This is a genomic window from Streptomyces sp. SID5643 (genome assembly GCF_009872555.1).
Lineage (GTDB): Bacteria > Actinomycetota > Actinomycetes > Streptomycetales > Streptomycetaceae > Streptomyces > Streptomyces iakyrus.
This window is the reverse complement of sequence record NZ_WWIC01000255.1, coordinates 1-54999: the sequence shown is the minus strand read 5'-3', so window position 1 is coordinate 54999 and position 54999 is coordinate 1. Positions and strand designations below refer to the sequence as shown.

Genomic DNA, 54999 nt, shown 5'->3' with positions numbered 1-54999 from the left:
GCCGTCGGGCGACCCGCACGCGGCGAGCGTGCCGGCCATGCCGAGCCCGACGGCCGCCGCCGTCAGCCGCTTGATGTTGTTGCCCACTGGATTCCTCCTGGAGTGACCAGGAGAAGACGCGGCCCTGCCCGGGACTTCCGGGGTCCCGGGCAGGGCGCAACAGCTCGAGTGATGACCGATCTCCCTACCCAGAATGACCTGGGCCAGGTTCGGAGGGTCTGCGGCCGTGTGCCGCACTCTCAGCGCTGTGGCGCTCCCCTGTCGGAATATGCAGATGTTCCTACGGCGGTCAGACTACCGTTCGGTGGCAGCGAGCTGACCACACGCCCCGTCGATCTCCTGACCACGGGTGTCCCGGATCGTCACCGGCACACCATGGGCGGCGATGGCCTCCACGAAGGCCTTCTCGTCCTCGGGCCGCGAGGCCGTCCACTTCGACCCGGGCGTCGGGTTCAGCGGAATCAGGTTCACGTGCACGGGCTTGCCCTTGAGCAGCCGCCCGAGCCGGTCACCCCGCCAGGCCTGGTCGTTGATGTCCCGGATCAGGGCATACTCGATGGACAGTCGGCGCCCGGACTTGGCGCTGTACTCGAAGCCGGCGTCCAGCACCTCGCGCACCTTCCACCGCGTGTTCACGGGCACGAGGGTGTCGCGCAGCTCGTCGTCGGGTGCGTGCAGCGAGATCGCCAGACGGCACTTGAAGCCCTCGTCGGCGAACCGGTGGATGGCCGGGACGAGACCGACGGTGGAGACGGTGATGCCGCGCTGGGACAGGCCGAGACCATCGGGCTCGGGGTCGGTGAGCCGCCGGATGGATCCGATGACCCGGTTGTAGTTGGCGAGCGGCTCGCCCATCCCCATGAAGACGATGTTGCTGAGCCGCGCGGGACCGCCGGGGACCTCCCCGTCGCGCAGGGCCCGCATCCCGTCCACGATCTGATGGACGATCTCGGCGGTGGACAGATTCCGGTCGAGCCCCGCCTGACCGGTCGCGCAGAACGGACAGTTCATGCCGCACCCGGCCTGGGAGCTGATGCACATGGTCACCCGGTCCGGGTAGCGCATCAGCACGGACTCGACGAGCGTTCCGTCGAACAGCCGCCACAGCGTCTTGCGGGTGGTGCCCTGGTCGGTGGACAGATGCCGCACGACGGTCATCAGCTCGGGCAGCAGCGCCTCCTGCAGCCGCCCCCGGGCACCGGCCGGAATGTCGGTCCACTGCTCCGGATCATGCGCGTACCGCGCGAAGTAGTGCTGCGAGAGCTGCTTGGCACGAAACGGCTTCTCCCCGACAGCGGCCACGGCCTCCTTGCGCTCGGCAGGAGTGAGATCGGCAAGATGCCGCGGCGGCTTCTTGGCTCCGCGGGGGGCGACGAAAGTGAGTTCTCCGGGTGCAGGCATAACCCTTCCAGTGTGGCAGATCATCGCCAGGAGCCCAGGCCGGAGCGGGGTGGGGGTGGTCACCTCTGGGTGCCGTCTGTCAGCGTTGGCCGGCCTCGGACGGCCCAGGGACGGCCCAGGATCCCTGAGCGGTCACGATCAGCCCAATCATGCGAGGCCGGGCGTCATCCCCCGATGGCGCTCGCGGCCTGTTCCCCCAGTGCCAAGACCATGCCTCCCAGCGCAGAACCTGCAGCTGGTGCAATAGCTTCCATAAGTCGATCCGTCAGCCGACGAAGGCGTCCGCGATCGGGGGCCTCACCGCCGGCTTCCGCCTCAAGCTCTTGGGCGATCTGCTCGACCTCAATCTGCTGATCTTCTTCTAGGCCGTAAGAAGAGATTCCTTGGCGAGCGACCGCAGCGAAGTGCGCGACCCTGGCCAACACCTCGGGATCAATTCCCGAGGTATTATTCTGAGTAAAGTCGGACTGAGTTCCAACTACTACATTCTGCGAACCGTCGATCCTGACATTGAACGTCGGCCCACCACCAGGGGCTGGATTCAAAAATTCTGACACTGGCTTCCCGCTTTCTGCGCAATCCACACCCTTAGGCGTGAGAGACGGTCGAAAGATGTGATCCGATTGATCAACCTGTCCGCCTTGAATAAGCCCGGCCGTCGTCAGATAGGAAACCGCACGCAAAATTTCCTGACCACCGAACGATCGCCCCATATACAGAGCCCGCCCCGAGGATGCAAAGTCCTCTGTACTTTCAGGCCCGTCATCTTCAAGGTAGTAGTCGTACAACCAGCGAATTAGCTCAAGGCGTAGAGAAGCCATCCTGGCAGGGCCATTACTCCTCTTAGCGCGCAACTCGCTGACAAAACTGAGCCCATGTGCAGTGATTTTATAATCGTCGGCCACCGAAGCAAGTTCAATCAAGCCTGCTTGTTGGAGTCGACGTGCAGCAGCACCCCATTGACTGCGCTCGAAATCGGACCAAACGTCTACGGCCCTATCGAGATCGCGATCCGCTCTATCGTGCACGTACTCCAAGATTACGAGATCTTCATTCGCAAGGGACACGAACCGACTGTACCGCTCCTCCGCGTTCCGTGTGGACCCTGGGCGAAAGATCACCGCCATGAGACGCTTTGGCCAAAGCTTGACTCTGCATCAGCGCGTGTGCTTATGAGTATGGCTTACCACCCCACACAGGAGAGGGCATGCCCAACCACATCGGCAAGGCAAGCGTTCGTGAATATCTCTATGTCGACACTCCTCGAGTTCGGACACTTCTCGCTCAACTATCCTTTGGTCTGCCAGAAGAGAGAAAATCAGAGCGAACTCGGCAGTGGACTGCTTCGCTGACCGGCCTCGACGGCCCTCAGCACGACGAGGGCTCACGCGAGCAGGAGGTGCGATCCCTTGCCGATCTTCACGTCGCTATGCTTGAGGATGCGGCCGAATATGCCAAAATGCTATTGGACGTGAGTGATTTCTCCAAAAAACCGAAAAACTGGAATCGAGGACGCATTCATAAGGCGCTCAACCCTGGTTCGTTGATTAGAATCACCGCCCCGACATCCATCATCTATCCAGCCTCATTTGCGGCGTCAGCAACAGCCCTCGACTCCTTGAGCGATGATGACACCTTCTCCCAAGATGTAGGTAAGATCGTCAGAGCCATGTACGGTGAACATCTGACGCTCCGTATTTATCCCTGCGGTGAAGATGATTGGGAATACCAGTACTCAGGTGTGGTATCTGACCCTGGAGGGTACCTCTCCGGAGAAAAGTCGGTTCTATTCTCGCGGCTAGGGGCGGACCCCCAGATGTGGACGACCGTTGCGACAGTCAGCAGGATTCCGGATCGAGATCACACCCCGCCCACCGTTCGTCTCGAACAGGTAATGACGACGCTGCAGCAGGCGCTTGAGAATGAAGAAATGAGCCGCCGAGTCCTGGAAAAAATGATTCAGGAGTCGAGTCGAGCCATGGAGGGGATGGGGCTAAGCGAGGCCCCCACCTGGCCAGCAGTCTCTGTTATCCCCATTGCTGTCTATCGAGAAGTTTCACCCTCAGCTCTCCCTCCTGACTTGGACTCGGATGACTGACCAGGCAGGTTCCGCGCAAGGTCGGCGGAGCGGCTTTGGGCGGGAGCTGCTTTGGGGCGAGTGATCATGGCCCCGTAAGCTTCCGGCGAGTCGGGCAGTCTGTGGACCTGCCCGCTAAAGCACGACGTTGGGGCCATGATCTTAGAGGCTCGCCCCAAGGTGGCTGCCTAAAGCCGTGGAGCCGACCGCCCCAGCCACAGAGGGTGTCTCCCACCTCATGCCCGCAGCCGCCGAGCGCGCCGCCGGGCGCGGCTAGCCGGGGCGTAGACAGGAGGCAGGCCGCGCCGCAGAGGCGGCGCGCGCCCGCGCCGTGCGCGGGCACTTGATGAAGTAGGGAAAGTTGTACCGCACCCATGATCGCGTCGCTCGATCGTGGCCTGTCGGCTCACCGCTCGTCTCGGCTACCGTTCCTTGCATGCCTTCTGCACTGGACACGCCTCAGGGAGCGGCCGAACTCGCCGAGTCTCTGCTTCCCCAGCTCGGGAATCGCTGGCTGCACACTCAGGCTGTGGCCGCTCGGGCGCGTGAGGCTTCCGCGGCTGTGTCCGAGGCTGACCGGGATCTCCTCGTCGCCGCAGCGTGGCTGCATGACATCGGTTACGCCCCCGAGCTTCGCGAGACCGGGTTCCATCCCCTCGACGGTGCCCGTCACCTGGAAGCACTGGGTGCGCCGGCGCGTCTGGTGCGGCTGGTCGCTCACCACTCCGGGGCCGTGTACGAAGCAGAGCAGCGCGGTCTGTCGGCAGAGCTGGCCGTCTACGAGCGGGAAGACTCCCCCGTCCTGGACGCGCTGATCTTCGCCGACATGACGACCGGCCCCGCCGGACAGTCCTTCCCCTTCGACACGCGCATCGACGAGATCCTCGTCCGCTACGAGCCGGGCAGCGAGGTGCACAACGCGATCAGCAAGGCGCGTCCATACCTCCAGGCCGCCGTCGAGCGAACCCTCGACCGAATGGCCGCTCAGCCGATGTAGGGCTCGGTCCGGTCGGCCAGGCCGTGATCGATCCGCATGCGCATCGACGGGTGGATGTTCAGCTCGTCCAGCCTGCCCGGATCGACGAACGCCACTTCCTTGCTCTCGCTGCTCGTCCGCAGCTGGCCGCCGACGATGCGGGCGTGGAAGCAGATCGAGAACTGCTGGCGGACCTCGCCGTCGTCGTACGCCATGACGTGCCCAGGGTTCGTGTAGATACCGACCAGGCCGGTCACCTCGACGTCGAAGCCGGTCTCTTCCCTGGTCTCGCGTACAGCCGCGTCGGGCGCTGACTCGCCCAGGTCGATGCCGCCTCCGGGCAGGGCCCACAGATCGTTGTCTGTCTTGTGGATCAGCAGGACCTCACCGGCCTCGTTGCGGGCCACGGCGGTCACGGAGGGGACGAGGCTGTTCGCCTTCGGGGCGTTCGGATCGTTGAAGTAGTCGACGCGTGCCATGCGTTCAGCGTCGCACGTCGGGAGCCGGTTATGCCTTCCGGCCCTGGTCCCATGCGTAGTCGAAGCTGCGCATGTAGTGCCGGAACGTCCGTGCTCCCGGCAGGTACTTGAAGTGCATCACGGGGTTCTGTCCGGCGGGAGCTCCGAGCACGTGGGGGTTCACCAGCACGTCGTCGTCGAACCGGTAGATCGAGTTGTAGAGGATCGTGTCGTGCAGCCGGATCTCTACGCCGGGTGTCGACATGGCGGGCTGCAGGTACCGACGAGTTATCCGCGCTCGGGCCGCCAGGTCGTCGCCGATGCCCTCCTCCTCGCCACGCTGGCGCACGGCCTCGGAATCCGGGTCGCCCAGCAGGATGCGGACCTGGGCGCCGGCCTTCGCCTTCTCGGCCAACTGGTCCGGCAGGTCCGGGTGACTGTCGAAGAGGAACAGTCCCGCGTACACCAGGATGTCGACCTGGTCCGTCGCCTTCTCGATCAGGGAGGACCACAGCGGGGCAGGGACGGCACCGCGGTGCGGATAGTACGTGATCAGCTCCGACGCGCTCGCCTTCTCGGCCTGCTTCTCGACTGACGGCCACACGTAGACCTCGTCGACCCCCAGGAAGCTCGCGGCCTTCCAGCGGTGCCCCCGGTGCGGAGTCCGGTTGGTGGTGATCCAGCGCTCGACGCTCTTGGGATCGACTCCGACGTGCTCGGCGACGGACTGGATCGTCTCGCCCTTCGCCGAAATCGCAGCCCTCAGACGCTCGTTCGCCATGGTGTTCCCTCCTAGGGACCCGCAGGGACGTTTTGACGGTAACTCAGACGTCCCTAAACGTCCATACGGGCCGTGATGCGTCCACCCCCTGTCGCGGTCTCCTGATCTCACCGACGGGACGTCGGCCAAGAACTCACCGCAGCAGGAGACAAGACGATGCGTCAGATTCCCGTGGACACCTCCGCCGCGACCGTGATGGTCGCCAAGACCCCGCAGCCCAAGGTCAAGGACCGCCGTACCGGTGAGATCGCCATGGACGTCGAGTCCGGCGCGAAGCTGATGACGGTCGACGTGATGTTCGCCGCCAACGACGAGGTGGAGATCCTCTCCATCACCGTCCCCGAACCGGGCATCTCCGGTGAGCTGACCATGGGCACGCCGGTCGCGCTCACGGGCCTGATCGCACGGCCGTGGGAGAACGACTTCAACGGTCAGAAGCGGCACGGCATCGCCTTCCGCGCGGTCGCCGTCACCTCGCTGGCCGCCGCTGCCTCGAACTCGAAGGCGGCCTGACGATGACCGCCTTCACGGTCGCTCTGGTGCTGGTCGTCGCCGCTGCGGGTCTCCTGCGGTGGCGGCGCCCCGCCTGGTACTGGATGACCTTCGGCGTCACCCTCGCCTCGCTGCGGGTCCTGGTCCGCTATGCCTCCGTCATGGACGCCTGTGGCCTGACGGTCCCGCCCCCGCGCTGGCGCCTGGCTCTGGCCCGGATCGCCAACCGGCCCGTGCCGGACACCCGCCCGCCGCGCATCCTGCGCTTCCGGCCGACCCGTACCGGCCTGGTCCTGCGTCTGGGACTGCGCCCCGGTCAGGACGCCTTCGACGTCGCCGCCGCCTCGGACCGGCTGCGCCACTCCTTCTCCATGTACGGGGTCACCTCGCGTGAGGTGCGCTCGGGTGTCGTGGAAGTGCGGATGACCGGCTACGACGTCCTCAAGCGGGTGCAGATGCCCTCCAAAGTCGACACCCGCCCCATGCGGGTTCCCGTAGCCCTGCGCGAGGACGGCTCTGTGCACTACCGCGACTACCGTGCCGTTCCGCACGCCCTCACCCTCGGCGCCACCGAGTCGGGCAAGTCCGTCTACCAACGCAACCTGGTCGCCGGGCTCGCCCCGATGGACGTCGCCCTGGTCGGCATCGACTGCAAACAGGGGGTGGAGCTGTTCCCGCTGGCCCGCCGGTTCTCCGCCCTCGCCGACAACCCCGACACCGCCGCCGACCTCCTCGACGCGCTCGTGTCCCGCATGGAAGGCGTCTATCAACTCATCCGGGCTGAGCAGCGCATCACCTCCGGCGTGCCCGACGCCGAGATAGCCGCCGACGTCTGGGACCTGCCCGACGACATCCGCCCCGTCCCGGTCGTGGTCCTGGTCGACGAGGTCGCCGAACTCGCCCTGTTCGCCAGCAAGGAGGAGGAGAAGCGCCGCGACCGCATCATCACCGCACTGGTCCGCCTCGCCCAGCTCGGCCGTGCGGCCGGCATCTACCTGGAGATCTGCGGACAGCGCTTCGGCTCCGAACTCGGCAAGGGCATCACGATGCTCCGCGCCCAGCTCACCGGCCGCACCGCCCACCGCGTCAACGACGAAACAAGCGCCAACATGGCCTTCGGCGACATCTCCCCGGACGCCGTCCTAGCCGCCGTCCAGATCCCCGCCGAGACACGCGGGCTGGCCATCGCCGGGGACTCCACCGGAGGCTGGCACCGCATCCGCGCCCCGCACACATCGCTCCGCCAGGCCGTGAACACCTGCAACCGGTACGCCGACCGCACCCCGGCCCTGCCCGAACTGGCCCCCTTCCGGCCCGAGCTGGTCAGTTCCTCCGAGGTCCCGGCGCCGCTGTCCAAGACGGCTGCCGTCACGGCCTGAGTTCCCCCCGCCCAACGGTCGGTGCGACCGCCTTTCGCGCCAGGTCCCTACCCCTGCCATGTCTGATGAAGGGAGAACCCCCGCCATGTGCCCCGACTGCGAGGACTTCGCCCGCACGGTCCTGCTCCTGGGCCAGCTCGCCCTCTACGCCGACACGACCGGCGCTGACCTCGAATTCGTGGACGCCGTCAGCCCTTCCCTGGCCGCCTCACTCCCCGAACCGCCGACCGGGGAGGAGTCCTGATGGCCGCCCGTCACAGCCTGCGCGTCGACGCCGTCCTGGTCCAGGCCGTCATCGCCGGAGCCCTGTCCTTCGCCCACCTGCACGACCTGGCCGCCGCTGCCGGACAGGACGGCTGGAAGGCCTGGGCCTACCCGGTCAGCGTCGACCTGCTCCTGGTCGCCGCCTGGCGACGACTCCGCAGTGAGGGCCCGTCCCGGCTGGCCTGGTGCTGGTTCCTCATCGCCCTGTTCGCCTCGCTCGGCGCCAACGTCGCCACCGCCGGATTCCTCGACCTGGCCGACCCACCCGCGCTGCTCCGCCTCGGCATCGCCGGATGGCCCGCTCTCGCCTTCCTCGGCGGAACCCTCCTCGCACACTCCGGCGACCACCGGATCCCGGATGCCTCGGCACTCGCCGCGGCCCCGGAACCCGATCTCGCCGACGACCGCGAACCGGCCCCCGAAGCCGCTCCGGACCCGGAGCCCGCCCCGGCCCCGGTGGAGGAGCCGCCGGCACTTCTGCCCGCCGACCCGGCGCCCGCGATCCCCGCCGTCCTCATCGACCACGCCCGCAAGGTCGCCGCCGACTACCGCGACCGCACCGGCGCCCCGATCGACACCGAGACCCTGCGCGCCCGACTCGGCGTCCCGCCCCACCTCGCCGACGCCATCGCCGCCCAGCTCGCCTGACCCGGAAGGAGAACCATCCGCCATGCCCGCCCGCGACCACTTCCACTCCGTGATGCGGATCGGCCCCGTGCAGATCGGCACCCACCGTGACCGCCACGGCCAGACCAAGTACGCCGCCGTCTGCACCGCTGACCGCTGCGGCTGGTCCGCCGACTACTCCAGCCAGAGTGCCGCCCAGCTCGCCGCCCGCACCCATCGCTGCCGCGTCCGCTAGGAGACACCGCCGTGCAGGTCCCCCTCTGGTTCGCCCTCGCCGTCGTCGGCTACCTCGGCGTCAAGTTCCTCCGCCCGCCCTGGTGGCTCGTCGCCGTCCTCCTCCTCGGCGGATACCTCCTCGCCGACAGCGTCCTGGCCCCCGCCATCGACACCGCCCTCAGCAAGTAGTCCCGAAGGGAGAACCGCCATGCTCCGCCCGAAGATCCCCACCATGCCCAGCCCGACCGGACTCATCACCCCGCCCACCGTCGTCGAGCCGACCACCGTGGTCCAGCACCACCCGACGCCCGCTCCTGCGCCGACCGCGTCGACCCGCCCGACGATCCAGCTCACCCCCGGTACAGCCCTCGCCCTGGTGGGTGCTGGTACGGCCGTGGTCCTGGTCGTCGGCGCCGTCCTGGTCTCGATGCTCCTGGCCGTCGCCGTCACCGGCGCGTCCGTCGCCGTCTGCGCCGTGGTGATTCGTTCGCTCATCTCCTCGCAGCACCGTCGCTGAACGGTCCCAGGGGCGACGCACAAGCCGCCAAGCACGCCGCCGCTCCTGGGACCGGGTTCCGTCAGCCAACCGCCATCGCCAAGGAGCAACGCCATGGACTTGCACATAGCCGCGAGCATCGTGCCGTTACTGGGCTGGGCCGTGCACGGCGGCATCCTCACCCGTCGTCTCGCCTGCGCCCGCCGCGACCCGCTCACCGGCCTGCACACCCGCGCCGGATGGACCGCCCGCGCCGAACACCTCATCCGCCGGCACCCGAACGCGGCCGTGCTCCTGGTCGACCTCGACCACTTCAAGACCCTCAACGACACCCACGGCCACGCCGCCGGGGACGCCGCCCTCGTCGCCACCGCCGACCGGCTGCGCACCTGGTGCGGACACAACGGCACCGCTGGCCGCCTGGGCGGGGACGAATTCGTCGCCGTGATCCGGGACCTGGCCGCCGCCGACCTCGACGCGCTCACGACAGCGCTGCACCGGCCGCTGCCCTATGACGGGACGTCTCTCCCGCTGGCCGCCTCAGTCGGCCTCTGCCCTGTGGCGGAGCTGCCGGTGCCCCTCCTGACGGACGCCCTCGCCGCTGCCGACGCCGCCATGTACGCGGCCAAGGGCCGCACCCGCCGGGGCTTCCACACCACTCGCTGAGAGGCCGCCGGGTGGCGCACAAGCCGCCAAGCACGCCGCCACCCGGGGCCGTTCCTTCCAACCGCAATCGAAAGGAACCACCATCATGGCCCACCACAGCTCGCCCCCGTCGAGGATCTGCCCGGCCTGCGACGGCTTCGCCTCCGCCGCCGTCACCCTCGGCGGCCGCGACCACCGTGGCCACCTGCGCACCATCACCGCCCACTGCCCGGCCTGCAACGGCCTCGGCGTCACCCGCACCCGCCTTGACCGGGAGGGTGCCCGTGCCTGAGCAGCTGCTCGACCGTGCCACCCTCGGCGACCTGCTGAGGGTGGCTTCGGCCTCTGACTACCACCGCTGGCACGAGCAGATCCGCCGCACCGGCGGCTGTGCCGACCCCATCCACCTGACCGGCTGGGTCCTGCACAAGGACAAGACGACCGGCGAAACACTGCACCACTACTCCACCGAGGAGGAACCGGGCGGACGACTCCGCCTCGCCTGCGGCAACCGCCGGGCTTCCCGCTGCCCGTCCTGCGCTTGGACGTACGCGGGTGACACCTACCACCTCATACGCGCCGGGCTCGCCGGGGACGACCGCCGCGACATCCCTGCCACCGTCCGCGACCATCCCCGCGTCTTCGCCACCCTCACCCCACCCTCCTTCGGCCGCGTGCACAACCGCCCGGACCGAGGCGTCTGCCGATGCGGCACCCGCCACGCCCCCGAAGATCCCGCCCTCGGTACGGCCCTCGACCCGGAGACGTACGACTACGCGGGCACGGTGCTGTTCAACAACCACGCCGGACAGCTCTGGCAACGCTTCACGAATCGGCTCCGCCGGGAAGTCGCCGCCCGCGCCGGCCTCTCTCAGCGCGAGTTGAAGGCATCGGCCCGGCTGTCGTACGGCAAGGTCGCGGAGTTCCAGAAGCGGGGTGCGCTGCACTTCCACGCCGTGATCCGCCTCGACGGACCGGACGGCCCTGGCTCCCCGCCGCCGACCTGGGCCACGGTCGATCTCCTCTCCGACGCGATCCGGGCCGCTGCCGCGCACTCCTACACTTCGGTCTCCGTCCCGGCAGTCGCCGACCAACCGGCCCGGACCTTCCGCTGGGGCCGACAGCTCGACGTCCGGCCGATCAGGGCCTTCGGGGACGGCTCCGACATCACGGAACAGGCCGTCGCCTCCTACGTCGCCAAGTACGCCACCAAGGCCGCCGAGAACACGGGCACCCTCGACCGCCGCATCGGTGAACTGTCCGAACTCGACCGCCACGGCGTCCCGGACCACACCCGACGCCTCATCGAGGCGTGCAAGCTACTCGACCCGCTGTACCCGGACCGGCGCCTGTGGGCCTGGGCTCACATGCTCGGCTTCCGCGGCCACTTCTCCTCGAAGTCCCGCCGCTACTCGACCACCCTCGGCGCCCTCCGCCAGGCCCGCGCCGACTACCGCGCCGCACAGGAGCGCGCCGCTCTCGGCCTCGACGACCAGGAGCCGGACACCATCCTGGTCCTCGCCGACTGGCAGTACGCGGGCCATGGCCACACCCCGGGCGAATCCGTCCTGGCCGCCACCATCGCCCGCGGTCTCCAACTCAACCGCCAAACCGCCCGCGAAGCCCTGCAAGACCTGCCCCTGGAAGGAGTCGCCGCATGACCGTCCGCACCCTTCCTGAGCGGTACCTGACCCCGGCCGACGTCGCCGAGCTGCTCGGAGTGCCGGTCGAGACGCTGTATCAGTGGCGGCGGAAGCGCACAGGTCCTCCCGCCTTCCGCGTCGGCCGGCACCTGCGCTACGACCCCGCGCGGCTTCGCCAGTGGGTCGACGGTCTGACCGAGGTGGCCGCCTGATGCCCGGCCACGTGCAGGATCGCTGGTACAAGACCGAGACGGGGCCGGACGGCAAGCCGGTGAAGGTGAAGACCGACCGCTACGGCAGCGGCCTCCGCTACCGGGCGCGGTACGTCGGGCCGGACGGCACAGAGAAGAGCCGGTCCTTCCCCGACCGTCAGAAGCGCAAGGCGGAGGAGTGGCTGGCCGAGACGGCGGCCGACATGTCACGTGGTCAGTACGTCGACCCCAAGGCCGCCCGGATGACCTTCCAGCAGTACGCGGAACGTTGGATCACCGGGCAGACGACCGATCTGAACACGCGCATCGGAGTGGAGACCCGGCTTCGGCGGCACGCCTTCCCCCGCATCGGGGCGCGTCCGCTCGGATCCTTCCGGCCGGTCCACATCCGCGAGTTCGTGCGTGATCTGGAGATCGACTCGACGATAGGTGGTAGTTACGCCCGCAACATCTACGCCAACGTCCGCGCGGTCCTGTCGGCCGCCGTGGATGACGGCCACCTCGCCCGGAATCCGTGCTCGGCGGCATCGGTCCGCCCGCCGGCCGTCTCGGCCTCTCGGGTCATGCCCTGGCTCCCGTCCCAGGTGCGCGCGGTCCGCGACGCTCTGCCGGAGAGATACCGGGCCATGGTGTCAGTGGGCAGCGGCTGCGGTCTCCGCCAGGGCGAGATCATCGGCCTGTCCGAGGACTCCGTGCACCTCGACGGCGACACGCTGCGGGTCACCACTCAGGTCAAGCTGATCCGGGGTGTTGCGGTCTTCGCCCCTCCCAAGGGCAACAAGGAGCGGGACGTTCCCCTCCCGTCCTCGGTGGCCTCCGCCCTGCGCCGGCACATGGAGCGTCATCCGCCCGTGGGTATCAAGCTGCCGTGGGGCAGGCCGGACGGCCCGCTCACCGAGCGGCGCCTGATCTTCACGAACACGGTCGGCGGCATCGTCTGGCGAAGCAACTTCAACTTCCACGAGTGGAAGCGTGCTCTCGCCGCGGCCGGCCTCATCCCGACGCCGGAAGCCGGGAAGCCGTACGCCTCAGCCCGGCAGCACGGGATGCATGCCCTTCGCCACTTCTACGCCTCGGTCCTCCTGGACGCGGGCGAGAGCATCAAGGCCGTGAGCGAGTACCTCGGCCACGCCGATCCGGCGATGACCCTGCGGGTGTACGCCCACCTGATGCCCAGCAGCAGCGAGCGGGCCCGCCGCGCTCTGGACGACGTCTTCGGCACGGCCCAGGAGCCTTGACGGCCCCGAGACGGCCCACCGGCTACGAGACGGCCCCCTGCTGGCGACAAAACCGCTGGTAGGGGGCTTCTTCATGCCCGTAGGAGATCAGTTCTCCGGGCTTCGGCATAACCCTCCCAGTGTCGCAGATCAACTCGGGGGGCCCAGGCCGGAGGGGGGTGGGCGTGGTCACCTGTGGGTGCGACGAAGCGCTCGACCGGGACACCGGTCGAGCGCTTCTGTGTTGGTCTGAGGTGGGGGTATCACCAGCGCGTTGATCTTGTCGTTTCTCCAACGGGGAGACCCGACACCACGCCTGCGCTCTTCACCGGCCCGGCCCGACGCCCTACTCCCCCATCCCCTCCAGCCGGTCCTTGAGGAGCTGCTCGTTGCGTGGGAGTTCCTTGCGGACCTGGGGGCGTACGACGAGTGGGACCAGGACCTTTCCCATGCCGTGGCCCTCGAAGTCGACGTCGATCGTGACGTGGGAGCGCCGGCCCTCGTCGAACGGTTCGACCTCGCCGTGCACCTGCGCCCGGACGGGGCCGTCGACGCCGCGCATGCCCCAGCTGTGCGGCGGGTCGTACTCGGTGACCTCCATGGTCATCGGCATGACCCGACGGCCGATGTGCCGGGTCACCCGGACCTGGGTGCCGATGCCGACGGGCCCCTCGTCGAGGCGCTCCGCGGACACGGCGCTCAGCTGCCACTCCGGCATGCGCTGGGTGTCCATGACGTACTGGTAGACCTCCTCCGGACGGCGGTCGACGTCGATGCTCTCTCGGATGATGGCCATGATGGCCTCCTTGGAAGGCTTCGGGAGACTTTGGGAGGCTTTGGGAGGTACCTCTGAATCGTCCCACCTCGGGCCCGCGGGCGTCTTCCCAGGACGACAGCGAGCCCCTGCCCATCAGGGCAGGGGCTCACCGGCGGAGCTCGTTCCTCAGCCCGACCCGACGAACAGCACGAGCAGCAGCCACACCACCGGAGCCGTGGGCAGCAGCGAGTCGAGCCGGTCCATGATGCCGCCGTGGCCCGGCAGCAGCGTGCCCATGTCCTTGATGCCGAGGTCCCGCTTGATCATGGACTCGCCGAGGTCGCCGAGCGTGGCGGTGACCGCGACGGCGAGACCCAGCACCAGTCCCTGCCACCAGGCACCGTCGTCGATGAGGAACTGCATGCACAGCGCCCCCGCGACCATGGCGAAGGAGACCGCGCCGAGCAGGCCCTCACGGGTCTTGCCGGGGCTGATGCGCGGAGCGAGCTTGTGCCGGCCGAACCGCCAGCCGACGGCGTAGGCACCGGTGTCGCTGACGACCGTGAGCAGCAGGAAGGTGAGCACCCGCTGCGGCCCGTCGTCCGCGGTCAGCATCATCGCGACGAAGGTCGCGAGGAACGGCACGTAGAACGCCGCGAAGACGCCCGCGGTGACGTCCCGCAGATAGCCCTCGGGCGGTTCGGTCATGCGCCAGACCAGGACGGCCAGTGCCGTGAGCGCCATCGCCACCCACGCGCCCTCGGCGCCCCGGACGTACCCGGCGACGACCATCGCGGCGCCGCCGAGCGCGAGCGGCACGAGGGGCGCCCGGATGCCCTTGCGTTCCTCCAGCCGCTTGGTCAGCTCCCACAGGCCCACGACCACGGCCACCGCGACGACACCGACGAACAGGGCCTTGACGATGAACAGCGACGCGACGATCACGGCACCGAGCCCGACACCGACCCCTATCGCGGCACTCAGGTCGCGGCCCGCGCTCTTCTTCGGCGGCTTGGGCGCCGGCTGCGAGGCGTCGGGCATGGGCTCCGGATTCGTGTCGTTTCGGACCGGGGCGCCGCTCAGCCGAGCAGCCCCCCGGTCGTCATCCTGGTTTCCGCCGAAGTCGGTCACGTCGGGCACGATGGGCATGGGGCGAGTCTGAGGCGCTTCATACGCATCGTATGCGGGACCCGCCGGAGCGGCCCCTTGGACGTGCCCGTGGCCCGGACCCCGGACGTGCCCGTGACCATGCCCTTGGTCGGTGGGCCCCCGGTACCCGGCCTGTGGCGGCGCCCCCCAGGAAGAGTCGTTCATCAGACCTCGAGCAGCTCCGCTTCCTTGTGCTTCAGGAGCTCGTCCACCTGCGCGACGTACTTCGCGGTGGTGTCGTCGAGCTCCTTCTCCGCACGGCGGCCCTCGTCCTCGCCGACCTCGCCGTCCTTGATCAGCTTGTCGATGGCTTCCTTGGCCTTGCGGCGCACGGAGCGGATCGAGATCTTCGCGTCCTCGCCCTTGCCCTTGGCGACCTTGATGTACTCGCGGCGGCGCTCCTCGGTGAGCTCGGGGAACACCACCCGGATGATGTTGCCGTCGTTGCTCGGGTTGACGCCCAGGTCGGAGTCTCGGATCGCCTGCTCGATGTTGCGCAGCGCGCTCTTGTCGAACGGGGTCACCACGGCCATGCGCGGCTCCGGCACCGAGAACGAGGCCAGCTGGTTGATCGGGGTCGGCGCACCGTAGTAGTCGGCCACGATCTTGTTGAACATCGCCGGGTGCGCACGGCCGGTGCGGATCGCGGCGAAGTCCTCCTTGGCGACCACGACGGCCTTCTCCATCTTCTCCTCGGCCTCGAGGAGGGTCTCTTCGATCACCACTTGCTCCTGCGTGTCTTGAGTAGGCCCGGCTGCGGTTCCATGTGGGCGGCGGCCGGCTGCGTCGCGTCTTCTTCTGAACGGTTCCCGACCGGCGGGACATTGTCCATCCCCCGGCCCGGCTCCGTCCCGTCCGTCCCCCGGACGGGGTGGTTCTCGGGTCTCAGTCCCGGCTGCCGGGGTCCCCCACCAGCGTGCCGATCTTCTCACCCTTGACGGCGCGCGCGATGTTGCCCTCCGCCAGCAGCTCGAAGACCACGATCGGGAGCTTGTTGTCGCGGCAAAGCGTCACCGCCGTGGCGTCGGCGACCTTCAGGTCGCGCGTGATGACCTCGCCGTAGCCGAGGTGGTCGAACTTCACCGCGTCCGGGTTGGTCTTCGGGTCGGAGTCGTAGACCCCGTCCACGCCGTTCTTGCCCATGAGCAGCGCCTCGGCGTCGATCTCCAGGGCGCGCTGGGCGGCGGTGGTGTCGGTGGAGAAGTACGGCATGCCCATCCCGGCGCCGAAGATGACCACGCGGCCCTTCTCCAGGTGCCGTACGGCGCGCAGCGGGATGTACGGCTCGGCGACCTGCCCCATGGTGATCGCGGTCTGCACGCGGCAGTCCACGCCCACCTTCTCCAGGAAGTCCTGGAGGGCGAGGCAGTTCATGACGGTGCCGAGCATGCCCATGTAGTCGGAGCGGGCCCGGTCCATGCCGCGCTGCTGCAGTTCGGCGCCGCGGAAGAAGTTTCCGCCGCCGATGACGACCGCGATCTGCGCACCGTCGCGCACGACGGCCGCGATCTCGCGGGCGATCTTGTGCACCACGTCGGGGTCGACGCCCAGGCCGCCGCCACCGGAGAAGGCCTCTCCGGACAGCTTCAGCAGAAACCGGCCGCGCACTTTGCCGTCGTCGCTCTTCTGGGCCTTGGTGGTCATGGGGGATCCCGCCTCTTTCACGTGTTGCACATACCAAGAAGGCCATTGCCGGTGGGGCGTGTTTCGCATCCCATACGGCAATGGCCTCCTTGTCAGATCTGCTGTCGTCCGCCACTCATGTGACGGCGTACGCGGACGACTGCTGTCGACCCTATAGGGGTCGGGCGTCGAGCGCGGTACGGACTCAGATGCCGACCTTGATGCGCGTGAAGCGCTTCAGGGTGACACCGGCCTCGTCCAGGATCTTCTGGACGGACTTCTTGTTGTCGAGCGCGTACGGCTGGCCGAGCAGCGTGGCGTCCTTGAAGAAGCCGTTGAGGCGCCCCTCGACGATCTTCGGCAGGGCGGCCTCGGGCTTGCCCTCGGCGCGGGTGGTCTCCTCGGCGACACGGCGCTCGGACTCGACGACCTCGGCCGGCACGTCCTCCTTGGAGAGGTACTTCGGCGCGAAGGCGGCGATGTGCTGGGCGACACCCTTGGCGATCTCCGCGTTCGGCTTGTCCAGCTCCACGAGGACACCGATCTGCGGGGGCAGGTCGGGCATCGTGCGGTGCATGTACGCCGTCACGTAGCCGTCGGCGAACTGCGCGAAACGGTCCAGGACGATCTTCTCGCCCAGGTTGGCGTTGGCCTCGTCGACGAACGCCTGGACGGTCTTGCCGGCCTCGATCTCGGAGGCGAGCAGGGCCTCCAGGTCGGCCGGGGAGGTCTTGGCGACGTGCTCGGCGATGGTGTTGGCCACGGCCTGGAACTTCTCGCCCTTGGCGACGAAGTCCGTCTCGCACTTCAGCTCGACGATGACACCGGAGGAGTTGTCGTCGGCGATGATCGAGACGACGGCACCGTTCTCGGCGGAACGGCCCTCGCGCTTGGCGACGCCCTTCTGGCCCTTGATGCGGAGCGCCTCGACGGCCTTCTCGACGTTGCCCTCGGCCTCGTCCAGCGCCTTCTTGCAGTCCATCATGCCGGCGCCCGTGAGCTCACGGAGCTTCTTGACGTCGGCGGCGGTGTAGTTCGCCATGAGTCTGTGAATCTCTCTCGAAGTCTGGAAGATCGAAGATCTGCGGTGCGCTCCCCATGGAGCCGGGGAGTCCTGTCCTGCCGCTGACCTACGGGTGAACGGCGGGAGCGGACTTCACACCGCGCCGAAGGCGCTGGTGATGCAGTACCGCTCCCGCCGTCAACTCGGACTGACGGGTCAGGCCTGCTCGGCCTCGGCCGGCTTCTCGCCCTCGGCCGGCTTCTCGGCCTCGGCGGCGGGGGCCTCGGCCGGCTTCTCGGCCTCGGCGGCCGGAGCGGCCTCGGCGGCGGGGGCGGCCTCGTCGGCCTTCTTCTCGCCCTCGAGCAGGTCGCGCTCCCACTCGGCGAGCGGCTCGCCGGCGGCCTTCTCGCCCTTGCCCTCGGTGGCGACACCGCTGCGGGCGATGAGGCCCTCGGCGACGGCGTCGGCGATGACGCGGGTGAGCAGGGTGACGGAGCGGATCGCGTCGTCGTTGCCCGGGATCTTGTAGTCGACCTCGTCGGGGTCGCAGTTGGTGTCGAGGATCGCGACGACCGGGATGTTCAGCTTCCGGGCCTCACCAACGGCGATGTGCTCCTTCTTGGTGTCCACGATCCAGACGGCGCTGGGCACCTTCTGCATCTCGCGGATACCGCCGAGGGTCTTCTCCAGCTTGGCCTTCTCGCGCGAGAGCACGAGAAGCTCCTTCTTGGTCAGACCGGACGCGGCAACGTCCTCGAAGTCGATCTGCTCGAGCTCCTTGAGGCGCTGCAGACGCTTGTAGACGGTCGAGAAGTTGGTGAGCATGCCGCCCAGCCAGCGCTGGTTGACGTAAGGCATGCCGACGCGGGTGGCCTGCTCGGCGATGGCCTCCTGCGCCTGCTTCTTCGTGCCGACGAACATGACCGTGCCGCCGTGGGCGACGGTCTCCTTGACGAACTCGTAGGCGCGGTCGATGTACGACAGCGACTGGAGCAGGTCGATGATGTAGATGCCGTTGCGCTCCGTGAAGATGAAGCGCTTCATCTTCGGGTTCCAACGACGGGTCTGGTGACCGAAGTGGACGCCGCTCTCCAGCAGCTCCCGCATCGTGACGACGGCCATGGCCGTATCTCCTTGAATTTCTCGGTTGTGCCGCGGATGCCGGACGGCTTCCGCGCCTGACGCCCACTGCGCGCCGTTCCACGAGGGACCGAGGGGCGCTGATACGGGCCCGTTGCGGGGTTCGTATCGGGGCGTGCGAAGTCGACCCGATGGCTCGGGTCGCCACCAGAAGTGTACGGGACCCGCGGGGTGCCGGGTGACGCCGTTGTCCACAACCGCGCAGCCGCCCACAGCCGTGAGCGGCGGCACCCGCACTCCGGGACGCTTTCCGCATGCGAGCGAACCGATGTGTGCGCGTCTGCGCACGCCTGATCCTGCTGCTGATCGTCACGGCGACGGCCCTGCTGGCCCCACCCCCACCGCTGTTCGCGGCGGGCGCCCCTCCCGCGGAGGCCGACGTGCCGGCGACGGCCCGCACCTGGCCCGTCGGCCTGCGCCCCCGGGTCCTGCGGGGCTGGGAGCCCCCGGCGACGCCCTACGGGCCGGGCCACCGGGGCGTGGACCTGGCGGCGCACGCGGGCACACCGGTTCGAGCGGTGACCGCGGGCCGGGTCTCCTTCGCGGGCCGGGTGGCCGGCAAGCAAGTCGTCTCGGTGGACCTCACGGGAACGGGCGATCCGCCCTTGCGCACGACGTACGAACCGGTGACGGCGGCGGTCGAGAAGGGCGAGGAGGTGGAACCGGGTGAGGTGATCGGCACGGTGGACGCGAGCGGCTCGCACTGCTCGGCGGCCCCGTGCGTCCACTGGGGGCTGCGCCGCGGCGACGTGTACCTGAACCCGCTGTCACTGCTGCCGCCGTGGCTCCTGCACCGGGGGCCGTCACGGCTGCTTCCGGTGCCGGGCACCGCGCCGCCCCGCTGAGGGCACCCGCTCAGGTTTCGGCCCTGTAAGCCCCGAAACCCCGCCCGGCCCGGCCCCGTCAGCCCCGCACACCCCGCAGAGCCATGGAGACCGCCGCATCGACGATGGCGGCCGGCTCCTCCGCCGCGCCCAGCTCGATCCTGCGCACGGCCGCGTCCACGACCCCCTGCAACAGCATCGCCGCCAGCCGGGGCTGGGCGTGCCCCAGCTCGCCCAGAGCCTCGACGATCATCGCGACCAGCCCGCCGTGCGCCGCCCGGATCTTCTCCCGCGCCCCGGCGTCGAGCTCACTGGCGGAGATCGCCACCACGGCCCGGTGCCGCCGGTCCCCGACCAGCTCCAGCTGCCGGCGCACATACGCCTCGACCTTGGCCTCGGCCGTCTCCGCCCGCTCCATCGCCGCCGACACGTCCGCCGCCCAGACCGGGAAGTCGACCTCGCACAGCTCCTCGACCACGGCCGCCCGCGACCGGAAGTACTCATAGACGGACGACCGCGCGAGGCCCGTCCGCTCGGCGAGGGCCGGGAAGGTCAGTGCCTCCGTACCGCCCTCGGACAACAAGGAACGAGCCGCGTCCAGCAGGGCGGCTCGCTGCATCGACCGGTGCTCGGCCACGGAGGCCGCTCGAATCCTTGGCACGTCAACACTCTACGGACGCGCCCCGCCGTTCGGGAGTGGCTGACGCCGACCTGAGGGCATCCGGCCTGGTCAGCGGCCGAAGCTCGCCAGCTTCGCTCTCAGTTGCAGCACCGACTTGGTGTGGATCTGGCTGACCCGGCTCTCGGTCACACCCAGCACGTTCCCGATCTCGGCCAGGGTGAGTCCCTCGTAGTAGTACAGCGTGACCACGGTCTTCTCCCGGTCCTGCAGCGTGTTGATCGCCCTGGCCAGGAACCTCCTCAGCTCCCGGTCCTCGGCGACCTCGACGGGGTTGTCGGCGGCGGTGTCCTCCAGCGTGTCCATCACGCTGAGCCCGTCGCCGCCCTCACCGCTCCCGTGCAGCAGCTCCTCCAGGGCCACCACGTTGGCCAGCGACAACTGACTGAACACCGCGTGGAGTTCCTCGACGGCGATGCCCATCTCACAGGCCACCTCGCCCTCGCTCGGGGTCCGCCGCAGCCGCGCCTCCAGCGTGGCGTACGCCCGCTCCACGTTGCGCGCCTTCTGGCGCACCGAGCGGGGGATCCAGTCCAGTGCCCGGAGTTCGTCGATCATCGCGCCGCGGATCCGGGTGATCGCGTACGTCTCGAACTTGATCTCGCGGTCGATGTCGAACTTCTCGATCGCGTCGATCAGTCCGAACACCCCGGACGAGACGAAGTCCGCCTGCTCGACGTTGGACGGCAGGCCCACACTGACCCGTCCCGCGACGTACTTCACGAGGGGCGAGTAGTGCAGGATCAGCTGCTCCCGCAGCCGCTCGTCCCCCGTCGCCTTGTACGACCGCCACAGCTCGTCGAGCGTCGAGGGAGCGGGCGGCCGCACGCTGCCACCGTCACGGGCGGCTGGGGGGATGGCCGCCCGGTCGGACCCGGAGGTGTGCTGGGGCATTCGTCGCCTTGTGCCGTTCTGCTGCGGAGTGGTGCTGCTGAGGTGAGCTGTCTGTCTGATGTCGAGTTGCCTGTCCGTGTCGGGATCCTCGTGAGCGTAGCGTGACTGCGGCGTCGCGGTGCGCGAAGGAAGGAGGCCGAGACGGACGTGGAAACGTTCCCGAGGACGTCCCGCGAGGGCCTCGCGACGGCCCGGTGTGATCACCCGAAGGCCTCAACTGGGCGCATTTCCAAGGGGTGTAGGGGTTCCCCCGGACGGCCGAACAGCCACGGTCAACCCGGCCCGCGACCGCCGCGGACCGACATCACCGCCTGGCGTGTCAACTTCCAGCCGTCGCCGTGTCGTTCGACGTAACCGAGTGCTCGGAGTTCGTACAGTCTCGCGATCGCGTCGTCCTGGGCGGTCTGTGCGGAGCGGGCGATCTCCTCCGGCCGGGCCGCCCCGCGCCCGGGCAGTGCGGCGAGCACCTGCCGGGCGGCCGGTTCCAGCAGGTCCCGGGGCAGGACGGGGCCGCGCCGGTCGGGGGCCAGTTCTCCCATGTCACCGACCAGTTCGACGACGTCCGCGACGTCGGTGACCAGGACGGCCTCTCCGCGCAGCAGATCGTGCACTCCGGCGGAGAGCCCGCTGGTGGCGGGGCCCGGCACGCCCATCGTGTGCCGGCCGAGGCGCTGTGCCGCCCGCGCGGTGACCAGGGACCCGCTGCGGTGGGCGGCCTCGACGACGACCGTGCCGCGGGTGAGCGCGGCGATCACCCTGTTGCGCAGGATGAACCGGCTCGGTGTCGGATGATCGCCGGGCGGCAACTCGCCGATCACCAGTCCCTGTTCGGCGATCCTGCTGATCAGCCGGGTGTGGCCGCGCGGGTAGGGCCGGTCGACGCCGCAGGCGAGGACGGCGACGGTGGCGCCGCCGGCTCCGAGCGCTCCGCGGTGGGCGGCGCCGTCGACTCCGTAGGCGCCGCCGGACACCACGACCCAGCCCTGCTCGGCGAGGCCGGCGGCGAGGGTCGCGGCCATGTGGGCCCCGTACTCGGTGCAGGCCCGGGCGCCGACCACGGCGACCGATCTCAACGCCCACATCCGCAGACCGGGCCGCCCGCGCACCCACAGCCCCAGGGGCCGGGCATCCCCGAGATCGTCGAGCTGCCCCGGCCACTCCGCGTCCCCGGGCGACACGAACCGCACTCCGGCGTCCCGGGCGGCCTCCAGGTCCCGGCGCGGCCGGGCTGCCCGCGCCCTGGCCACCAGCCCGGCCCACCGCGTCCCGCTCGCACCCGGCAGAGGGGCCCCGCCCTGCCCGAGCCGCCGCACCACTTCCGCGACACCGAGCTCCCGCACCCACCGCCCGCCGGTCTCGTCGCCGGGCTCGATGACCCGGGTGAGCAGGACCCGGGCGAGCAGCTCGCCGCCGGGTTCGCCGTCGACGCTCATGTCAGCGCCCCGATGGCCATGGGGACGCCTCGCGGCACTCCGGTGCGCAGCTGGAGCGCGAGGGCGACGTCCGTGGCGTCGGGCCGGTCGTGGCCGACCAGGTCGGCGACGGTCCAGGCGACCCGCAGGACACGATCGAGACCGCGGGCGGTCAGGACGCCCCGCTCCAGGTTCCGCTCGGCCTCGTCCATCGCGCCGGGCACGGCGTACCAGCGGCTGCGCAGCTCACGGCCGGGCACCTCGCTGTTCGTGCACCAGGGGGTGCCGGCGAGGCGGTCCGAGGCCCGTTCGCGGGCCGCTCTCACCCGGTCGGCGACCGTCGCGGACGACTCACCCCTGGCGCCGGATGCGGTCAGCTGGGTTCGGGTGACGCGGTCCACCTCGACCCGCAGGTCGACCCGGTCCAGCAGCGGGCCTGAGAGCCTGGCCTGGTAGCGGCGGACGGCCGAGGGCGGGCACTCGCACAGGTCGTCGCGCTGCGAGAACCGGCCGCACGGGCAGGGGTTGGCCGCGAGCACCATGAGGAACTTCGCCGGGAAGCGCACGACTCCCGCACTGCGCGCGATCACGACATGCCCCGCCTCCAGGGGCTGCCGCAGCGCGTCCAGGGCCTGGCTGCTGAATTCCGGCGTCTCGTCCAGGAACAGCACCCCGCGATGGGACAGGGACACCGCGCCGGGCCGCGCGATGCCCGGTCCTCCGCCGACGAGTGCCTGCATGGTGGCCGAGTGGTGCGGGGCGCAGTAGGGCGCGACGTCGATCAGCGGCTTGCCCGGGGGCAACAGACCCGCCACCGAGTGGACCGCGGTGACCTCCAGCGACTCCTGCCGGCCGAGCCGGGGCAGGATGGCCGGCAGCCGCTCGGCGAGCATCGTCTTGCCGGCGCCTGGCGGTCCTTCGAGGAAGAGGTGGTGCCCGCCGGCCGCGGCCACCTCCACCGCCGTGCGCGCCGAGGTCTGTCCGACGACGTCCGCAAGGTCATGGCCGTGGTCGTGCTGGGCCGCGCCGACGCCGTGCATGCCCGTGGCCGCGCCGGTCCCCGGCATGCGCAGCCCGGCGAGCAGGGGGTCCGGGCGGCCCTGCTCGTCCGGTTCCTCCTCGGGCACCGGTTCGTCGGCCAGGACGGCGATCAGCTGCCGCAGGCTGCGGACGCCCAGCACCGACACGCCGGTCACGAGGGACGCCTCGGCGGCGGCGCACTCCGGCACCACCACCTGCTCGTACCCCGCACCGGCCGCGGCGAGGACCGCCGGCAGCACTCCCCGGACCGGCCGGACCCGGCCGTCCAGCCCGAGTTCGCCGATCATCACGATGTCGGCGAGGACTCGCGGGTCGATGCGCTCCGCCGCACCGAGGACCGCCGCCGCGACGGCCAGGTCGAAGCCGCTGCCGGACTTCGGCACCGAGGCCGGGCTCAGGCCGACGGTGAGCTTCTTCTGCGGCCACGCCGCGCCCGAGTTGACGACCGCGGCGCGCACTCGGTCCCGGCTCTCCGTGAGGCTCTTGTCGGGCAGTCCCACCAGCGTGAACGCCGCGACGCCGGGTTCCAGATCGGCCTGGACCTCGACGACCACGCCCTCGACGCCCACCAGCGCCACCGAACACGTACGGGCGAATGCCATTCAGGCCACCCCCCGCACATGCTCGACCAGGGCGGCGCCGCGGGCCGGCAGCAGGACCCCCACCACGTCGATGCGGACTCCCCCGGGCGGGGCGCCTCCATGTGTCTGGATCCACCGCTCGGCCAGATCCCGCAGCCGCCCCGCCTTCTGCGGCGTCACGGCCGCCATCGGATGCTCGAAGGGGCCCTCCCGGCGGGTCTTCACCTCGCAGACGACCAGGACGTCCCCGTCCCTGGCCACGATGTCGATCTCGCCGGTGCGGCCGGAGCGCCAGTTGCGCTCCAGAACCGTCAGACCGGCCTCGGTCAGCCGCCGCGCGGCCAGACCCTCCCCGTACTTGCCCATGGCGCTGCGTGCCAGATGTGCGGTCATGTCGGCACCACCTCCGGTGCCAACGATCACGCAGCCACGACCAAGGAGTTGATCTTGGTGGGTTACTCAGCGGTTGTGGACAACCCCGTCACCCGCTCGGCATCTCCAGGTCGCTCTTGTTCAGCTCCTCGATGTTCACGTCCTTGAACGTGAGGACCCGGACCTGCTTCACGAAGCGGGCCGGCCGATACATGTCCCAGACCCAGGCATCCGCCATGGACACCTCGAAGAACACCTCACCCTGGACCGAGTGCACCTGCATCTCGTAATCATTGGTCAGGTAGAAGCGCCGCTCGGTCTCGATCACGTATTTGAACAGACCGACGACATCGCGGTACTCCCGGTAGAGCTTCAGCTCCATCTCGGTCTCGTACTTCTCGAGGTCCTCGGCGCTCATGGCATGTTCCCCTTCAGCCGTGCGATCCCCCCATTGTGCGCCAGACCCGTGAGCCCCTAGACGATTTCCGGGTCAAGGATCACAGGCCTGGCCGGGGGACCTTCGTCGAGCAGCGTGCGCAGCAGCCCGGCGAGTCTGGTCGGATACACCGTCTCATGTGCCCGGCTCAGTTCCGGACACGTCCACCAGCGCGCTCCGGCGACACTGCGCCGTTCCAGCTCGGTCAGTCCGGTGGCGGCCACCGTCGTACGGTCCGTGCGGGCCAGGAAGTACCACTCGTCCTGGTCCCAGCGGCGTCCGGCGAACGGAAAGGAGCACCTCCGCCGCCACAGCACCGGCCCGAGCTCGACCTCGGTGATGCCCGTCTCCTCGGCGAGTTCCCGCAGGGCGGCCTGTTCACGGGTCTCGTCGCCCTCCACCCCGCCGCCGGGGGTGAACCACCAGTCGTCGGCCGGATCGTCCGGCTCATGGCCGTGCAGCAGCAGGATGCGGTCCCGGGGGTCGAGCAGCACGACCCGGGCGACCTTGCGCAACCCGCCCTCGTAGGTGTCCCGGCCCGTCCCCACGGCCTCAGCGGGCACCTGCGGGCTCCGCTTCCCCCCGGCGGGCCCGGGCGGTCCCGGCGCGCTTGGCGATGTGCCCGTAGGCGCCGCCGCCCAGGACGAGCACGGCGCCGGCGATCACGAGGAGCGTGATCGTCCGCAGCGGACCGGGCGAGGAGAGCGCGCCGAGCGGCTCGAAGCCGGCGGGGCGCTCCAGCATGCCCTTCATCGGCCACACGACGGAGTCGACACGGGCGTCCACGGCAGAGCGCGCCACCGTGCCGCTGGCGGCGTCGGTCAGGTGGGCCGTGGAGTCCACGGAATTGCCGCGCTCGTCGCCGAGCAGGAAGAGCCGGCCCTTGGGGACGGTCACGGTCGGGAAGTTGCTCATCTCGGCCGGAGTGCCCTGGGGCAGGTACGTTTCGTCGATCTCCTTGCCGTTGACCTTCAGCCTGCCGTCCTGGCAGCAGGAGACCGTGTCGCCGCCGACGGCGACCACGCGCTTGACCATGGGCGCGTTGGCCCAGGTCGCGTCCTTGAAGACCACGACGTCACCGCGGCGCACCTCGCCGCCGTCGACGCGCTGCGCCAGGATCCGGTCGCCCGCGTCGATCGTCGGTGTCATCGAACTGGTGGGGACGGTGTACGGCCGGTAGACCACCGCGCCCCAGGCGAACCCGCCCAGGAACAGCACGAGGCCCAGTGCGACGGCCAGCCCGGACAGTCGCTGTCCGGTCCGGCTGCCCACCGGGCCCGTCCCTGAGCCGCCGCTGCGCGGGGCCGTGTGCGTCGTGCTCTCGCCACCCATGGGTCCGCACCCTACCCGGGGGTACCGGCCGCGGTCAGCCCATGGTCGGGATCACTGCTTCCGGCGACGCCAGAGCACCACCGGCACCACGCCGAGGAGCGCGATCCCCTGCGGTGCGACCGGCAGGCCCGCCGCGTTCGGCTGGGCGCTGAGGCCGGACTGGTCGAAGGTGTCCGGCACCGGCAGGGTGTCCCAGCGGTTGATCGGCCAGGCGACGACGACGGCGCGTCCGACGACCTCCTTCACCGGGACCATGCCGTGGTGCTTGTCGGCCTGCTGGTAGCGGGAGTCCCGCGAGTTCTGCCGGTGGTCGCCCATGACCCAGATGAAGCCCTTGGGGACCTTCACCTTGAACTGGCCGCCCTGGTCGTCGACGCTGCACGGCGTGTTGCCCGCGTAGACGTACGACCGCTCGTCCAGCGCCTTGCCGTTGACCGTGAGCGGGCCGGTGCCCTTGCACTCGACGGTGTCGCCGCCGACGCCGATGACGCGCTTGATGAGGTCCTTCTCCTCCGAGGACGGCATGAGGCCGATCCAGCTGAGGAAGGTCTGCAGGGCGTTCGGGTCCGTGGTCGGCTCGCCCGCCAGCCACTTGTCCGGGTCGTGGAAGACGACGACCTCGCCGCGCTCGGGCTCGGAGCCGAACCAGGGGGTGAGTTTGTCGACCAGGACGCGGTCGCCCTGCTGGAGGGTGTTCTGCATCGAGTCGGAGGGGATGGAGAACGCCTGCACCAGGAAGGTCTTGATCAGCAGCGCCAGTACCAGCGCGATACCGATCAGGATGGGCAGCTCCTTCCAGAAGGAGCGCGGCTTCTTCGGTGTCCGGGCCGGTCCGCCCGGCCCCTGGTCCTCGGCTGTCGTGTGTTCGCCCGTCACCCTGCCGTCCTCGGCTGCCCCGGAGTCACTCCCGGAGGTCACGGCGCTGTCCGCGGCCGGAACGGCGGATTCCGCGGGGCGTCCGCGGTGCTCCTCGCCGTCGTGTCCGGACCGTGCGCCAACCGCCACATCCCCCACGCCAACTCCTCACTGTGTGCCGCCGCCTGCCCCATACGCGGCGCAGGCCCACCACTCCCATAACGAGCGGGAGTTCCGCAGGGGTCGGGAGCTGGATCGTTCCGTTCGAATCGTAGGAGGCAACCCTATGCGACAGTTCGGGAGCAGCGGTCGACCCGGTGGCCGAGTCGGACACGGAGGCATACGTGTTCGGTTCCTCCAGCATGTTCCAGTGCCCGAAAGGCCAGGCGATGACCATGGCGCGGCCCACCACCTCGTCCTCGGAGACGGTGCCCCCGTAGTCGGTGTCCTGGTGGGCGCGGGAGTCCGCGGAGTTGTTGCGGTGGTCGCCCATCACCCACAGCCGCCCCTGGGGGACGGTGATGTCGAACGGCGTGTCGGACGGCGCGATGCCGGGATACAGGTAGTCCTCGATCAGCGGGACGCCGTTCACGGTCACGCGCCCCTGCGTGTCGCAGCATCTGACGCGGTCACCGCCGACGCCGACGACCCGTTTGATGAGGTCCTTCTCGTTCTCGGACGGCAGCAGGCCGATGAAGGTGAGCCCTTCCTTGACCTGTTTGATGACGACGGGGTCCGACTTCTGTGTGGTGGGCTGCTCGTCCTGGAGCCAGCCTCCGGGGTCCTTGAAGACGACGACGTCCCCGCGCTGCGGCTTCGAGCCGAACCACGGGGTGAGCTTGTCGACCAGGACGCGGTCGCCGATCTGGATCGTCTGTTCCATGGAGCCGGACGGGATGACGAACGCCTGTACGAGGAACGTCTTCAGTACGAGCGCTATCAGGACGGCGACGCCCACGAGGAGCGGTATCTCCTTCACGGCACCGCGCCTGCGGCGCCGTTTCACCTTGCGCTGGAGCTTGCGCCGCTCGGCGCGCGTCCGGCCACTGGAGGCGCCGGCGGCGCGCCGGGCGCCGGTGGGAAGCAGGTTCTCCGCGGGGCTGGCGGGGACGCCGCGCGGTTTGCCGCGGTTACCCATGGGCGCCCGCCCTTCCGGCGGCGGGCACGCGCGCGTAGGCGTCGGGGCGGTGCAGCCGGGTGGCGTGGCGGAAGGGCCAGACGATCCAGTCGGCGCGTCCGACGACGTCGCCGACGGGGATCATGCCGCCGCCGGGCGAGCCGAGGTGGTCGCGGGAGTCGCTGGAGTCGCTGCGGTGGTCGCCGAGGACGAAGAGGGTGCCGCCGGGCACGACGACGTCGAAGGGCACCGTGGACGGGCTGTCGCCGGGATACAGGAAGCCCGACTCGTCGACCGGCCGGCCGTTCACCTGGATCCTCCCCTCCCTGTCGCAGCAGACCACGCGGTCTCCCCCGACACCGACAACGCGCTTGATGTAGTCCGCTTGCCCGAAGTACCCGGTCCCGTCGAACACGACGATGTCTCCCCGCTGCGGCACAGCATCGAAACGGTACGCCAACTTATTTACGAGAACCCGGTCCCCGATCCTCAATCCCTGCTCCATGGATCCGCTGGGGATCTGGAACGGGCGCAGCACGAAGGTACTGAGCAGCAGCAGGAACAGCAGGCAGACGAGCAGGGTGAGGGTGATCCGGCCGCCCGGGACCCAGGAGCCGATACCCGACACCAACGCGAAACGCGACCGGTCCTCCGACCCTGCGGCCTCCGAGGTCGTTTCCTCGGATGCGGAAGGGCGGGAGGAGCGGTCGCGCTCCGTCGGCTGTGCTTCGGTGTCCATCGGAGCCAGATGCTATCCGGCCCCGGTGTGAACCCCGGAGAGCGCTCAGCTCTCGCGCTTCTCCTTGATCTTCGCGGCCTTGCCGCGCAGCTCGCGCAGGTAGTACAGCTTGGCGCGACGGACGTCACCCTTGGTGACGAGCTCGATCTTCTCCACGATCGGGGTGTGCACCGGGAAGGTGCGCTCGACGCCGACGGAGAAGGAGACCTTGCGGACCGTGAAGGTCTCGCGCACGCCGGAGCCCTGGCGGCGGATCACAACGCCCTTGAACTGCTGCACACGGGAGCGGTTGCCCTCGATGACGCGGACGTGGACGTTGACGGTGTCGCCCGGGCGGAAGGCGGGGACGTCGCTGCGCAGCGACGCGGAGTCGACGGTGTCGAGCAGGTGAGACATGAGTCTGCTTTCCTCGCTGATGCCACAGGTCATCAACGGAAACTAGGTGTTTCGGATCAGGGGTGTGCGGGTCGGGGCGGACGTCGTCTCCCCCTGTGGCAGGGGCGCACGCCGGACGGACGCACAACAGCTGGCTATTCTTCCACGCCGTCGGTCCTGCGCCAAAATCGGCCGTACGGCTCCCCCGCCGGATCCGGCTCCCAGCCGAGGATGGAGAGCATCTCGCGGTCCTTCTTGTCGAAGGCCTTGGGGTCGCACCGCTCGATGAGGTCGGGCCGGTGGGCGGTCGTGCGCTTCAGGGCCTCGTCGCGGCGCCAGCGGGCGATCTTGCCGTGGTGGCCGCTGAGCAGCACGTCGGGGATGTCCCGGCCGCGCCACTCGGGGGGCTTGGTGTAGACGGGCCCCTCCAGCAGGCTCGCCATCGCGCCGGGCGCGAAGGAGTCGTCCCGGTGGGACTCGGCGTTGCCCAGGACCCCGGGCAGCAGCCGAGCCACGGCCTCCGTGACGACGAGGACGGCCGCCTCGCCGCCGGCCAGGACGTAGTCGCCGATGGACACCTCGTAGACCGGCATCCGTGTCGCGTACTCGTCGACGACACGGCGGTCGATGCCCTCGTAGCGGGCCGGGGTGAAGATCAGCCAGGGGCGCTCGGAGAGCTGGACGGCCAGTTCCTGGGTGAAGGGGCGGCCGCTGGGCGTGGGCACGATGAGGGCGGGCGCCCGGGAGCCGGTCTCGTAGCCGTCGGCCAGCACGGAGTCCAGCGCGTCCCCCCACGGCCCGGTCTTCATGACCATGCCGGGGCCACCGCCGTACGGGGTGTCGTCGACGGTGTTGTGGCGGTCGTAGGTCCAGGAGCGCAGGTCGTGGACGTGCACGTCGAGCTGTCCACGCGCGCGTGCCTTGCCGACGAGGGAGACGTTCAGCGGTTCCAGGTACTCGGGAAAGATCGTGACGACGTCGAGGCGCATTACGACTCGTCCCGGCTGGAGGCGATCTCCGCGCGGTCGTCGATCAGTCCCGGCGGCGGGGTGATGACGGCCTTCTGCTCCTCCAGGTCGATCTCCCTGACGATCTTCTCGACGAAGGGGATCATCACCTCGCTGCCGTCGGGGCGCTCCACGATGAACAGGTCCTGGGTGGGCAGGTGCGAGATCTCCGTGATCCGGCCGACCTCGGTGCCGTCGGCGGTGACCACGTCGAGGTCGATGAGCTGGTGGTCGTAGTACTCGTCCTCGCCCTCGGGCAGTTCCTCCGGGTCGACCTCGGCGATCAGGAGGGTGTTACGCAGGGCCTCGGCGCCGCTGCGGTCGCTGACGCCCTCGAAGCGCAGCAGGAGGCGGCCGCTGTGGACGCGGCCCGTCTCGATGGTGAGCGGTCCCGCGGAGGCGGGATCCGTGGTGAGTACGGCGCCCGGGCCGAGCCTCAGCTCCGGCTCGTCGGTCCGCACCTCGACGGTGACCTCACCCTTGATGCCATGGGCACGGCCGATCCGTGCGACTACCAGCTGCACGTGTCCAATCTCCTGTCATACGACTGCGGGCCGGGGACGGCCCTGTGGCCGTCCCCGGCCCGAGCCGGTGCTGCTGCGAAAGCGTCAGCGGACGTGGTCCACGTCGACGAGGTCGACGCGGACGCCGCGACCGCCGATGGCGCCCACGACGGTACGCAGGGCGCGTGCGGTGCGGCCGTTGCGGCCGATCACCTTGCCGAGGTCGTCCGGGTGGACCCGGACCTCGAGCACACGGCCGCGGCGCAGGTTGCGCGAGGCGACCTGCACATCGTCAGGGTTGTCGACGATGCCCTTCACGAGGTGCTCGAGAGCCTCCTCGAGCATGCTCAGGCCTCGGTCGAAGCGGACTCGGCGGCGGCCTCGTCCTTCTTCTCAGCCTTCTTCTTCTGGGTGATGGCCTCACCCTTGCCCTCGTCCTCGCCGCCGATGGCCTCGAAGGACGGACGCGCGGCCTTCTCCGGCTGCGTCAGCAGCGGAGCCGGGGCGGGCTCGCCCTTGAACTTCTGCCAGTCGCCGGTCTTCTTGAGGATGGCCATCACGGGCTCGGTCGGCTGCGCGCCGACACCGAGCCAGTACGCCACACGCTCGGCGTCGACCTCGATCACCGACGGGTTGTACGTCGGGTGGTACTTGCCGATCTCCTCGATGGCCCGGCCGTCACGGCGGGTACGGGAGTCGGCGACGACGATGCGGTAGTGAGGCGAACGGATCTTGCCCAGACGCTTCAGCTTGATCTTGACTGCCACGGGAGTGGGTTCTCCTGGTTTTGACGTGGTTGGGCACGGCGGAAATGCCGCGTGGGGTTGCGGTACCCGAGTGCCCGATGGACGCGTCAGCCGGAGGCGAGAGGGTTCCTGTGCGGCTGTCGAGTACAGCTAGCCATTGTGCCACACCCTGGAGGTCGCTCCGGGCCGGGGGCCTGCGCCGGTGTGCGGGCACACCGAGGGCGCACCCGGCGTGAAGGTGGGGCACGACGGGTGCGCGACACGGTCCGAGCCCTGCGCCGACGACCGGCAGCCACGAGATGCCGGTGGGGGCGTCAGCTCGCTACCGCTCCCACGACGTCCGGGATCCGGAACGGCTTGCCGCAGCCGCCGCAGACGATCGGGGCCTGCGCGAGGACCGACGGGACGACCCGGACGTTGCGACCGCAGTCGCAGACCGCCTTGACGCGGACGCCACCGCCGGAGGAGCCGTGCCGGGCGGCCGGGCCCCGGAAGGTGCGGGAGGTGTCGGAGGAGGTGGCCGCGGTGTGGGCCTTCAGGGCGCGCTGGAGCCGCTCCATCGTCGGCCGGTAGCGGCGTTTGGCCTCGGGGGTGAGCGTGACCAGGGAGAAGCCGCTGCTGGGATGCGGTTCCTCGGGGTGGTCCAGGCCCAGCTCCTCGGCGATCGCGAGGAATCTGCGGTTGTGGTAGCGGCCGGCACGGGAGGTGTCGCGGACGCCGCGCGAGGCGGCGATGCCATGGACTGCCTCATGGAGCAGTCGCTCGAAGGAGAGCTCGTGACCGCACGCGGACGACGACTCCCCGATCAGGGACTCTGGCGCGGCAAGGTCGGGCAGCTCGGGGTGGTACCGCTGAATGTCGGCCCACGCCTGTGCCAGCTCTGCGGCGAGAACAGGTGGTGTCTGTGTCGTGCTCACGTAATGACAACGAGCCGGGGTGCCTCAGTGTTCCGATTCCGGGCCATCCCAAATAATTTGCACGTACCCGTCAGTTGCCTCTGATGCGTCCTGACGAGGGCGGGTGCGCTGATCTGTGGAGAAGGCTCGCAGCTCACCACAAGGTGGTGCGTAGCCCCGCGTACGCCCCGGCGCGTAGGCCAACCGCACGCGCCGGGGTAGCAGAGGTCCGCGGACACGCAAGAGGCGTTTCGGCCGCCCGGAGTCCTGCTCGGTAAGCGCGTGCGACGACCGCGACGTTACCGGGCGCGTCATCGGCGTCCGGCACCGACCCGTCCTCGGCGACCAGACACCGTACGGTCGCGGCGACTCGGCCTCCCGGCGAGGTACGGCTCGGGGATCAGCAGCGGGGCGGGAAATCGTCCGCGGGGAGTGAGCGGGCGCCTCGGCCATGACGGGACGACACCGGCCCAGGTTGCCGGAATGTGAAATCTCGCCATAGGCACATGACAACTCACAAGCCCTGCCGCATTCCACTGGACGACAGGTCGAGGGGGGAGTTTCCTGGCATACGGGGGTAGTGCGAGCGCACTGTCACGGGGGCCATGGAATCGGGCAAGAGGCAACTCTCGGCGGATTGGGGCGCTTTCTTATGACACCTACGCTCGTGCGGCAGCACCTGCCTCACGCGGGGGCCGCACCCCGCGTGGACCTGCGTGCACGCGCGCGTGACTGGTCCGAGATCCAGGAGCGGATGCTCGTACCGCTCTATGAGGCCGTCTACGAGCGACTGGAAGTGGGTCCTGCCACGCGGCTGCTCGGCCTCGGCTGCGGTTCCGGACTCTCCCTGCTGATGGCTGCCGCCCGGGGAGCGGCGGTCACCGGTGTCGACGCTTCCCCCGAAAGAATGGCCCTGGCACGGGAACGGCTGCTGCCCGGGACGCCCGGTGCGCGGACGGCTCCGGAGGCCCGGCTGGTCGACGGCACGCCCCGGGACACCGCGGTGCCGGGCGCCCCCGGGTACACCCTGGTGACCGCCTTCGAGCCGATCGGCTGCCTGGCGGGCGACTCGGAGGGGCTGGGCGGGCTGCTCGCGGAGGCGACGCCGCTCACCCAGCGCGGTGCGGCCGTGGTGCTGGCCGGCTGGGGTCCGCCGGAGCGCTGCGCCACGGCGTCCGTGATGCGGGTGGCCACGAAGCTGGCTGAGCCGCTGCGCACCTCGGGCAGCTGGCGTCCCGCCCGCCGTGACGACCTGGAGGACGTCGCCCAGCGGGCCGGACTCAGGCCGGACGGTTCGGGGCGGGTGGCGTGCCCCTTCGGCTACGCCGATGTGGACAGCGCGGTGCGCGGCCTGAAGTCGACGGGACTGTTCGACGCGGCGATGACGGCGACGGACCAGGTGCAGGTGGACAAGGAGCTGGCCGAGGCCCTGCATCCGCACCGGCGTCAGGACGGCACGGTGTGGATGCCGAACGTGTTCCGGTACCTGATCGCCCGGACACCCTGACGAAGGCGTTTCCGATGCAGGTGTGAATGGTGTGAAGAAAGCACCATGGTGTGCTTCTGGTTTCACCGAGTGGATCATGAACGCCTAGTGTGATCCACCGCTCGGGGGACCTACACATCTGCATACAGGAGTTGCTGTGCCGCACCACCAGACCGCGCTGCGCCTCGTCGCGCCCGTCGCCGTCCTCGCTCTGACGCTCACCGCCTGCGGGGGCGGCGACGACACCGCCGACGCGAAGAGCACGGGCACCGGCCGGGCCAAGGCCTCGCCGTCGCCGGAGCCCGCCTCCGGCGGCGAGATGGGGACCGGCGAGAGCGCCACGGGCAAGGTCGCGGAAGACCCGGGCGAGGTCACCTACGAGGTCCTGGCGCAGAAGGTGGAGGTGGGGACCGAGGCCGAGGCGGCGAAGGCCGTCTCCGAGCCGGACAAGGTCAAGGGCAAGGCGCTGGCCGTGGCGTACGTGAAGTACACGCACAAGAGCGGGCCCGCCCTCACCGAGGGCTCCGACGTGCACGACGGCACCACGGTCTTCGCCGACGGGCAGCGCGGCACCGTCCTCATCGGCGCCTCGGAGGACGCGGCGGGCTGCGAGGACCCGTACGACGTCGAGAGCTGGAAGCAGGGCGAGAGCCATGTCTTCTGCGAGACGTACGTGGTCCCGGCGAACGCCAAGAGCGTCGAGGTGCACTGGTCCGAGGAGGACGGCGAGCCGTTCATCTGGAAGTTCCCGAACGGCTGACCCGCTGGCCAACAGCACACCGCTGAGGGCGCCCCCCTCTGAACAAGGGGGGCGCCCTCAGTGCGGTTCGGGCCGGACGTCAGCCCATGAACTTCTTGAACTCGTCGGGGAGTTCGAAGTCCTTGCCGCCCTGCTGCGGCAGTCCGAAGGCGCTGCCGCCCTCGGCCGCGGCGGCCCGGCGGGCGGCCTCCTCCTGCTCCTGCTGCTTGCGCTTCATCGGGTTGCCGGAGCGCTGCTTGCCCTTGGCCTGCTTCTGCTTCTTCTTCGTCCGGCCGGGGCCGCCACCCATGCCCGGCATCCCCGGCATCCCGGGCATGCCGCCGCCCTGGGCCATCCGGGACATCATCTTGCGGGCCTCGAAGAACCGCTCGACCAGGTTCTTGACCGCGCTGACCTCGACACCGGAGCCCTTGGCGATACGGGCGCGGCGCGAGCCGTTGATGATCGTCGGCTCCTGGCGCTCGGCCGGAGTCATCGACTTGATGATGGCGGCCGTGCGGTCGACGTCCCGCTCGTCGAGGTTGTTGATCTGGTCCTTCATCTGGCCCATGCCCGGCAGCATGCCGAGCAGCTTGGAGATGGAGCCCATCTTGCGGACCTGCTCCATCTGGGCCAGGAAGTCGTCCAGGGTGAAGTCCTGGCCCTTCTTGGACGCCAGCTTGGAGGCCATCTTCTCGGCCTCTTCCTGGCTGAACGTCTTCTCCGCCTGCTCGATCAGGGTGAGCAGGTCACCCATGTCGAGGATGCGGGAGGCCATCCGGTCAGGGTGGAAGGCGTCGAAGTCGTCGAGCTTCTCGCCGTTGGAGGCGAACATGATCGGCTTGCCGGTGATCTGCCGGATCGACAGGGCCGCACCACCGCGGGCGTCACCGTCGAGCTTGGAGAGCACCACGCCGTCGAAGCCGACGCCGTCGCGGAAGGCCTCGGCCGTGTTGACGGCGTCCTGGCCGATCATCGCGTCGACGACGAACAGGATCTCGTCCGGGGAGACGGCATCGCGGATGTCCGCGGCCTGCTGCATCATCTCCTGGTCGATGCCGAGACGGCCGGCGGTGTCCACGATCACGATGTCGTGGACCTTGGACTTGGCGTGCTCGATGGAGTCCTTGGCGACCTTGACCGGGTCACCGACGCCGTTGCCCGGCTCGGGGGCGTAGACCGCGACACCGGCGCGCTCGGCGACGACGCTGAGCTGGTTCACGGCGTTGGGGCGCTGGAGGTCACAGGCGACCAGCAGCGGCGAGTGGCCCTGCTCCTTGAGCCAGCGGCCGAGCTTGCCCGCGAGGGTGGTCTTACCGGCACCCTGAAGACCCGCCAGCATGATCACGGTGGGGGGCTGCTTGGCGAAGCGCAGACGCCGGGTCTCGCCGCCGAGGATGGTGACCAGTTCCTCGTTGACGATCTTGAGGACCTGCTGGGCGGGGTTCAGCGCCTTGCTGACCTCGGCACCGAGAGCACGCTCCTTGACGTTCTTGATGAACGTCCGGACGACAGGAAGCGCGACGTCCGCTTCGAGGAGCGCGATCCGGATCTCGCGCGCCGTGGCGTCGATGTCCGCCTCGGAGAGCCGTCCCTTGCCGCGCAGGTTCTTGAAGGTCGCTGAGAGGCGATCGGAAAGAGTATCGAACACGGCGCTCGCGGTCCTCGGGGTCGGTGGCTACAGGGAATCGCCCTCCAGGGTATCCCGGCGTGACGAGTCGCCGGGTCGGCCTCACCCCCGCAGTGTCTCCTCCAGCTTCCGCGCCACCGAAGCCGCCTCGTCCCCGGGCAGGGGCGCGCCCTCCGGGCCGGTCACGTAGAAGGCGTCGACGGCGTTGGCGCCCAGCGTCGAGACGTGCGCGCTGCGCACCCGTACGCTCGCGTCCTCCAGGGCGCGGCCGATGCGGAACAGCAGGCCCGGCGCGTCCTGCGAGCGAACCTCGATCACCGTGGCCAGCCGGGAGGCGGCCGGGTGGACCGAGACCCGGGCCGCGGGGGCGACCACGCCCCGGCGGCGCGGATAGGCCGCGTCCCGTTCGGCGAGGCGGCCGGCGATGTCCAGGGAGCCGTCCAGGGCCCGGACCAGGTCCGAGCGCAGCCGGGCGGCCTGCGGCAGCGAGCCGTACTCGGCGGCGACCCGCCAGTCCAGCAGCAGGACGGACCCGTCGACGCCGTCCGGGAGGTGCAGGGAGCGCAGCTCGGCGGTGCGTACGGTCAGCCGGTGCATGGCGAGGACACCGGCCACCGCGGGCAGCACCCCGGGCTGGTCGGGGACGGCGATGAGCAGTTCCACGCCGAGCGGCTCGGGGTCGCCGGACGGCTCCTGCCCCGCGGGCGGCTCGGTCTGGGCGCGCAGGGCGAGCACGGGGCTGCCGGTGGCGGCCGCCTCCAGGGCGAGCCGCTCCTGCTCGGCGGTGGGCGCGGCCTCCTCCGGGTCGTCCGGGACGTCTCCGGCGAGCACGGCCGCGACCCGTTGGACCAGGTCGGCGACGAGCGAGCCGCGCCAGGACGACCAGGCGGCCGGGCCGGTGGCGAGCGCGTCGGCCTCAGTGAGCGCGTGCAGCAGCTCCAGGGTGCCCTGGGAGCCGACGGCCTCGGCGACGGAGCGCACGGTGGCCGGGTCCTCCAGGTCACGCCGGGTGGCGGTGTCGATGAGCAGCAGGTGGTGCCGTACGAGGGTGGCGATGACGGTCACGTCGTGGCGGTCGAAGCCGATGCGGGCGGCCACGTCCTTGGCGATGATCTCGCCGGCCACGGAGTGGTCCCCGGGCCAGCCCTTGCCGATGTCGTGCAGCAGCGCGGCGACCAGCAGCAGGTCGGGGCGGCTGACCCGGCGGGTGAACTCGGAGGCGCGCACCGCCGTCTCGATCAGGTGCCGGTCGACGGTCCACAGGTGTACGGCGTTGCGCTGCGGGCGGCAGCGCACCCGCTCCCAGTCGGGCAGCAGCCGGGTGATCAGACCCTCGGCCTCCAGCGCCTCCCACACCTCGATGGTCGGGCGGCCGGAGCCGAGCAGGGTGACGAGCTGTTCGCGGGCCTCGGCGGGCCAGGGCGTGGGCACCGGGCGCACGGTGGCCGCCAGGCGCCGCACGGCGTGCAGGGAGAGCGGGAGACCGGCCTGCGCGGCTGCGGCGGCCGCGCGCAGCGGCAGCACGGGGTCGCGCTCCGGACGCGCGGTGCGGGCGAGCACCACCTCGCCGTCCTGCTCCACCACGCCCTCGGCCAGCGGGGACCGCTCGGCGGTCGGTTTCCCGCCGCCCAGAGCACGCCCGCCGCCCAGCATGGCGCGCAGCCGGGGCCGCACGGCGCGCGAGCGCAGGACGCGTCCCACCTCGCGCCAGGTGACGTCACTGGCGTACGAGACGAGCCGGGCCGCCTCGTACACCTGCCGCAGCAGCGTGTCCGCGTCGAGCAGGCCGAGCTCGGCGGCCACCTGGTCCTGTTCCTGGAGGGCGAGCCGGTCGGTGGCGCGCCCGGTGGCCAGGTGCAGGGCGTCGCGGACGTCGAGGAGCCGGCGCCGGGCGTCGGCGAGGCCCTCGCGCGGGGCGTCGGCGAGCCAGGAGGCGGCGACGGCCCGCAGGGCGGTGGCGTCCCGCAGCCCGCCCCGGGCCTCCTTCAGATCGGGCTCCAGCAGGTACTGCAGCTCACCCTGGCGCTCGGCGCGCTCGGCGCACAGCTCCTGGAGTTCGGGCAGGCGCTTGGGCGCCTGGTTGCGCCAGTCGGCCAGGACGGCCGTGCGCAGCGATGCGGTGAGGCCGAGGTCGCCGGCGATGTGCCGGGCGTCCAGCAGGCCGAGCTGCACCTTGAGGTCCTCGCCGGCGGTCTTGCGGGCCTCGGCGGGTGTGCGGACGGAGTGGTCGAGGTCCAGACCCAGGTCCCACACCGGATACCAGAGCCGGTCGGCGAGGGCGGCGACCGCCTTGGTGTCACTGCCGTCGTGCAGCAGGAGCAGGTCGAGGTCGCTGCGCGGGGACAGCTCACCGCGCCCGTAGCCGCCGACGGCGACCAGTGAGGCCCCGCGCAGTCCCTCGGCGCCCGCCGCGAACAGGCCGGTCAGCCAGTCGTCGGTCAGTTCGGCCAGGGCCGCACGGCGCGGCGGCCCGGACCGCGTCTCCTCGGTGAGGAGACGCAGCCGGGCCGCCGCGTAGCCGCTGGGTCCCGAGTCCTCTGCTTCCTTCTGCACGTCCGTACCCGTCACCCGGCGACTCCTGTTCCGTTTTTCTGCTCGGGGCCTTCAGAGCGCGTCGGGACCGCGCTCGCCGGTCCTGACCCGTACGGCCGTCTCGACCGGGATCGACCAGACCTTGCCGTCACCGATCTTGCCGGTGCGGGCCGCCTTGACCACCACGTCGATCAGCTGCTCGGCGTCGTCGTCCTCGACCAGGACCTCGATGCGGATCTTGGGGACCAGGTCGACGGTGTACTCGGCACCGCGGTAGACCTCGGTGTGGCCCCTCTGACGACCGTAGCCGCTGGCCTCGGTGACCGTCAGGCCGTGTACTCCGAAGGCCTGCAGGGCCTCCTTGATCTCGTCGAGCCGGTGCGGCTTCACGACGGCGGTGATGAGCTTCATGCGTCCACCTTCTTGCTCGCGGCAGCGGCCACCGGGGCCGTGGCGGCGGTCTTGGCGGCACCGCCACCGGCGCCGCTGAAGTCGTATGCGGTCTCGGCGTGCTCGGCCTGGTCGATGCCGGCGACCTCGTCGTCCTCGGTGACCCGCATCCCGATCGTCTTGTCGAGGAGGAAGGCGAGGACCGCGGAGGCCACCAGGGAGTAGGCGAGGACACCGAAGACACCGGCGCACTGCTTCCAGAACTGGTCCAGACCGCCGCCGTAGAACAGGCCCGCGACGTCGGACTGGCCCTTGCCGGTGGCGAAGAAGCCGATGAGCAGGGAGCCGAGAATGCCGCCGACCAGGTGGACGCCGACCACGTCGAGGGAGTCGTCGTAGCCGAACTTGTACTTCAGCCCGACGGCCATGGCGCACAGCACGCCGGCGATGGCCCCGACCGCGATGGCGCCGAGCGGGGAGATCGCGCCGCCGGCCGGGGTGATGGCGACCAGGCCAGCGACCGCGCCGGAGGCGGCTCCGAGGGTGGTGAAGGCGCCGTGGCGGATCTTCTCGTAGGCGAGCCAGCCGAGGACGGCGGCGGCGGTGGCGACCTGCGTGTTGACGAACATCAGCGCGCCCACGCCGTCGTCGTTGCCGAGCCAGGAGCCGGCGTTGAAGCCGAACCAGCCGAACCACAGCAGACCGGCGCCGAGCATGACCAGCGGCAGGCTGTGCGGGCGCATCGGGTCCTTCTTGAAGCCGACGCGCTTGCCGATGACGAGGATGACGCCGAGCGCCGCGGCACCCGCGTTGATGTGCACCGCCGTACCACCGGCGAAGTCGATGACGCCCAGTTCGAAGGCCCAGCCGCCGGCGCCCCAGACCCAGTGCGCGACCGGGAAGTAGACGACCGTGGCCCACAGGGCGATGAACAGCGCCCAGGCGCTGAACTTCACGCGGTCCGCGAGGGCGCCGCTGATCAGGGCGGGGGTGATGATCGCGAACATCAGCTGGAAGACCAGGAACACGAACACCGGGATGGTGTATCCGGGCCACAGCTCCGTCAGGCCGATGTTGCTGAGGCCGACCCAGTCGGAGTTCCAGCCGATGAGGCTGCCGGAGTCGGTGCCGAACGCCATGGAGAAGCCGTACAGCACCCACAGGATGGTGACGATCCCGAGGCTGATGAAACTCATCATCAGCATGTTCAGGGTGCTCTTGACGCGGACCATGCCTCCGTAGAAGAAGGCCAGACCCGGCGTCATGAGCATCACCAGGGCGGAACAGATGAGCATGAACCCTGTGTTCGCAGCAGAGAGCTTGGGCGCTTCTGCGGCAAGGGTGATGGCTGGTGCCATCGGCGTCTCCTCGTCATTGGTACGGCCCCGTGCGGGCGAAGCCTCGAGCGGAATGAGGGGTGGGCCGGTTATGCGCCACGAGATTGGCGCAGCGCGGTTTCGGTGGAAGCCCCTCGTTGTTTCGCGGCCGTGACGAAGGCGCGTTCTGTGTTACGCGTCGATGAACTGCCGGATCGCGCGCGAGCCGATCGTTATCGTGGCGCAACCTTCGGCTTTCGGACAGCCGTGGGAACACAGGCCGGCCGCGGCCGGCCTTCCGACGACCTGGCATGGGGGAGCCGAGTCGGGCAGTTCGGGAGGGCCGGCCGCGGCCGGGGTTCTGGGGGTCGTACGGCTTGTCAGACCGCCTCGGCGGTCTCGGGCAGTTCGGCGGCGAGCCGCTCGGTGAGGTCGACGATTTCGCCGAGGTCGCCGAAGTCCCGGGCGGCGGTGTCGACCGTCTTGCGGATACGGGTGTTGACGCGCTCGGAGCGAACCTTCTTGGCGACCTGCATGGCCTCGGTGGCGAAGACCGTGCTCCGCTCGGGCTCGCGCCGCAGGAGGTGCACCGTGGCCATGCCGATCAGGTTCAGCGCGTAGGACCGCTGGTGCTCGTCGTCCTCGGCGAAGAGCTGTACGGCCCGGTTCATCAGGGGCTCGGCCAGCGAGGCGTAGGTGGGGCTGCGGCCGGCGACGTAGGCCAGGTCGCGGTACGAGTGGGAGTTCTCGCCGTACAGCTCGGCCTCGGAGAAGAAGCGGATCCAGTCGGGGTCCGGCTCGTCCCACTCGTCGGCCTCGGCGAAGGTGTCCTCGGCCATCCGGACGGCCCTCTTGCACTTGCCGGGCTGTCCCATGTTGGCGTAGGCGCGGGCCTCCATCGCATACAGCATCGACTGGGTGCGCGGGCTCGCGCAGTCCCGGCTGCCGTACTGGGCGAGGTGGATCAGCTCCAGCGCGTCGTCGGGCCGGCCGAGGTGGATCATCTGGCGGCTCATGCTGGACAGCACGTACGAGCCGAGGGGCCGGTCACCGGCCTCCTTGGCGGCGTGCAGCGCGAGGACGAAGTACTTCTGCGCGGTCGGCTGGAGCCCGATGTCGTACGACATCCAGCCGGCCAGCTCGGCGAGTTCGGCGGCGACCTTGAACAGCCGGCGGGTGGTGGACTCCGGCTGGGGCTCCTGGAGGAGGTCGGTCACCTCGTGCAGCTGGCCGACGACGGCCTTGCGGCGCAGGCCGCCGCCGCACTGGGCGTCCCACTGCCGGAACATCACCGTCGTGGACTCCAGGAGGTCCAGCTCGGGCCGGGAGAGCCGGCCGCGGCCACGGCCGGAGCCGCCCGCGGGCTCGGGCTCGGAGCGCGGGGCGGGCGGTGAGGGAACGAGCCAGCGCTGCATGGGCTCGATGAGGGCCGGGCCCGCGGACAGGACCAGCGAGCTCCCGAGGAAGCCGCGCCGCGCCAGCATCAGGTCGCTGCGCGAGAACTCGCTGAGCAGGGCCACGGTCTGCGGGCCCGTCCAGGGCAGGTCGACGCCGGTCGCGGAGGGCGACTGGCGGGCGGTGCGCAGCCCCAGGTCCTCGACGGAGACGACGACGCCGAAGCGCTCCGAGAACAGCTCCGACAGGATCCTGGGGATCGGCTCGCGGGGGTTCTCGCCGTCGAGCCAGCGGCGCACGCGGGAGGTGTCCGTGGAGATGTGGTTGGCGCCCAACTGCCGTGCCCTGCGGTTGACCTGGCGGGCGAGCTCGCCCTTGGACCATCCGCTGCGCACGAACCAGGAGGTGAGCAGCTCGTTCGGGCGCTTGCCAGCGTGCGTCGCGCTCGCAGCGTTCGTTCCGCTTCCGCCGTTGCCGCTCACTGGAACGCCCCCATCCCTGAGACCACTTGTCGCCGAGTGCGCCAAGCCCTATCAGCATGCCGGTTCGTACGGCCGTCCGTCCGGCCCTTGTCACCCTTCGAACGGAATGACGACTTGCCTCCGGCATACCCACGAGCGCATGTGCCCCCAGGACTCGTGCACACAAAGTAATCCTACGATCACCCGTCCAGCCACGGCTCACACGGAAACGCCACCATTCGCCACCCCATCGAATGAACTCACGTACGGCAACGCGCGATTGACTTGACACGGCACGAGCAGAAGCGGATGCAGTGACGCACTCGGGGGCGCACACCGCCGGGCACGCAACCGTGGGCACGTCCGGGCGCTGAATGAACCGACCACCGCCGGGCAGGCGGAAACAGAGAGTCACGCATCGCGATCGCAGCGTAACCACCGGTGCGGCGGACCCGTTGGAGGGGGCATGGGCTTCACGATCGGCATCAGCCGGGGCATGCGCGACATCCGGTCCGGCGCACGCCGCCGCGGCCGCACGTCGGACGGTACGGCCGTGGCCGAGTACACCGGCCTGTGGGGCTGGGACGTGGTGCCGGGCGCCCGGGCCTCGGCGGGCGCCTGCTCCTGCGGCCGCGGCGACTGCCCGGAGCCGGGCGCGCACCCGCTGGACTTCGCGCCGGTGCTCGCCGCCGGTGCGACGCTGGACGACGTGACCGACCTCTGGGGCGAGTTCCCCGGCGCCTCGGTCATGCTCCCGGTCGGCCGGGCGTTCGACGTCATCGAGGTGGGCGAACCCGCCGGCTGCCGCGCGCTGGCCCGGCTGGAGCGTATGGGCCTGCCCGTCGGCCCGGTCGCGGCCACCCCGGACGGCCGTGCCCACTTCTTCGTCGCCCCCGGCGCCGCCGCCGATCTGCCCGGTCTGCTCTACCGCATGGGCTGGGACGACCCGGCCTCCCTCGACCTGCGCGGCCTCGGCCCCGGCGCGCACATCACGGCGCCGCCCTCCGACCGCGGCGGCCTCGGCCCGGTCCGCTGGCTGCGCTCCCCCGCGCTGGACTCGGCCTCCCGGCCGCCGGAAGCCCGTCTGGTGCTGGGCACACTGGCCTACGTGGCCCACCGGTCACGGGCTGAGTGAGAGGCCCCCCACAGCGCGGCGAGGACACAGAGCGAAGCGCCCGGCCCCGACTGCACCTCGGGGGCGGGCGCTTCTCGCGCAGGTACGGTTCTTCGCAGGTCGCGCCTCGGCTGGTACCGAGTTCACTCCCCGATAAGGGCGTCAACGAACGCCTCCGGCTCGAACGGAGCCAGGTCGTCCGCGCCCTCGCCGAGTCCGACGAGCTTGACCGGCACGCCCAGCTCGCGCTGGACCGCGACCACGATGCCGCCCTTGGCCGTGCCGTCCAGCTTGGTGAGCACGATGCCGGTGATGTCGACGACCTCGGAGAAGACGCGCGCCTGGACCAGGCCGTTCTGGCCGGTGGTGGCGTCCAGGACGAGCAGCACCTCGTCGACTGGGGCCTGCTTCTCCACGACCCGCTTCACCTTGCCGAGCTCGTCCATGAGACCGGTCTTGGTGTGCAGGCGGCCGGCGGTGTCGATGAGCACGACGTTCGCGCCCATCTCCTTGCCCTCCTTGACCGCGTCGAAGGCGACGGAGGCGGGGTCGCCGCCCTCCGGTCCGCGCACGGTGTGGGCGCCGACCCGCTCGCCCCAGGTCTGGAGCTGGTCGGCGGCGGCGGCCCGGAAGGTGTCGGCGGCGCCGAGGACCACGCTCTGGCCGTCGGCCACCAGGACGCGGGCGAGCTTGCCGGTGGTGGTGGTCTTGCCGGTGCCGTTGACGCCGACGACCATGACGATGCCCGGCTTGCGGTCCTCCGGCTCGGTCTTGACCACGCGGTCCATGTCGCGGCCGACCAGGGTGACGAGCTCCTCGCGCAGCAGGGTGCGCAGCTCCTCGGGGGTGCGGGTGCCGAGCACCTTCACACGCTCGCGCAGCCGCTCGACCAGTTCCTGGGTGGGCTGCACGCCGACGTCGGCCGTGAGCAGCGTGTCCTCGATCTCCTCCCACGTGTCCTCGTCGAGGTGCTCACGCGACAGCAGGGTGAGCAGCCCCTTGCCGAGGGCGTTCTGCGAGCGGGAGAGCCGGGTCCGCAGCCGGACCAGACGGCCGGCGGTGGGTTCCGGGATCTCGATCTGGGGGGCTTCGGCGGGCGGCTCCTCGACTACGACCGGAGCCGAGCCGTCCGGGAGATCCACCTCCTCTATCGTGCGCCGCGGTTCCTCCCGCGGCGTCTCGGCCTCGTCGCCGACGTGCGGCTCGGCCGGTGGGGCGGTGATGTCGGGCGCTGCGGGCGGGGGCGGGGGCAGCTGCTTCTTGCGCCGGCTGCCGACGATGAGCCCGCCGAGCGCGCCGAGCACGACCACGGCGATGACTACAGCAAGGATGACGATGTCCATAACGGGTCCAGTATCGGTCATGGGCCCCCGGGCACCCCGCTCGCGCCGCCCCGCGGGGCGGCGGGGCGCCGGATCTCCACACCCCTGGCTGCCTGACGCATCGTCAGCTAACGTCCCCCGGACACCCGCCCGGTGGAGGGAGACGCCGCCATGCCCGTCACGGTCGCACGCTTCAACCTCGTCGCTCCGGGGGCCTCCCCCGCCGAGCTCGGCGCCCGGTACCGGGCGGCCCTGGAGATGGCCGCGTACGCCGACGACCGAGGTGTCACCACGGTCCAGACGGAGGAGCACCACGGGGCCGAGAACAACTGGCTGCCGTCTCCGTTCGCCTTCGCCGGGGCGGTCTTCGGCGCCACCCGGCGGATCGCGGTCACGGTCTCGGCGATCATCGGCCCGCTGCACGACCCGCTGCGGCTGGCCGAGGAGATCGCCGTGCTGGACCTGCTGAGCGGGGGCCGGCTGGTGACGGTCGCCGGGATCGGGTACCGGCGCGAGGAGTACGAGCTGTTCGGCGTGGACTTCGCCCGGCGCGGTCGGCTCCAGGACGAGCTGCTGGAGACCCTGCTGGAGGCGTGGACCGGCGAGCCCTTCTCCTACCGGGGCCGGACGGTCCGCGTCACCCCGCGCCCGTTCACCGACCCGCACCCGCTGCTCCTGGTCGGCGGCTCCTCGAAGGCCGCCGCCCGCCGGGCCGCCCGGCTCGGCCTGCCCTTCTTCCCCAGCGCGCACCTGCCGGAGCTGGAGGCGTACTACAAGGAGCGGCTCGCCGAGTACGGCACCGAGGGCTGGGTGATGATGCCCGCCGCCGAGACGCCTCTGCTGCACGTGGCCGAGGACCCCGACCGGGCCTGGGCGCAGTACGGGCGGCACTTCCTGCACGAGGCGCGGACGTACGCCTCCTGGCAGTCGGGCGGAGTGCGCTCGGCGGTGAAGTCGGGCGCGACGACGGTCGAGGACCTGCGCGCGGAGGGCGTGTACCGGATCCTCACCCCGGACGCGTGCGTGGCGCTCGGGCTTGACTCCTACGTCCTGCATCCGCTGTCGGGCGGAATGCCGGTGGAAGAGGGGTGGCGGAGTCTGCAGCTGTTCTGCGAGCGGGTGCTGCCGGGGCTGGCGGGCTGACGCCCCCGCGGCGTTCCCGGGGGTGCGACGGCCGGGCCGCTTCTGGGCCCGGCGTCCTGATCCGGTGAACGACAGACCGCCGCCCCGGCTCGGGCAGTGGCCGAACCGGGGCGGCGGCGGGTTACGGGGAGAGGGGCAGCGGGGACTTTGGCCCTTCTCCCCGAGTCGCGGGACGGGCCTAGCCCATCTCCTCCAGGGCCTTGCCCTTCGTCTCCTTGACGAACTTCAGGACGAACGGGATCGAGAGCGCGGCGAACGCGGTGTAGATCACGTAGGTGACGGAGAGGTTCCAGTCGGCCAGGGACGGGAAGCTCGCGGTGATGGCCCAGTTGGCGATCCACTGCGCGGCGGCGGCCACGCCCAGTGCGGCGGCGCGGATCCGGTTGGGGAACATCTCGCCGAGCATGACCCAGACGACCACACCCCAGGACAGCGCGAAGAAGAGGACGAAGATGTGCGCGGCGATCAGGGCGATCCAGCCCTGCGTGGCCGGCAGCTTGCCGTCGACGAGGTGGTAGGAGAACGCCCAGGCCTCCAGCGCCAGGCCGACGACCATGCCGACCGAGCCGATGATCGCGAGCGGCCTGCGTCCGATGCGGTCGACGAAGATCATCGCGATGACGGTGCCGAGGATGTTGATGATCGACGTGGTGAAGGAGTAGAAGAACGAGTCCGCGGGGTCGACGCCGACCGACTGCCACAGCGTCGCGGAGTAGTAGAACGCCACGTTGATGCCGACGAACTGCTGGAAGACCGACAGGCCGATGCCGATCCAGACGATCGGCTTGAAGAAGAAGCTGCCGCCGAGCAGGTCCTTGAAGCTCGACTTGTGCTCACTCTTCATGGCGCCCTCGATCTCGGCGACACGGGCGTCCAGGTCGACGTCCTTGCCCTCGACCTCGGTGAGGATCTCCCGGGCGCGCTCGTGCTTGCCGACGGAGATGAGGAAGCGCGGCGACTCGGGGATGGCGAAGGAGAGCAGCCCGTAGAGGATGGCCGGGACGACCATGACGCCGAGCATGACCTGCCAGGCCTCCAGGCCCATCAGCTTGCCGCGCTGGTCACCGTCGGCGGCGTTCAGCAGACCCCAGTTGACCAGCTGCGACACGGCGATGCCGATGACGATCGCGGCCTGCTGGAAGGAGCCGAGCCGGCCGCGGTAGGCGGGCGGGGCGACCTCGGCGATGTAGGCCGGGCCGATCACGGAGGCCATGCCGATGGCGAAGCCACCGACGACGCGCCAGAAGGCGAGGTCCCACAGGGCGAAGGGGAGCGCCGAGCCGACGGCGCTGACAGTGAAGAGGACCGCGGCGATCTGCATGCACCGGATGCGGCCGATGCGGTCGGCTATGCGGCCGGCGGTGGCGGCGCCGACGGCGCAGCCGATGAGGGCGATGGCGATGACCTGGGCGAGGGCCGCGGAGCCGACGTCATAGCGGTCACGGATGGCCTCGACGGCGCCGTTGATCACGGAACTGTCGTAGCCGAAGAGGAAACCGCCCATCGCGGCCGCCGCCGCGATGAAGATGACGTGCCCGAGATGATCGGGGTGAGCCGTCCTGGCTCCTGACTTGGGTGCCTGCGCTGTGCTGGTCACGTGTACTCCTCGGGCCACCGGCAACGCTGCCGGAGGGGATCTGCCCTTCGAGGTCCACCTGAAGGTACCTGAAGGTAAAAGGAACGTTGCCGAGACTATGCCTTCAAGTTTCGAAGTCAATAGGGCGACTGCTGTGAATCCGAAGCAGAAGTGTGGCGGCTGTGTGTTCAAGTGTTGAAGTCATAGAGAAGCGCAGGTGAGACCAGTGTAGAGCGCACGCATCTAGCGGAGGCGCTGGCTGATGACCTTCGACACACCGTCGCCCTGCATGGAGACGCCGTAGAGCGCGTCGGCGACCTCCATCGTGCGCTTCTGGTGGGTGATCACGATCAGCTGGGAGGCTTCCTGGAGCTCCTGCATGATCCGGATGAGCCGCTGGAGGTTGGTGTCGTCGAGCGCGGCCTCGACCTCGTCCATGACGTAGAAGGGGCTGGGCCGTGCCTTGAAGATCGACACGAGCATCGCGACCGCCGTCAGCGACCGCTCCCCGCCCGAGAGCAGTGACAGCCGCTTGACCTTCTTGCCCGGCGGACGCGCCTCGACGTCCACGCCCGTGGTGAGCATGTTGTCGGGGTCGGTCAGGATCAGCCGTCCCTCACCACCCGGGAAGAGACGGGAGAACACGCCCTCGAACTCCCGGGCCGTGTCCCGGTAGGCCTCGGTGAAGACCTGCTCGACGCGCTCGTCGACCTCCTTCACCACCTGGAGGAGGTCCGCCCGCGTCTTCTTCAGGTCTTCCAGCTGCTCACTGAGGAACTGGTGGCGTTCCTCCAGCGCCGCGAACTCCTCCAGGGCGAGCGGGTTCACCTTGCCGAGCTGCTGGTAGGCACGCTCGGCCGACTTCAGGCGCTTCTCCTGCTCAGCCCGGAGATACGGCCTCGGCCGGTTGCGCGGGTGCTCCGGGTCCTCCGGCAGTTCCTCGCCCTCGGCGGGGGGCGAGGGCGGCACGAGCTGGTGCGGTCCGTACTCCGCCACCAGTCCGGCCGGTTCGACACCCAGCTCCTCCAGCGCCTTGGTCTCCAACTGCTCGATGCGCAGCCGCTTCTCGGCGCCGAGTACCTCGCCACGGTGGACCGAATCCGTCAACTTGTCGAGTTCCGCCTTGAGATCGCGCCCCTCGGTGCGGGCACGGGCGAGTTCCTGCTCACGCAGGGCCTTGGCGGCCTCGGCGGCGGTGCGCTCCTGATCGGCACGGGCCAGGGAGACCTCGACGTGCGCGAGCAGCTGCCTCGCCCCCGCGCCGACGGCCTCGGCGACGGCCGCCTCGTGCCGGAGCCGGGCCCGTCGCTGCTCGGCACGCGCGCGTGCCTCGCGTTCCGCGCGGGCGGCCCGGTCCAGCGAGTCGGCCCGTCCGGCCAGGCCCTTGACGCGTTCCTCGTGCGTACGGGCCTGAAGGCGGGCTTCCATCTCGGTCTGGCGTGCGTTGGCGCCGTCGGCTGCGAGCCGGTCCCGGACGGAGGTGTCGGGCTCCTCCTCGATCGGCATCTCCTCGGCGACGGCGAGCCGCTCGGCGAGTTCCTCGACCTCCTGGAGCGCGTTGTCGAGGGCGTCCTGGGCACGGGCAGCGGCCGCGGTGGCACGTTCCGCCTCACCGGTGGCCCCGCGCGCCTGGCCCGCTAGCCGCCCGAGCTGCTGGGCGACGGCCGACTTCTCCCGGTCGGCGGCCCGGCGCCGCTCCCCCAGCTCCTCGACGAGCGCGGCGGCGTCCCGGCGCCGGCCGACGGCCGCGTGCTGGGCCTCGGTGAGCTCCTCACAGCGGACGGCGAGCTCTTCCAGCTCGGCCGCCGCCTCGTCGACGGAGGCCTGCACTTCGAGAAGGCTGGGGGCGCCGGCGGAGCCGCCGTGGGCGAAGTGGGCGCCGAGGAGGTCGCCTTCGGCGGTCACGGCGGTGAACTCGGGGTGGGCGTAGACGAGGTCCTCGGCGTCTTCGAGGGTGTTGACGACGACGATGCCGTGCAGCAGCCGTCGGACGGCCGGCATGAGGTCGGAGGGGCCGCGGACCAGGTCCGCGGCGAAGGTGTGACGCGCGTCTGCGGATCCGTTGTGGTCATTCGCGCCCGCGCGGCGGCAGCCGCATGTCTGATACAGCCCCGCGCCCCTGAGGGCGTCATCTCCTGCCAGGAGCAGGGTGGCCCGGCCCCCGTCCTGTTTGCGCAGGAGTCTGATCGCGTCCGCCGCGGAGGCAGGGGTCGTGACGGCGATCGCGTCGGCTGCCGCCCCGAAGGCCGCAGCGACGGCGACCTCGTGGCCCGGGGTCACCGTCAGCAGCTCCGCCGCCGGGCCGAGCAGACCGGACAGGCGGTCCTTGGCCGCGAGCAGTATGCCGGTGCCGTCCTTGCGGCGCAGGCCGAGGGCGAGGGCCTCGTGGCGGGCCTGGGTCGCGGCGCGCTTGCGTTCCGCCGCCGTGGCCGCCTCGCGGGCCGCCGTGAGGGCGGACTCGGCCTCGGCGAGCTGCCGCTTGGCCGCCTCGTGCTGCTCGGCGAGCTCCAGGTCGCCGGCGTCGAGGCCGTCGACCTCCGCCTTGAGCCCCTCGTACTCCTCCTGCGCGGCGACGGCACGTTCCTGCGCCTCGTCGCGGGCCGCGGCCAGGCGTTCGATCTCGGCCTGGGCGGAGGCGGCTCGGGAGCGGGCGGCGTTGACCTGGCCGCTGAGCCGGGCCAGTCCCTCACGCCGGTCGGCGATGGCCCGGGCGGCGTCCTTCAGGCGCCGTTCCTCCTGGGTGAGCGCGCGTTCGAGTTCGGCGCGGTGGGCGACCGTGTCCTCCAGCGCCCGTTCGGCCGCCTCCAGGGCCGCCTCCAGCTCGGCCTCCTGCTCGCGGATGCGGGCGGCCTCGCGTTCCATGTCCTCGGGGTCACGGCCGCGCCGCTCCTCGGGGGGTGCGGAGGTGGCGCTCTTCACCCGGGCGTCGGCCAGCGAGATCGTGCCCCGTACGCGTTCGGCGAGCTGGGAGAGCTCGTACCAGGTCTGCTGGGCGCGCTGGAGCCGCGGGGTGAGCCGCCGTACCTCGTCCTCCAGGAGGGCCTCGCGCTGGAGCGCCTTGCGCAGTTCCTGTTCGGCGGACTCCTTGCGCTCCTTCAGGGCGGCCTCGTCGGCGACCTCGGCTTTGAGGGCCTCCCGCAGCCGCACGAGGTCGTCGGCCAGCAGGCGCAGACGGGCGTCGCGCAGGTCGGCCTGGATGACGGCGGCCCTGCGGGCGACGGCGGCCTGGCGGCCGAGGGGCTTGAGCTGCCGTCTGAGCTCGTCGGTGAGGTCCTGCACGCGCGCGAGGTTGGCCTGCATCGCGTCCAGCTTGCGCAGCGCCTTCTCCTTGCGCTTGCGGTGCTTGAGGACGCCGGCGGCCTCCTCGATGAAGGCGCGCCGGCCCATGGGGTCGGCGTGCAGGACGGAGTCGAGCTGGCCCTGCCCGACGATCACGTGCATCTCGCGGCCGATGCCGGAGTCGGAGAGGAGCTCCTGGATGTCCAGGAGGCGGCAGGTGTCGCCGTTGATCTGGTACTCGCTGCCGCCGTTGCGGAACATGATCCGCGTGATGGTGACCTCGGCGTACTCGATGGGCAGGGCCCCGTCGGAGTTGTCGATGGTCAGGGACACCTCGGCGCGGCCCAGGGGCGGGCGGCCGGTGGTGCCGGCGAAGATGACGTCCTCCATCTTGCCGCCGCGCAGCGACTTGGCGCCCTGCTCGCCCATGACCCAGCTGAGCGCGTCGACGACGTTGGACTTGCCCGAGCCGTTCGGTCCGACAACGCACGTGATACCCGGCTCGAACCGGAGGGTGGTCGCGGAGGCGAACGACTTGAACCCGCGGAGGGTCAGGGCCTTGAGGTGCACGCCGCCGGACTCTACCGCCCGGGTCGGTCTCACTCCATGAACCCACGGTTTCGCCGCTGAACGCGCAGGGCACATCAGACGTTAAAGACGGTGAAAGGATGCGGGGGCAAGCAAGGCAAGAAAGAAGGGACGCCGACGGGGCGTCCCTTGCACTTCAGACAACTAGGCGGTTGTGACGGGCGGCCCAACCACTGCTGTGCTGTTGTGGAGCGGTGCAGTGATCAGGTGAGCGCAGGCTCCGCCTGGTGTGCGTCAACGCTCTCCATGATCCTGTCGTGAGAAGCGGCAGCCGTCAGCGCTTCGTTCTCCGCCTGGATTCGTCCGAGCTCGGATTCCAGGTCCTGGACGCGCTGCTGGAGCCGTCGCATCTCGGCGAGGAGTCGAGGGTCGGAGCCGCCGACGTAACCGAGAAGCGCCTTTGCCATGATGGATGGTCCTCCACAATGCGTGACCGACCGCTGCGGTGTGGGTCGTGAGGGATTCGCACCCGCGGTCTGGCAGGGCCTGGAGTTGTGCTGCCGTTCAGCCATGCCAAACAGCTAAGGTGCGCGGGGCTTTCAGCGTCTCACCAAAAAGTTTGACGGTCAACACGATCACGCCCCGTATTGGGGGCGGCCCGGGCACGCGCGGCCTGGAACGGCCGTACTGCGGCTTCTGCGGGGCCCTCGGGGCGTGGCGATCATCTTTGCGGGTGGAGCCTGCCGAGGCAAGCGGTTCTCGGCAATCACCAGCGAGTTTCCTTCCGGGACGGTCGTCCGCGAGCCGTCCGCGGGCGGCCTCGGGGGCCGCCCGGCGGGTGCGCTCAGCGGATGGCGAAGCCGTCGTAGCCGCCGCGCGGTGTGTCCCAGATCTCGGTGACGCCGTCCACGCGGCCGGGCGTGTCGTCACTCTGGAGCCACTCCAGGAGCCCCTCGCAGCCCTCGCGCCCGCCCTCCGCGACCACTTGGACCCGCCCGTCGCCCAAATTGAGAGCAAAGCCACTCAGGCCGCCGATCTCCAATGCCTTGGCCCGCGTGAACCAGCGGAAACCCACACCTTGGACGCGTCCACGCACCCAGGCGACCAATCGCACATCCTCGCTCATGCTTGCAACCTAACCGCCCAATCCCCCTCCGGACACTTCCTCCACTTGCGCCATGCGGTACCGTCCCCCCTCAACGAATCTCATATGAAACTCACACGATCGAGTGAGTTTGGTGTTGATCTCGAGGACGAGTCGACCGCCAGGACGAGGAAGGCCAGGACATGGGACGCCACCGACGCTCCGACGCCGGCCGCGCCGCCACGGGCCGCGCCACGGGAATCACCCACGCCGACGGCTTCGCGGAGGGTCACGATCCGCTGTACCCCACCGCGGACGACGCCCCGACGATGGGCATCGCGCCCTATCTGAACCCGGAGGCATACGCCGGCAGCTACGCCAAGAGCGAGGCCTACCTGTTCGGGGCGGAGGAGTCCGCCGCGGGTGACCGCTACGGCGACACGGCCGTCTTCGCGAGCGACGGCTTCATGAGTGACGGCTTCACGCCCGACGGCGGCTCCCGCCGCCCGGGATCGCACCGCCGCCGCAAGAAGACCGCCCGGCCCATGCGCACCGGCCTGCTCGGCGTCTCCGCCGCCGTCGCCCTCGGCACGGTCGCGGTCGCCACCGGCGCCGTGCCCGGCCTCGACAACTACAAGCTCGGCGGAGGCGGCGGGGCCGACAAGGTCCAGGCCGGGAACACCCCGACAAACACCCCGGTCGAGCAGGGCGGCACCTCCGGCAGTGCCGAGAGCCGGGACGACACGTCCACCAGCCGGGACGCCGAGCGCTCCGGCTCCCCCTCGCCCTCCGCCTCGAAGTCCTCCGCCGCGCCGACGAAGACGCCGGAGAAGCCGGAGAAGACGCAGGAGAAGACCCCGGAGCGGAAGAAGCCGACGGCCACTCCGAGCGAGAAGCCGGACAGCACGCCCTCCCGTACGGCCACCAAGGCTCCGAAGGCTCCCGGCGCCTCCGCCGCCCTGGCCGGCGAGTCCGCCGCCGCGGCCCAGGTGCTCAGCCTCGTGAACGAGGAGCGGGCCAAGGTGGGGTGCAGCCCGGTCGCCGCCAACAGCGCCCTGACCGGTCTGGCCCAGAGTTACAGCGAGGACATGGCCGCGCGGGGCTTCTTCGACCACACCGACCCGGACGGTCGCACGCCGTGGGACCGGGCCGAGAAGGCCGGGATATCCAACCTGGGCGGCGAGAACATCGCCCGCGGGCAGGCCGACGCCGCGGCCGTGATGGACGCCTGGATGAACAGCCCCGGCCACCGCGCGAACATCCTGAACTGCGACTTCAAGACGCTGGGCGTCGGTGTCGAGTTCGGCTCGGGCGGCCCGTGGTGGACCCAGAACTTCGGCTACTGAGATAGTCGCAGGTCAGAGGCCTAGGAGACCCCTGGGGCCGTCTCGGGGCCGTCACTGGATGACCCCTCATCCTCGAAGACCCGATCAACGGCGGCCCGGGTCCGTGTCTCGCTCGACGGCATCAGGTGCGTGTACGTACGCAGGGTGAAGCCGGGGTCATGGTGGCCCAGGTACGCACTCTGACCGGGGGAACGTCGCTGCAACTCATCGCTCAGGCAACCGGCCGCTCCCGGAGAAGATCGACAGCCAGGCTGCCCGTCTGCGTAAGAGCGACGTCCGCTGTTTCAGGCGGTCATCCAGCTGTGTCGAGCTGCGTCGCGAGCTGATCCAGGGACGACTGCCAGCCTCCGCAGGCACTGTCGGCGGTCGCGGGGTCGGCCATGACGTGGGTGAACACCAGGAGACAGCTGCCCCCTTCGTCGCGCAGCTCGAACCTGAGATGATCGTCGAACTCCCTCTCCTTGCCGTCCGGGTCGTGCTCGTCGAAGGCGAACAGCCGCGGCGGGTCGAAGTCGGTGATGGTGGCCGAGTAGATCGTGCCCTCGCCGTCGTCGAAGGTCATGCGACCGCCGGTCCTGGGCTCCAGCCCCGTCACCCGAAACGGATACCACTGGCTCAGCTGCTGGGGATCGGTGACCGCCAGCCAGACCTTGTCGCGGCTGTGCTTCAGATGACGTTCGAACTGCAGGGCAGGCCGGCCGTCGAAGGTGGTGACATTGGTCGCGCTCATGACTTCACGGCTCCTCGGTTGGCCGACGCGGCTGTTCCTCGGGGGCGTCCGGCATCGTTTCCAGGTGTCGTTCCAATGCGTCCAGGCGTTCGGTCCACAGTCGGCGATACGGCGCGAGCCAGGCGTCGAGATCGGCCAACGGCTCCGGGCGGAGCTCGTACCAGCGGCGCTGCGCTTCCGGTCGGACCGTGACCAGCCCGGCCTCACGCAGCACCCGGAGATGCTTGGACACCCGCGGCTGACTCATCTCCAGTTCGCGGGCAACCTCCCCCACCAGTCGGGGGCGGCCGAGCAGCAGCCCGAGGATCCGTCGCCGTGTGGGGTCGGCCAGCACTTCGAACGGCAGGGACACACCTTGACCATACTCCATCAGTTATATAACGGCAACGGCATGAAGGAGTCCGGCTCATCTGACCGCCGTGCGGGCTCCGCCCACCCGGGCATGATCGGGCGGACAGGCCCCAAGCCGGGACCAGAGGCCGCCAGGGCACGAGGTACAGGTTTCTCCACGCCATCAAGCCCCGGCTGCGCTCCGCTCCGCCGGGCGCGCTTCCCGGCTCCGC

Annotated in this window: 60 protein-coding genes, 1 pseudogene and 1 riboswitch (1 of these 62 only partly in view); of the genes and pseudogenes, 20 read left to right on the top strand and 41 right to left on the bottom strand. The window is 70.2% G+C overall.

Annotation, left to right across the window (positions count from 1 at the left end; all coding sequences use genetic code 11):
• The 3 genes from GTY56_RS28685 to GTY56_RS28675 all read right to left on the bottom strand — a co-directional run.
• Positions 1–39: the start of a thiamine ABC transporter substrate-binding protein gene (locus GTY56_RS28685; protein ID WP_161368223.1), read on the bottom strand. Its footprint begins 999 nt before the window's first position; the window shows 39 of its 1038 coding nt (coding positions 1–39); its start codon is at positions 37–39; its stop codon lies off the left edge, out of view.
• A 124-nt stretch (positions 40–163) separates the two neighbouring features.
• Positions 164–270, bottom strand: a riboswitch (TPP riboswitch).
• A 24-nt stretch (positions 271–294) separates the two neighbouring features.
• Complete coding sequence (rlmN, locus tag GTY56_RS28680) at positions 295–1401, bottom strand: dual-specificity RNA methyltransferase RlmN (RefSeq protein WP_161368217.1); 1107 nt, start codon at positions 1399–1401, stop codon at positions 295–297.
• 164 nt (positions 1402–1565) lie between these two features.
• Complete coding sequence (locus GTY56_RS28675) at positions 1566–2468, bottom strand: hypothetical protein (protein WP_161368216.1); 903 nt, start codon at positions 2466–2468, stop codon at positions 1566–1568.
• Positions 2469–2608: 140 nt separating this feature from the next.
• Between GTY56_RS28675 and GTY56_RS28670 the strand changes: the two genes are divergently transcribed.
• Together GTY56_RS28670 and GTY56_RS28665 are read left to right on the top strand one after the other, a co-directional pair.
• A complete protein-coding gene (locus tag GTY56_RS28670) occupies positions 2609–3499 on the top strand; it encodes a DUF6414 family protein (protein ID WP_161368215.1) in 891 nt (296 codons plus the stop codon).
• A gap of 415 nt (positions 3500–3914) precedes the next feature.
• Positions 3915–4475, top strand: coding sequence for an HD domain-containing protein (locus tag GTY56_RS28665; protein WP_161368214.1), 561 nt, complete (start codon positions 3915–3917; stop codon positions 4473–4475).
• Here the strand turns inward: GTY56_RS28665 and GTY56_RS28660 are convergent.
• On the bottom strand, positions 4463–4933 hold the full coding sequence (locus GTY56_RS28660; RefSeq protein WP_161368213.1) for an NUDIX hydrolase: 471 nt from the start codon (positions 4931–4933) through the stop codon (positions 4463–4465). The two genes, GTY56_RS28665 and GTY56_RS28660, sit on opposite strands and share 13 nt — an antisense overlap.
• A 28-nt stretch (positions 4934–4961) precedes the next feature.
• Positions 4962–5693 carry an XRE family transcriptional regulator gene (locus GTY56_RS28655; RefSeq protein WP_161368212.1) on the bottom strand — a complete coding sequence of 244 codons (732 nt, stop codon included), beginning with the start codon at positions 5691–5693 and terminating at the stop codon, positions 4962–4964.
• 156 nt (positions 5694–5849) lie between these two features.
• On the opposite strand from GTY56_RS28655, the gene GTY56_RS28650 reads away from it, so the two are divergent.
• The 12 genes from GTY56_RS28650 to GTY56_RS28605 all read left to right on the top strand — a co-directional run bounded on the left by GTY56_RS28650 (position 5850) and on the right by GTY56_RS28605 (position 12905).
• A complete protein-coding gene (locus GTY56_RS28650) occupies positions 5850–6206 on the top strand; it encodes an SCO3933 family regulatory protein (protein ID WP_161368211.1) in 357 nt (118 codons plus the stop codon).
• 2 nt (positions 6207–6208) lie between these two features.
• Positions 6209–7564 carry an FtsK/SpoIIIE domain-containing protein gene (locus tag GTY56_RS28645; RefSeq protein WP_161368210.1) on the top strand — a complete coding sequence of 452 codons (1356 nt, stop codon included), beginning with the start codon at positions 6209–6211 and terminating at the stop codon, positions 7562–7564.
• Between the two features lie 85 nt (positions 7565–7649).
• On the top strand, positions 7650–7808 hold the full coding sequence (locus tag GTY56_RS40110) for a hypothetical protein (RefSeq protein WP_202510857.1): 159 nt from the start codon (positions 7650–7652) through the stop codon (positions 7806–7808).
• Positions 7808–8476, top strand: coding sequence for a DUF2637 domain-containing protein (locus GTY56_RS28640; RefSeq protein WP_161368209.1), 669 nt, complete (start codon positions 7808–7810; stop codon positions 8474–8476). Before GTY56_RS40110 ends, GTY56_RS28640 begins: the two co-directional genes overlap by 1 nt.
• A 22-nt stretch (positions 8477–8498) precedes the next feature.
• Entirely contained in the window at positions 8499–8690 is a 192-nt protein-coding gene (locus GTY56_RS28635; protein WP_161368208.1) for a mobile element transfer protein, read from the top strand.
• 11 nt (positions 8691–8701) lie between these two features.
• Positions 8702–8860, top strand: coding sequence for a hypothetical protein (locus tag GTY56_RS40105; protein ID WP_184564812.1), 159 nt, complete (start codon positions 8702–8704; stop codon positions 8858–8860).
• A gap of 19 nt (positions 8861–8879) precedes the next feature.
• Positions 8880–9188 carry a SpdD-like protein gene (locus GTY56_RS28630; protein ID WP_161368207.1) on the top strand — a complete coding sequence of 103 codons (309 nt, stop codon included), beginning with the start codon at positions 8880–8882 and terminating at the stop codon, positions 9186–9188.
• A 93-nt stretch (positions 9189–9281) separates the two neighbouring features.
• Positions 9282–9833 (top strand): GGDEF domain-containing protein, encoded by a 552-nt coding sequence (locus GTY56_RS28625; protein ID WP_161368206.1) that lies wholly within the window; start codon positions 9282–9284, stop codon positions 9831–9833.
• Between the two features lie 85 nt (positions 9834–9918).
• On the top strand, positions 9919–10104 hold the full coding sequence (locus GTY56_RS28620) for a hypothetical protein (protein ID WP_161368205.1): 186 nt from the start codon (positions 9919–9921) through the stop codon (positions 10102–10104).
• Positions 10097–11473: a replication initiator protein RepSA gene (gene repSA, locus GTY56_RS28615; RefSeq protein ID WP_161368204.1), complete on the top strand. Its 1377-nt coding sequence runs from the start codon at positions 10097–10099 to the stop codon at positions 11471–11473. The genes GTY56_RS28620 and repSA overlap by 8 nt, the downstream gene beginning before the upstream one ends.
• The gene (locus GTY56_RS28610) at positions 11470–11667 is read left to right on the top strand and encodes a helix-turn-helix transcriptional regulator (protein WP_161368203.1); all 198 of its coding nucleotides are present in this window, start codon (positions 11470–11472) and stop codon (positions 11665–11667) included. The genes repSA and GTY56_RS28610 overlap by 4 nt, the downstream gene beginning before the upstream one ends.
• Positions 11667–12905, top strand: a complete 1239-nt coding sequence (locus GTY56_RS28605; RefSeq protein ID WP_161368202.1) for a tyrosine-type recombinase/integrase — start codon at positions 11667–11669, stop codon at positions 12903–12905. The genes GTY56_RS28610 and GTY56_RS28605 overlap by 1 nt, the downstream gene beginning before the upstream one ends.
• Before the next feature lie 325 nt (positions 12906–13230).
• Here GTY56_RS28605 and GTY56_RS28600 read toward each other — a convergent pair whose 3' ends face one another.
• The 6 genes from GTY56_RS28600 to rpsB all read right to left on the bottom strand — a co-directional run bounded on the left by GTY56_RS28600 (position 13231) and on the right by rpsB (position 18538).
• Positions 13231–13680: an SRPBCC family protein gene (locus tag GTY56_RS28600; RefSeq protein ID WP_161368201.1), complete on the bottom strand. Its 450-nt coding sequence runs from the start codon at positions 13678–13680 to the stop codon at positions 13231–13233.
• Positions 13681–13827: 147 nt separating this feature from the next.
• Positions 13828–14955, bottom strand: coding sequence for a phosphatidate cytidylyltransferase (locus GTY56_RS28595; protein WP_161368200.1), 1128 nt, complete (start codon positions 14953–14955; stop codon positions 13828–13830).
• Positions 14955–15512 (bottom strand): ribosome recycling factor, encoded by a 558-nt coding sequence (gene frr / locus GTY56_RS28590; protein ID WP_006136598.1) that lies wholly within the window; start codon positions 15510–15512, stop codon positions 14955–14957. The genes GTY56_RS28595 and frr overlap by 1 nt, the downstream gene beginning before the upstream one ends.
• 163 nt (positions 15513–15675) lie before the next feature.
• The gene (gene pyrH, locus GTY56_RS28585; protein ID WP_003993277.1) at positions 15676–16434 is read right to left on the bottom strand and encodes a UMP kinase; all 759 of its coding nucleotides are present in this window, start codon (positions 16432–16434) and stop codon (positions 15676–15678) included.
• 184 nt (positions 16435–16618) lie between these two features.
• A complete protein-coding gene (gene tsf, locus GTY56_RS28580; protein ID WP_033313135.1) occupies positions 16619–17455 on the bottom strand; it encodes a translation elongation factor Ts in 837 nt (278 codons plus the stop codon).
• A 177-nt stretch (positions 17456–17632) separates the two neighbouring features.
• Positions 17633–18538, bottom strand: coding sequence for a 30S ribosomal protein S2 (gene rpsB, locus GTY56_RS28575; RefSeq protein WP_161368199.1), 906 nt, complete (start codon positions 18536–18538; stop codon positions 17633–17635).
• 272 nt (positions 18539–18810) lie between these two features.
• On the opposite strand from rpsB, the gene GTY56_RS28570 reads away from it, so the two are divergent.
• Entirely contained in the window at positions 18811–19401 is a 591-nt protein-coding gene (locus tag GTY56_RS28570; protein WP_161368198.1) for a M23 family metallopeptidase, read from the top strand.
• A 58-nt stretch (positions 19402–19459) separates the two neighbouring features.
• Here the strand turns inward: GTY56_RS28570 and GTY56_RS28565 are convergent, their stop codons facing one another.
• The 17 genes from GTY56_RS28565 to GTY56_RS28485 all read right to left on the bottom strand — a co-directional run bounded on the left by GTY56_RS28565 (position 19460) and on the right by GTY56_RS28485 (position 32386).
• Positions 19460–20017: a TetR/AcrR family transcriptional regulator gene (locus GTY56_RS28565; RefSeq protein WP_107459265.1), complete on the bottom strand. Its 558-nt coding sequence runs from the start codon at positions 20015–20017 to the stop codon at positions 19460–19462.
• Positions 20018–20110: 93 nt separating this feature from the next.
• Complete coding sequence (gene whiG, locus GTY56_RS28560) at positions 20111–20953, bottom strand: RNA polymerase sigma factor WhiG (protein ID WP_161368197.1); 843 nt, start codon at positions 20951–20953, stop codon at positions 20111–20113.
• 272 nt (positions 20954–21225) lie between these two features.
• A complete protein-coding gene (gene dprA, locus GTY56_RS28555; protein ID WP_161368196.1) occupies positions 21226–22386 on the bottom strand; it encodes a DNA-processing protein DprA in 1161 nt (386 codons plus the stop codon).
• Positions 22383–24008 (bottom strand): YifB family Mg chelatase-like AAA ATPase, encoded by a 1626-nt coding sequence (locus tag GTY56_RS28550; RefSeq protein WP_161368195.1) that lies wholly within the window; start codon positions 24006–24008, stop codon positions 22383–22385. Before GTY56_RS28550 ends, dprA begins: the two co-directional genes overlap by 4 nt.
• A complete protein-coding gene (locus tag GTY56_RS28545; protein ID WP_161368194.1) occupies positions 24009–24410 on the bottom strand; it encodes a YraN family protein in 402 nt (133 codons plus the stop codon). It abuts the gene before it with no gap.
• Positions 24411–24468: 58 nt separating this feature from the next.
• Positions 24469–24777 carry a DUF2469 domain-containing protein gene (locus GTY56_RS28540; protein ID WP_161368193.1) on the bottom strand — a complete coding sequence of 103 codons (309 nt, stop codon included), beginning with the start codon at positions 24775–24777 and terminating at the stop codon, positions 24469–24471.
• Between the two features lie 56 nt (positions 24778–24833).
• Complete coding sequence (locus GTY56_RS28535) at positions 24834–25358, bottom strand: NUDIX domain-containing protein (RefSeq protein ID WP_161368192.1); 525 nt, start codon at positions 25356–25358, stop codon at positions 24834–24836.
• Positions 25348–26127: a signal peptidase I gene (gene lepB, locus GTY56_RS28530; protein WP_161368191.1), complete on the bottom strand. Its 780-nt coding sequence runs from the start codon at positions 26125–26127 to the stop codon at positions 25348–25350. Before lepB (GTY56_RS28530) ends, GTY56_RS28535 begins: the two co-directional genes overlap by 11 nt.
• 51 nt (positions 26128–26178) lie before the next feature.
• The gene (gene lepB, locus GTY56_RS28525) at positions 26179–27141 is read right to left on the bottom strand and encodes a signal peptidase I (protein ID WP_161368190.1); all 963 of its coding nucleotides are present in this window, start codon (positions 27139–27141) and stop codon (positions 26179–26181) included.
• On the bottom strand, positions 27029–28120 hold the full coding sequence (gene lepB, locus GTY56_RS28520) for a signal peptidase I (RefSeq protein WP_161368189.1): 1092 nt from the start codon (positions 28118–28120) through the stop codon (positions 27029–27031). Before lepB (GTY56_RS28520) ends, lepB (GTY56_RS28525) begins: the two co-directional genes overlap by 113 nt.
• The gene (lepB, locus tag GTY56_RS28515) at positions 28113–28838 is read right to left on the bottom strand and encodes a signal peptidase I (protein ID WP_161368188.1); all 726 of its coding nucleotides are present in this window, start codon (positions 28836–28838) and stop codon (positions 28113–28115) included. The genes lepB (GTY56_RS28520) and lepB (GTY56_RS28515) overlap by 8 nt, the downstream gene beginning before the upstream one ends.
• A 45-nt stretch (positions 28839–28883) precedes the next feature.
• Positions 28884–29234 carry a 50S ribosomal protein L19 gene (gene rplS / locus GTY56_RS28510; protein ID WP_003993262.1) on the bottom strand — a complete coding sequence of 117 codons (351 nt, stop codon included), beginning with the start codon at positions 29232–29234 and terminating at the stop codon, positions 28884–28886.
• Positions 29235–29368: 134 nt separating this feature from the next.
• Positions 29369–30202 (bottom strand): tRNA (guanosine(37)-N1)-methyltransferase TrmD, encoded by an 834-nt coding sequence (gene trmD / locus GTY56_RS28505; protein ID WP_161368187.1) that lies wholly within the window; start codon positions 30200–30202, stop codon positions 29369–29371.
• Complete coding sequence (rimM, locus tag GTY56_RS28500; protein WP_161368186.1) at positions 30202–30744, bottom strand: ribosome maturation factor RimM; 543 nt, start codon at positions 30742–30744, stop codon at positions 30202–30204. Before rimM ends, trmD begins: the two co-directional genes overlap by 1 nt.
• Positions 30745–30828: 84 nt before the next feature.
• Positions 30829–31068 (bottom strand): RNA-binding protein, encoded by a 240-nt coding sequence (locus GTY56_RS28495; protein WP_003973401.1) that lies wholly within the window; start codon positions 31066–31068, stop codon positions 30829–30831.
• A gap of 2 nt (positions 31069–31070) precedes the next feature.
• Positions 31071–31490, bottom strand: coding sequence for a 30S ribosomal protein S16 (gene rpsP / locus GTY56_RS28490; protein WP_033313156.1), 420 nt, complete (start codon positions 31488–31490; stop codon positions 31071–31073).
• A gap of 293 nt (positions 31491–31783) precedes the next feature.
• A complete protein-coding gene (locus GTY56_RS28485; RefSeq protein ID WP_031107038.1) occupies positions 31784–32386 on the bottom strand; it encodes a hypothetical protein in 603 nt (200 codons plus the stop codon).
• A gap of 631 nt (positions 32387–33017) precedes the next feature.
• Between GTY56_RS28485 and GTY56_RS28480 the strand changes: the two genes are divergently transcribed.
• Together GTY56_RS28480 and GTY56_RS28475 are read left to right on the top strand one after the other, a co-directional pair.
• Positions 33018–33872: a class I SAM-dependent methyltransferase gene (locus tag GTY56_RS28480; protein WP_161368185.1), complete on the top strand. Its 855-nt coding sequence runs from the start codon at positions 33018–33020 to the stop codon at positions 33870–33872.
• 136 nt (positions 33873–34008) lie between these two features.
• Positions 34009–34611, top strand: a complete 603-nt coding sequence (locus GTY56_RS28475; RefSeq protein WP_161368184.1) for a hypothetical protein — start codon at positions 34009–34011, stop codon at positions 34609–34611.
• Positions 34612–34690: 79 nt separating this feature from the next.
• Here the strand turns inward: GTY56_RS28475 and ffh are convergent, their stop codons facing one another.
• From ffh to nsdA, 5 genes are all read right to left on the bottom strand, one after another.
• Positions 34691–36241, bottom strand: a complete 1551-nt coding sequence (gene ffh / locus GTY56_RS28470) for a signal recognition particle protein (RefSeq protein ID WP_161368183.1) — start codon at positions 36239–36241, stop codon at positions 34691–34693.
• A gap of 81 nt (positions 36242–36322) precedes the next feature.
• Entirely contained in the window at positions 36323–38788 is a 2466-nt protein-coding gene (locus GTY56_RS28465) for a [protein-PII] uridylyltransferase (RefSeq protein ID WP_161368182.1), read from the bottom strand.
• Positions 38789–38824: 36 nt separating this feature from the next.
• Positions 38825–39163 carry a P-II family nitrogen regulator gene (locus GTY56_RS28460; protein WP_030231663.1) on the bottom strand — a complete coding sequence of 113 codons (339 nt, stop codon included), beginning with the start codon at positions 39161–39163 and terminating at the stop codon, positions 38825–38827.
• A complete protein-coding gene (locus tag GTY56_RS28455; protein ID WP_161368181.1) occupies positions 39160–40500 on the bottom strand; it encodes an ammonium transporter in 1341 nt (446 codons plus the stop codon). The genes GTY56_RS28460 and GTY56_RS28455 overlap by 4 nt, the downstream gene beginning before the upstream one ends.
• Before the next feature lie 338 nt (positions 40501–40838).
• The gene (gene nsdA, locus GTY56_RS28450; protein WP_161368180.1) at positions 40839–42335 is read right to left on the bottom strand and encodes a transcriptional repressor NsdA; all 1497 of its coding nucleotides are present in this window, start codon (positions 42333–42335) and stop codon (positions 40839–40841) included.
• Positions 42336–42780: 445 nt separating this feature from the next.
• On the opposite strand from nsdA, the gene GTY56_RS28445 reads away from it, so the two are divergent.
• Positions 42781–43449, top strand: a complete 669-nt coding sequence (locus GTY56_RS28445) for a bifunctional DNA primase/polymerase (RefSeq protein ID WP_161368179.1) — start codon at positions 42781–42783, stop codon at positions 43447–43449.
• 122 nt (positions 43450–43571) lie between these two features.
• On the opposite strand, the gene ftsY is transcribed toward GTY56_RS28445, so the two are convergent.
• Entirely contained in the window at positions 43572–44771 is a 1200-nt protein-coding gene (gene ftsY, locus GTY56_RS28440; protein WP_161368222.1) for a signal recognition particle-docking protein FtsY, read from the bottom strand.
• Positions 44772–44921: 150 nt separating this feature from the next.
• On the opposite strand from ftsY, the gene GTY56_RS28435 reads away from it, so the two are divergent.
• The gene (locus tag GTY56_RS28435; protein WP_161368178.1) at positions 44922–45893 is read left to right on the top strand and encodes an LLM class flavin-dependent oxidoreductase; all 972 of its coding nucleotides are present in this window, start codon (positions 44922–44924) and stop codon (positions 45891–45893) included.
• 178 nt (positions 45894–46071) lie between these two features.
• Here GTY56_RS28435 and GTY56_RS28430 read toward each other — a convergent pair whose 3' ends face one another.
• From GTY56_RS28430 to GTY56_RS28415, 4 genes are all read right to left on the bottom strand, one after another.
• Positions 46072–47490, bottom strand: a complete 1419-nt coding sequence (locus GTY56_RS28430) for a sugar porter family MFS transporter (protein WP_161368177.1) — start codon at positions 47488–47490, stop codon at positions 46072–46074.
• A gap of 222 nt (positions 47491–47712) precedes the next feature.
• Positions 47713–51318 carry a chromosome segregation protein SMC gene (gene smc, locus GTY56_RS28425; protein ID WP_161368176.1) on the bottom strand — a complete coding sequence of 1202 codons (3606 nt, stop codon included), beginning with the start codon at positions 51316–51318 and terminating at the stop codon, positions 47713–47715.
• A 221-nt stretch (positions 51319–51539) separates the two neighbouring features.
• On the bottom strand, positions 51540–51743 hold the full coding sequence (locus GTY56_RS28420; RefSeq protein WP_030852030.1) for a hypothetical protein: 204 nt from the start codon (positions 51741–51743) through the stop codon (positions 51540–51542).
• A gap of 377 nt (positions 51744–52120) precedes the next feature.
• Positions 52121–52402: an acylphosphatase gene (locus GTY56_RS28415; RefSeq protein WP_031138144.1), complete on the bottom strand. Its 282-nt coding sequence runs from the start codon at positions 52400–52402 to the stop codon at positions 52121–52123.
• A gap of 161 nt (positions 52403–52563) precedes the next feature.
• On the opposite strand from GTY56_RS28415, the gene GTY56_RS28410 reads away from it, so the two are divergent.
• The gene (locus GTY56_RS28410) at positions 52564–53706 is read left to right on the top strand and encodes a CAP domain-containing protein (RefSeq protein ID WP_161368175.1); all 1143 of its coding nucleotides are present in this window, start codon (positions 52564–52566) and stop codon (positions 53704–53706) included.
• 20 nt (positions 53707–53726) lie between these two features.
• Here GTY56_RS28410 and GTY56_RS41660 read toward each other — a convergent pair.
• From GTY56_RS41660 to GTY56_RS28400, 3 genes and pseudogenes are all read right to left on the bottom strand, one after another.
• Positions 53727–53885: pseudogene (locus GTY56_RS41660) on the bottom strand (site-specific integrase); the annotation flags it as partial.
• Positions 53886–53998: 113 nt separating this feature from the next.
• A complete protein-coding gene (locus tag GTY56_RS28405; protein ID WP_161368174.1) occupies positions 53999–54436 on the bottom strand; it encodes an SRPBCC family protein in 438 nt (145 codons plus the stop codon).
• Between the two features lie 4 nt (positions 54437–54440).
• The gene (locus GTY56_RS28400) at positions 54441–54788 is read right to left on the bottom strand and encodes a metalloregulator ArsR/SmtB family transcription factor (RefSeq protein WP_161368173.1); all 348 of its coding nucleotides are present in this window, start codon (positions 54786–54788) and stop codon (positions 54441–54443) included.
• Positions 54789–54999 lie beyond the last annotated feature (211 nt).

What these genes read in the sequence shown, in the direction of transcription:
- rlmN (WP_161368217.1), bottom strand. Translation starts at nt 1,401, where the DNA reads ATGCCTGCACCCGGAGAACTCACTTTCGTCGCCCCCCGCGGAGCCAAG.
- GTY56_RS28670 (WP_161368215.1), top strand. Translation starts at nt 2,609, where the DNA reads ATGCCCAACCACATCGGCAAGGCAAGCGTTCGTGAATATCTCTATGTC.
- GTY56_RS28665 (WP_161368214.1), top strand. Translation starts at nt 3,915, where the DNA reads ATGCCTTCTGCACTGGACACGCCTCAGGGAGCGGCCGAACTCGCCGAG.
- GTY56_RS28660 (WP_161368213.1), bottom strand. Translation starts at nt 4,933, where the DNA reads ATGGCACGCGTCGACTACTTCAACGATCCGAACGCCCCGAAGGCGAAC.
- GTY56_RS28655 (WP_161368212.1), bottom strand. Translation starts at nt 5,693, where the DNA reads ATGGCGAACGAGCGTCTGAGGGCTGCGATTTCGGCGAAGGGCGAGACG.
- GTY56_RS28650 (WP_161368211.1), top strand. Translation starts at nt 5,850, where the DNA reads ATGCGTCAGATTCCCGTGGACACCTCCGCCGCGACCGTGATGGTCGCC.
- GTY56_RS28645 (WP_161368210.1), top strand. Translation starts at nt 6,209, where the DNA reads ATGACCGCCTTCACGGTCGCTCTGGTGCTGGTCGTCGCCGCTGCGGGT.
- GTY56_RS40110 (WP_202510857.1), top strand. Translation starts at nt 7,650, where the DNA reads ATGTGCCCCGACTGCGAGGACTTCGCCCGCACGGTCCTGCTCCTGGGC.
- GTY56_RS28640 (WP_161368209.1), top strand. Translation starts at nt 7,808, where the DNA reads ATGGCCGCCCGTCACAGCCTGCGCGTCGACGCCGTCCTGGTCCAGGCC.
- GTY56_RS28635 (WP_161368208.1), top strand. Translation starts at nt 8,499, where the DNA reads ATGCCCGCCCGCGACCACTTCCACTCCGTGATGCGGATCGGCCCCGTG.
- GTY56_RS28630 (WP_161368207.1), top strand. Translation starts at nt 8,880, where the DNA reads ATGCTCCGCCCGAAGATCCCCACCATGCCCAGCCCGACCGGACTCATC.
- GTY56_RS28625 (WP_161368206.1), top strand. Translation starts at nt 9,282, where the DNA reads ATGGACTTGCACATAGCCGCGAGCATCGTGCCGTTACTGGGCTGGGCC.
- GTY56_RS28620 (WP_161368205.1), top strand. Translation starts at nt 9,919, where the DNA reads ATGGCCCACCACAGCTCGCCCCCGTCGAGGATCTGCCCGGCCTGCGAC.
- GTY56_RS28610 (WP_161368203.1), top strand. Translation starts at nt 11,470, where the DNA reads ATGACCGTCCGCACCCTTCCTGAGCGGTACCTGACCCCGGCCGACGTC.
- GTY56_RS28605 (WP_161368202.1), top strand. Translation starts at nt 11,667, where the DNA reads ATGCCCGGCCACGTGCAGGATCGCTGGTACAAGACCGAGACGGGGCCG.
- GTY56_RS28600 (WP_161368201.1), bottom strand. Translation starts at nt 13,680, where the DNA reads ATGGCCATCATCCGAGAGAGCATCGACGTCGACCGCCGTCCGGAGGAG.
- GTY56_RS28595 (WP_161368200.1), bottom strand. Translation starts at nt 14,955, where the DNA reads ATGAACGACTCTTCCTGGGGGGCGCCGCCACAGGCCGGGTACCGGGGG.
- pyrH (WP_003993277.1), bottom strand. Translation starts at nt 16,434, where the DNA reads ATGACCACCAAGGCCCAGAAGAGCGACGACGGCAAAGTGCGCGGCCGG.
- tsf (WP_033313135.1), bottom strand. Translation starts at nt 17,455, where the DNA reads ATGGCGAACTACACCGCCGCCGACGTCAAGAAGCTCCGTGAGCTCACG.
- rpsB (WP_161368199.1), bottom strand. Translation starts at nt 18,538, where the DNA reads ATGGCCGTCGTCACGATGCGGGAGCTGCTGGAGAGCGGCGTCCACTTC.
- GTY56_RS28570 (WP_161368198.1), top strand. Translation starts at nt 18,811, where the DNA reads ATGCGAGCGAACCGATGTGTGCGCGTCTGCGCACGCCTGATCCTGCTG.
- whiG (WP_161368197.1), bottom strand. Translation starts at nt 20,953, where the DNA reads ATGCCCCAGCACACCTCCGGGTCCGACCGGGCGGCCATCCCCCCAGCC.
- dprA (WP_161368196.1), bottom strand. Translation starts at nt 22,386, where the DNA reads ATGAGCGTCGACGGCGAACCCGGCGGCGAGCTGCTCGCCCGGGTCCTG.
- GTY56_RS28550 (WP_161368195.1), bottom strand. Translation starts at nt 24,008, where the DNA reads ATGGCATTCGCCCGTACGTGTTCGGTGGCGCTGGTGGGCGTCGAGGGC.
- GTY56_RS28540 (WP_161368193.1), bottom strand. Translation starts at nt 24,777, where the DNA reads ATGAGCGCCGAGGACCTCGAGAAGTACGAGACCGAGATGGAGCTGAAG.
- lepB (WP_161368191.1), bottom strand. Translation starts at nt 26,127, where the DNA reads ATGGGTGGCGAGAGCACGACGCACACGGCCCCGCGCAGCGGCGGCTCA.
- lepB (WP_161368189.1), bottom strand. Translation starts at nt 28,120, where the DNA reads ATGGGTAACCGCGGCAAACCGCGCGGCGTCCCCGCCAGCCCCGCGGAG.
- lepB (WP_161368188.1), bottom strand. Translation starts at nt 28,838, where the DNA reads ATGGACACCGAAGCACAGCCGACGGAGCGCGACCGCTCCTCCCGCCCT.
- rplS (WP_003993262.1), bottom strand. Translation starts at nt 29,234, where the DNA reads ATGTCTCACCTGCTCGACACCGTCGACTCCGCGTCGCTGCGCAGCGAC.
- trmD (WP_161368187.1), bottom strand. Translation starts at nt 30,202, where the DNA reads ATGCGCCTCGACGTCGTCACGATCTTTCCCGAGTACCTGGAACCGCTG.
- GTY56_RS28495 (WP_003973401.1), bottom strand. Translation starts at nt 31,068, where the DNA reads ATGCTCGAGGAGGCTCTCGAGCACCTCGTGAAGGGCATCGTCGACAAC.
- GTY56_RS28480 (WP_161368185.1), top strand. Translation starts at nt 33,018, where the DNA reads ATGACACCTACGCTCGTGCGGCAGCACCTGCCTCACGCGGGGGCCGCA.
- GTY56_RS28460 (WP_030231663.1), bottom strand. Translation starts at nt 39,163, where the DNA reads ATGAAGCTCATCACCGCCGTCGTGAAGCCGCACCGGCTCGACGAGATC.
- GTY56_RS28455 (WP_161368181.1), bottom strand. Translation starts at nt 40,500, where the DNA reads ATGGCACCAGCCATCACCCTTGCCGCAGAAGCGCCCAAGCTCTCTGCT.
- GTY56_RS28445 (WP_161368179.1), top strand. Translation starts at nt 42,781, where the DNA reads ATGGGCTTCACGATCGGCATCAGCCGGGGCATGCGCGACATCCGGTCC.
- ftsY (WP_161368222.1), bottom strand. Translation starts at nt 44,771, where the DNA reads ATGGACATCGTCATCCTTGCTGTAGTCATCGCCGTGGTCGTGCTCGGC.
- GTY56_RS28435 (WP_161368178.1), top strand. Translation starts at nt 44,922, where the DNA reads ATGCCCGTCACGGTCGCACGCTTCAACCTCGTCGCTCCGGGGGCCTCC.
- GTY56_RS28420 (WP_030852030.1), bottom strand. Translation starts at nt 51,743, where the DNA reads ATGGCAAAGGCGCTTCTCGGTTACGTCGGCGGCTCCGACCCTCGACTC.
- GTY56_RS28415 (WP_031138144.1), bottom strand. Translation starts at nt 52,402, where the DNA reads ATGAGCGAGGATGTGCGATTGGTCGCCTGGGTGCGTGGACGCGTCCAA.
- GTY56_RS28410 (WP_161368175.1), top strand. Translation starts at nt 52,564, where the DNA reads ATGGGACGCCACCGACGCTCCGACGCCGGCCGCGCCGCCACGGGCCGC.
- GTY56_RS28405 (WP_161368174.1), bottom strand. Translation starts at nt 54,436, where the DNA reads ATGAGCGCGACCAATGTCACCACCTTCGACGGCCGGCCTGCCCTGCAG.